This is a genomic window from Pseudomonas nitroreducens, from assembly GCF_014204515.1.
GTDB classification, from domain to species: domain Bacteria; phylum Pseudomonadota; class Gammaproteobacteria; order Pseudomonadales; family Pseudomonadaceae; genus Pseudomonas; species Pseudomonas nitritireducens_A.
The window spans coordinates 283,932-338,004 of record NZ_JACHLI010000004.1; the positions used below are offsets into that span (position 1 = coordinate 283,932).

Annotated in this window: 54 protein-coding genes and 1 pseudogene (2 of these 55 only partly in view); 31 read left to right on the plus strand and 24 right to left on the minus strand. The window is 67.2% G+C overall.

All coding sequences use genetic code 11. From position 1 onward, the window contains the following. From HNP46_RS07820 to HNP46_RS07830, 3 genes are all read left to right on the plus strand, one after another. Positions 1–192: the 3' end of an OmpA family protein gene (locus HNP46_RS07820; protein ID WP_184587468.1), read on the plus strand. 615 nt of this gene lie to the left of the window's left edge; the window shows 192 of its 807 coding nt (coding positions 616–807); its start codon lies off the left edge, out of view; the stop codon is at positions 190–192. Positions 193–297: 105 nt separating this feature from the next. Then, positions 298–945, plus strand: coding sequence for a pyridoxamine 5'-phosphate oxidase (gene pdxH, locus HNP46_RS07825; protein WP_184587470.1), 648 nt, complete (start codon positions 298–300; stop codon positions 943–945). A gap of 367 nt (positions 946–1,312) precedes the next feature. Continuing rightward, positions 1,313–2,452, plus strand: a complete 1,140-nt coding sequence (locus HNP46_RS07830; RefSeq protein ID WP_184587472.1) for a glycerate kinase — start codon at positions 1,313–1,315, stop codon at positions 2,450–2,452. Here the strand turns inward: HNP46_RS07830 and HNP46_RS07835 are convergent. Then, entirely contained in the window at positions 2,437–2,673 is a 237-nt protein-coding gene (locus HNP46_RS07835) for a hypothetical protein (protein WP_184587474.1), read from the minus strand. The two genes, HNP46_RS07830 and HNP46_RS07835, sit on opposite strands and share 16 nt — an antisense overlap. A 193-nt stretch (positions 2,674–2,866) precedes the next feature. On the opposite strand from HNP46_RS07835, the gene HNP46_RS07840 reads away from it, so the two are divergent. From HNP46_RS07840 to HNP46_RS07890, 11 genes are all read left to right on the plus strand, one after another. Then, the gene (locus HNP46_RS07840) at positions 2,867–3,331 is read left to right on the plus strand and encodes a glycine zipper 2TM domain-containing protein (RefSeq protein ID WP_184587476.1); all 465 of its coding nucleotides are present in this window, start codon (positions 2,867–2,869) and stop codon (positions 3,329–3,331) included. Positions 3,332–3,589: 258 nt separating this feature from the next. After that, on the plus strand, positions 3,590–6,385 hold the full coding sequence (locus HNP46_RS07845; RefSeq protein WP_184587478.1) for a monovalent cation/H+ antiporter subunit A: 2,796 nt from the start codon (positions 3,590–3,592) through the stop codon (positions 6,383–6,385). Next, entirely contained in the window at positions 6,385–6,717 is a 333-nt protein-coding gene (locus HNP46_RS07850) for a Na+/H+ antiporter subunit C (RefSeq protein WP_184587480.1), read from the plus strand. Before HNP46_RS07845 ends, HNP46_RS07850 begins: the two co-directional genes overlap by 1 nt. Beyond that, positions 6,714–8,210, plus strand: coding sequence for a monovalent cation/H+ antiporter subunit D (locus HNP46_RS07855; protein ID WP_184587482.1), 1,497 nt, complete (start codon positions 6,714–6,716; stop codon positions 8,208–8,210). Before HNP46_RS07850 ends, HNP46_RS07855 begins: the two co-directional genes overlap by 4 nt. Continuing rightward, positions 8,207–8,707 (plus strand): Na+/H+ antiporter subunit E, encoded by a 501-nt coding sequence (locus HNP46_RS07860; RefSeq protein WP_184587484.1) that lies wholly within the window; start codon positions 8,207–8,209, stop codon positions 8,705–8,707. The genes HNP46_RS07855 and HNP46_RS07860 overlap by 4 nt, the downstream gene beginning before the upstream one ends. Beyond that, positions 8,692–8,961, plus strand: a complete 270-nt coding sequence (locus tag HNP46_RS07865) for a K+/H+ antiporter subunit F (protein WP_138520768.1) — start codon at positions 8,692–8,694, stop codon at positions 8,959–8,961. Before HNP46_RS07860 ends, HNP46_RS07865 begins: the two co-directional genes overlap by 16 nt. Continuing rightward, positions 8,958–9,287, plus strand: coding sequence for a Na+/H+ antiporter subunit G (locus HNP46_RS07870; RefSeq protein ID WP_184587486.1), 330 nt, complete (start codon positions 8,958–8,960; stop codon positions 9,285–9,287). The genes HNP46_RS07865 and HNP46_RS07870 overlap by 4 nt, the downstream gene beginning before the upstream one ends. A 560-nt stretch (positions 9,288–9,847) precedes the next feature. Beyond that, the gene (locus HNP46_RS07875) at positions 9,848–10,753 is read left to right on the plus strand and encodes a DMT family transporter (protein WP_184587488.1); all 906 of its coding nucleotides are present in this window, start codon (positions 9,848–9,850) and stop codon (positions 10,751–10,753) included. Positions 10,754–10,791: 38 nt separating this feature from the next. Continuing rightward, positions 10,792–11,892, plus strand: coding sequence for a PLP-dependent cysteine synthase family protein (locus HNP46_RS07880; protein ID WP_184587490.1), 1,101 nt, complete (start codon positions 10,792–10,794; stop codon positions 11,890–11,892). A gap of 17 nt (positions 11,893–11,909) precedes the next feature. After that, positions 11,910–12,599 (plus strand): aspartate/glutamate racemase family protein, encoded by a 690-nt coding sequence (locus HNP46_RS07885; protein WP_184587492.1) that lies wholly within the window; start codon positions 11,910–11,912, stop codon positions 12,597–12,599. Positions 12,600–12,612: 13 nt separating this feature from the next. Continuing rightward, positions 12,613–12,864: a hypothetical protein gene (locus tag HNP46_RS07890; RefSeq protein ID WP_184587494.1), complete on the plus strand. Its 252-nt coding sequence runs from the start codon at positions 12,613–12,615 to the stop codon at positions 12,862–12,864. 186 nt (positions 12,865–13,050) lie between these two features. Here the strand turns inward: HNP46_RS07890 and HNP46_RS07895 are convergent, their stop codons facing one another. Next, positions 13,051–13,719: a COG3650 family protein gene (locus HNP46_RS07895; protein WP_184587496.1), complete on the minus strand. Its 669-nt coding sequence runs from the start codon at positions 13,717–13,719 to the stop codon at positions 13,051–13,053. Between the two features lie 76 nt (positions 13,720–13,795). Between HNP46_RS07895 and HNP46_RS07900 the strand changes: the two genes are divergently transcribed. After that, entirely contained in the window at positions 13,796–14,194 is a 399-nt protein-coding gene (locus tag HNP46_RS07900) for a DUF488 domain-containing protein (protein ID WP_184587498.1), read from the plus strand. A gap of 292 nt (positions 14,195–14,486) precedes the next feature. On the opposite strand, the gene HNP46_RS07905 is transcribed toward HNP46_RS07900, so the two are convergent. Next, the gene (locus HNP46_RS07905) at positions 14,487–15,086 is read right to left on the minus strand and encodes a short chain dehydrogenase (RefSeq protein WP_184587500.1); all 600 of its coding nucleotides are present in this window, start codon (positions 15,084–15,086) and stop codon (positions 14,487–14,489) included. 93 nt (positions 15,087–15,179) lie between these two features. On the opposite strand from HNP46_RS07905, the gene HNP46_RS07910 reads away from it, so the two are divergent. The 3 genes from HNP46_RS07910 (at position 15,180) to HNP46_RS07920 (ending at position 17,167) form a co-directional block, all read left to right on the plus strand. After that, complete coding sequence (locus HNP46_RS07910) at positions 15,180–16,109, plus strand: LysR family transcriptional regulator (RefSeq protein ID WP_184587502.1); 930 nt, start codon at positions 15,180–15,182, stop codon at positions 16,107–16,109. Positions 16,110–16,223: 114 nt separating this feature from the next. Then, a complete protein-coding gene (locus tag HNP46_RS07915) occupies positions 16,224–16,688 on the plus strand; it encodes a glycine zipper 2TM domain-containing protein (RefSeq protein ID WP_184587504.1) in 465 nt (154 codons plus the stop codon). Between the two features lie 20 nt (positions 16,689–16,708). Continuing rightward, positions 16,709–17,167: a sn-glycerol-3-phosphate transporter gene (locus HNP46_RS07920; protein ID WP_184587505.1), complete on the plus strand. Its 459-nt coding sequence runs from the start codon at positions 16,709–16,711 to the stop codon at positions 17,165–17,167. A 75-nt stretch (positions 17,168–17,242) separates the two neighbouring features. Here HNP46_RS07920 and HNP46_RS07925 read toward each other — a convergent pair whose 3' ends face one another. The 3 genes from HNP46_RS07925 to HNP46_RS07935 all read right to left on the minus strand — a co-directional run bounded on the left by HNP46_RS07925 (position 17,243) and on the right by HNP46_RS07935 (position 20,814). Beyond that, positions 17,243–18,565 (minus strand): aspartate aminotransferase family protein, encoded by a 1,323-nt coding sequence (locus HNP46_RS07925; protein WP_184587506.1) that lies wholly within the window; start codon positions 18,563–18,565, stop codon positions 17,243–17,245. Next, positions 18,562–19,650, minus strand: coding sequence for a phosphotransferase (locus HNP46_RS07930; RefSeq protein ID WP_184587507.1), 1,089 nt, complete (start codon positions 19,648–19,650; stop codon positions 18,562–18,564). The genes HNP46_RS07925 and HNP46_RS07930 overlap by 4 nt, the downstream gene beginning before the upstream one ends. Positions 19,651–19,785: 135 nt before the next feature. Continuing rightward, the gene (locus HNP46_RS07935) at positions 19,786–20,814 is read right to left on the minus strand and encodes an ABC transporter substrate-binding protein (RefSeq protein WP_184587508.1); all 1,029 of its coding nucleotides are present in this window, start codon (positions 20,812–20,814) and stop codon (positions 19,786–19,788) included. A gap of 334 nt (positions 20,815–21,148) precedes the next feature. Here HNP46_RS07935 and HNP46_RS07940 point away from each other — a divergent pair, with 334 nt between their 5' ends. Together HNP46_RS07940 and HNP46_RS07945 are read left to right on the plus strand one after the other, a co-directional pair. After that, entirely contained in the window at positions 21,149–21,883 is a 735-nt protein-coding gene (locus tag HNP46_RS07940; protein WP_184587509.1) for an SDR family NAD(P)-dependent oxidoreductase, read from the plus strand. A gap of 72 nt (positions 21,884–21,955) precedes the next feature. Beyond that, positions 21,956–22,642, plus strand: a complete 687-nt coding sequence (locus tag HNP46_RS07945; RefSeq protein ID WP_184587510.1) for a GntR family transcriptional regulator — start codon at positions 21,956–21,958, stop codon at positions 22,640–22,642. Positions 22,643–22,817: 175 nt separating this feature from the next. Here HNP46_RS07945 and HNP46_RS07950 read toward each other — a convergent pair whose 3' ends face one another. Beyond that, positions 22,818–24,017 (minus strand): CaiB/BaiF CoA transferase family protein, encoded by a 1,200-nt coding sequence (locus HNP46_RS07950; RefSeq protein ID WP_184587511.1) that lies wholly within the window; start codon positions 24,015–24,017, stop codon positions 22,818–22,820. Between the two features lie 258 nt (positions 24,018–24,275). Here HNP46_RS07950 and HNP46_RS07955 point away from each other — a divergent pair, with 258 nt between their 5' ends. From HNP46_RS07955 to recJ, 3 genes are all read left to right on the plus strand, one after another. Next, entirely contained in the window at positions 24,276–25,454 is a 1,179-nt protein-coding gene (locus HNP46_RS07955) for a GGDEF domain-containing protein (protein ID WP_184587512.1), read from the plus strand. A 61-nt stretch (positions 25,455–25,515) separates the two neighbouring features. After that, positions 25,516–26,055, plus strand: coding sequence for a YaeQ family protein (locus tag HNP46_RS07960; RefSeq protein ID WP_184587513.1), 540 nt, complete (start codon positions 25,516–25,518; stop codon positions 26,053–26,055). A 68-nt stretch (positions 26,056–26,123) separates the two neighbouring features. Beyond that, positions 26,124–27,839, plus strand: coding sequence for a single-stranded-DNA-specific exonuclease RecJ (gene recJ / locus HNP46_RS07965; RefSeq protein ID WP_184587514.1), 1,716 nt, complete (start codon positions 26,124–26,126; stop codon positions 27,837–27,839). Positions 27,840–28,187: 348 nt separating this feature from the next. Here the strand turns inward: recJ and HNP46_RS07970 are convergent, their stop codons facing one another. From HNP46_RS07970 to HNP46_RS07980, 3 genes are read right to left on the minus strand one after another with little or no spacing between them, the layout of a single operon-like run. Continuing rightward, complete coding sequence (locus HNP46_RS07970; protein ID WP_184587515.1) at positions 28,188–28,511, minus strand: hypothetical protein; 324 nt, start codon at positions 28,509–28,511, stop codon at positions 28,188–28,190. Then, on the minus strand, positions 28,508–29,032 hold the full coding sequence (locus HNP46_RS07975; protein ID WP_184587516.1) for a thiamine pyrophosphate-binding protein: 525 nt from the start codon (positions 29,030–29,032) through the stop codon (positions 28,508–28,510). Before HNP46_RS07975 ends, HNP46_RS07970 begins: the two co-directional genes overlap by 4 nt. After that, positions 29,029–30,213: a PepSY-associated TM helix domain-containing protein gene (locus HNP46_RS07980; protein WP_184587517.1), complete on the minus strand. Its 1,185-nt coding sequence runs from the start codon at positions 30,211–30,213 to the stop codon at positions 29,029–29,031. Before HNP46_RS07980 ends, HNP46_RS07975 begins: the two co-directional genes overlap by 4 nt. Before the next feature lie 297 nt (positions 30,214–30,510). On the opposite strand from HNP46_RS07980, the gene HNP46_RS07985 reads away from it, so the two are divergent. The 6 genes from HNP46_RS07985 (at position 30,511) to HNP46_RS08010 (ending at position 37,474) form a co-directional block, all read left to right on the plus strand. Then, positions 30,511–31,131 (plus strand): hypothetical protein, encoded by a 621-nt coding sequence (locus tag HNP46_RS07985; RefSeq protein ID WP_184587518.1) that lies wholly within the window; start codon positions 30,511–30,513, stop codon positions 31,129–31,131. Beyond that, complete coding sequence (locus tag HNP46_RS07990) at positions 31,128–31,448, plus strand: transcriptional repressor (protein ID WP_221454752.1); 321 nt, start codon at positions 31,128–31,130, stop codon at positions 31,446–31,448. Before HNP46_RS07985 ends, HNP46_RS07990 begins: the two co-directional genes overlap by 4 nt. A 16-nt stretch (positions 31,449–31,464) precedes the next feature. Further along, the gene (locus tag HNP46_RS07995; protein ID WP_184587519.1) at positions 31,465–32,643 is read left to right on the plus strand and encodes an efflux RND transporter periplasmic adaptor subunit; all 1,179 of its coding nucleotides are present in this window, start codon (positions 31,465–31,467) and stop codon (positions 32,641–32,643) included. Beyond that, on the plus strand, positions 32,637–34,580 hold the full coding sequence (locus tag HNP46_RS08000; protein ID WP_184587601.1) for an ABC transporter permease: 1,944 nt from the start codon (positions 32,637–32,639) through the stop codon (positions 34,578–34,580). The genes HNP46_RS07995 and HNP46_RS08000 overlap by 7 nt, the downstream gene beginning before the upstream one ends. Next, a complete protein-coding gene (locus HNP46_RS08005) occupies positions 34,580–35,959 on the plus strand; it encodes an efflux transporter outer membrane subunit (protein WP_184587520.1) in 1,380 nt (459 codons plus the stop codon). The genes HNP46_RS08000 and HNP46_RS08005 overlap by 1 nt, the downstream gene beginning before the upstream one ends. A 408-nt stretch (positions 35,960–36,367) precedes the next feature. Beyond that, positions 36,368–37,474 carry an NADH:flavin oxidoreductase/NADH oxidase gene (locus HNP46_RS08010; protein WP_184587522.1) on the plus strand — a complete coding sequence of 369 codons (1,107 nt, stop codon included), beginning with the start codon at positions 36,368–36,370 and terminating at the stop codon, positions 37,472–37,474. Between the two features lie 48 nt (positions 37,475–37,522). Here HNP46_RS08010 and HNP46_RS08015 read toward each other — a convergent pair whose 3' ends face one another. From HNP46_RS08015 to HNP46_RS08025, 3 genes are read right to left on the minus strand one after another with little or no spacing between them, the layout of a single operon-like run. Continuing rightward, a complete protein-coding gene (locus HNP46_RS08015; RefSeq protein ID WP_184587524.1) occupies positions 37,523–38,344 on the minus strand; it encodes a hypothetical protein in 822 nt (273 codons plus the stop codon). Between the two features lie 41 nt (positions 38,345–38,385). Further along, positions 38,386–38,787, minus strand: coding sequence for a TssQ family T6SS-associated lipoprotein (locus HNP46_RS08020; RefSeq protein WP_184587526.1), 402 nt, complete (start codon positions 38,785–38,787; stop codon positions 38,386–38,388). Between the two features lie 38 nt (positions 38,788–38,825). Further along, positions 38,826–39,791, minus strand: coding sequence for a PEGA domain-containing protein (locus HNP46_RS08025; RefSeq protein ID WP_184587528.1), 966 nt, complete (start codon positions 39,789–39,791; stop codon positions 38,826–38,828). 355 nt (positions 39,792–40,146) lie between these two features. Here HNP46_RS08025 and HNP46_RS08030 point away from each other — a divergent pair, with 355 nt between their 5' ends. Beyond that, complete coding sequence (locus HNP46_RS08030; protein ID WP_184587530.1) at positions 40,147–40,476, plus strand: hypothetical protein; 330 nt, start codon at positions 40,147–40,149, stop codon at positions 40,474–40,476. Between the two features lie 197 nt (positions 40,477–40,673). Here HNP46_RS08030 and HNP46_RS36155 read toward each other — a convergent pair whose 3' ends face one another. From HNP46_RS36155 to HNP46_RS08080, 11 genes and pseudogenes are all read right to left on the minus strand, one after another. Beyond that, the gene (locus HNP46_RS36155; protein WP_409372415.1) at positions 40,674–41,405 is read right to left on the minus strand and encodes a cache domain-containing protein; all 732 of its coding nucleotides are present in this window, start codon (positions 41,403–41,405) and stop codon (positions 40,674–40,676) included. 132 nt (positions 41,406–41,537) lie between these two features. Further along, positions 41,538–41,831 (minus strand): annotated as a pseudogene (locus HNP46_RS36160) (methyl-accepting chemotaxis protein); the annotation flags it as partial. Between the two features lie 435 nt (positions 41,832–42,266). Beyond that, entirely contained in the window at positions 42,267–42,743 is a 477-nt protein-coding gene (locus HNP46_RS08040) for an ester cyclase (RefSeq protein ID WP_184587535.1), read from the minus strand. An 86-nt stretch (positions 42,744–42,829) separates the two neighbouring features. After that, positions 42,830–44,692 (minus strand): NAD(P)/FAD-dependent oxidoreductase, encoded by a 1,863-nt coding sequence (locus HNP46_RS08045; protein ID WP_184587537.1) that lies wholly within the window; start codon positions 44,690–44,692, stop codon positions 42,830–42,832. A gap of 277 nt (positions 44,693–44,969) precedes the next feature. Continuing rightward, the gene (locus tag HNP46_RS08050) at positions 44,970–46,394 is read right to left on the minus strand and encodes a gamma-aminobutyraldehyde dehydrogenase (protein WP_184587539.1); all 1,425 of its coding nucleotides are present in this window, start codon (positions 46,392–46,394) and stop codon (positions 44,970–44,972) included. A gap of 266 nt (positions 46,395–46,660) precedes the next feature. Next, complete coding sequence (locus HNP46_RS08055; protein WP_184587541.1) at positions 46,661–47,467, minus strand: ABC transporter permease; 807 nt, start codon at positions 47,465–47,467, stop codon at positions 46,661–46,663. Continuing rightward, on the minus strand, positions 47,457–48,407 hold the full coding sequence (locus HNP46_RS08060; RefSeq protein WP_409372410.1) for an ABC transporter permease: 951 nt from the start codon (positions 48,405–48,407) through the stop codon (positions 47,457–47,459). The genes HNP46_RS08055 and HNP46_RS08060 overlap by 11 nt, the downstream gene beginning before the upstream one ends. A 1-nt stretch (position 48,408) precedes the next feature. Next, entirely contained in the window at positions 48,409–49,437 is a 1,029-nt protein-coding gene (locus tag HNP46_RS08065) for an ABC transporter ATP-binding protein (protein WP_184587543.1), read from the minus strand. A 194-nt stretch (positions 49,438–49,631) separates the two neighbouring features. Then, a complete protein-coding gene (ydcS, locus tag HNP46_RS08070; protein WP_184587545.1) occupies positions 49,632–50,777 on the minus strand; it encodes a putative ABC transporter substrate-binding protein YdcS in 1,146 nt (381 codons plus the stop codon). A gap of 119 nt (positions 50,778–50,896) precedes the next feature. Continuing rightward, the gene (locus tag HNP46_RS08075; RefSeq protein WP_409372411.1) at positions 50,897–52,351 is read right to left on the minus strand and encodes a gamma-aminobutyraldehyde dehydrogenase; all 1,455 of its coding nucleotides are present in this window, start codon (positions 52,349–52,351) and stop codon (positions 50,897–50,899) included. A gap of 178 nt (positions 52,352–52,529) precedes the next feature. Further along, the gene (locus tag HNP46_RS08080) at positions 52,530–53,441 is read right to left on the minus strand and encodes a LysR family transcriptional regulator (RefSeq protein ID WP_184587549.1); all 912 of its coding nucleotides are present in this window, start codon (positions 53,439–53,441) and stop codon (positions 52,530–52,532) included. A 246-nt stretch (positions 53,442–53,687) separates the two neighbouring features. Between HNP46_RS08080 and HNP46_RS08085 the strand changes: the two genes are divergently transcribed. Then, a protein-coding gene (locus tag HNP46_RS08085) for a tellurite resistance TerB family protein (protein ID WP_184587551.1) crosses the window boundary here: on the plus strand, positions 53,688–54,073 show its 5' portion. 331 nt of this gene lie beyond the right edge of the window; 386 of the gene's 717 nt are visible here — the first part of the coding sequence; it begins with the start codon at positions 53,688–53,690; its stop codon lies off the right edge, out of view.

Genomic DNA, 54,073 nt, shown 5'->3' on the forward strand with positions numbered 1-54,073 from the left:
CAGCGTGCCCAGGCGGTATCCTCGATCTTCCGTCTCAGCGGCCTGGGCGCCGACCGCCTGCGCCTGAAGGGCGTCGGTTCCAGCCTGCCGCGCGCCGACAACGCCAGCGTCGAAGGCCGCGCGCTGAACCGCCGCGTCGAAGTCCTGGTGACCCAGCGCACCAGCCTGCTGGCCCTTGCCCAGGCCAACTGATCGTCGCGCAAGGCGTCATTCCGCCCGGAATGACGCTTGTCGTGGATCAAGCGCGAAGGCGCAACTCTGGATAAGCTTAACGACTTCTTCTGCAGGAGATTTCCGATGGCCCAGACCCTGGCCGATATGCGCCGCGAATACACCCGTGATGGACTGACCGAGGCTCAGGCCCCCGCCGAACCGTTCAGCCTGTTCAGCCAGTGGTTCGAGGACGCGGTGAAGACCGAGCAACTGCCGGTCGAGCCCAACGCGATGATGCTCGCCACCGCCGACGCCGACGGCCAGCCGCACTGCCGGGTGCTCCTGCTCAAGGGCCTGGACGAGCGCGGTTTTACCTTCTTCAGCAACTACGAAAGCGCCAAGGGCCAGCAACTGACGGAAAACCCGCGCGCGGCCATGACCTTCTTCTGGCCGGCGCTGGAGCGTCAGGTGCGCATCGAGGGGCGGGTGGAGAAGGTCTCCGCGGAGGAGTCCGCCGCCTACTACCGAGTGCGTCCGCTGGGAAGTCGCCTGGGTGCCTGGGCATCGCCGCAGAGCCGGGTGATCGACGGGCGTGGCGAACTGGAACAACTGCTGGCCGAGACCGAACAACGCTTTGCCGACGAGGCGCCAAGCTGCCCGGACTTCTGGGGCGGCTTCCGCCTGCTGCCCAGTCGCATCGAATTCTGGCAGGGCCGCCCGAGCCGCCTGCACGACCGCCTGAATTTCCGCAACGAAAATGGCACCTGGGTGCGCGAGCGGCTGGCTCCCTGAGAAAAATGCCACCCGATGCTCCGAAGGCGGCCCATTCGTAGGAGCAACTGCCTCTGCTTCGGAAATCTGTGCCTGAGTTTCCCTCTCCCTAACCCTCTCCCTGAAGGGAGAGGGGACCGTTCGGTGCAGGTTGAAACGATGGCGTCAGCCGGCACAGACAGCTCCCTCTCCTTTCGGAGCGAGGCGCACAGCCAGGGCGGGGGAGAGGGAGCGCCCTGGCATGGTATTCAGGTAGGAGCGGACTCCGTCCGCGATCGGCCCGGCGCGGCTGGGAAGCATCGCGGACGGAGTCCGCTCCTACGTACGCCGACAAATCCGTGCTGCGGTGTAGGATGCCCTCCATCCTCCCGCATAACGGACCTGCCCCATGAAAGTCGTCATCGCTCCCGACTCCTTCAAGGAAAGCCTCTCCGCCCCCGAGGTCGCCGAGGCCATTGCCCGTGGCTGGCTGCGCGCGCGGCCAGGTGACGAAACGCTGCTGCGGCCCATGGCTGACGGTGGCGAGGGCACCGTGGACGCAGTGCTGGCCGCGCGCCCAGGCGAGCGCCGCGAGCTGGATGTCTGCGGCCCGCTGGAGCAACCGGTAAAAGCCCACTGGGGCTGGCTCGAGGATGCCACCGCGGTGATCGAGATGGCCGCCGCCAGCGGCCTGCACTGGGTGCCAGAGGGCCAGCGCGACGCCACCCGCACCACCAGCCGCGGCACCGGCGAGCTGATTCGCGAAGCGCTGGACGCCGGGGCGAAGAAGATCATCATCGGCCTGGGCGGCAGCGCCACCAACGACGGCGGCCTGGGGCTGCTGCAGGCGCTGGGTGTGAGCTTTCTCGACGACCAGGACAACCAGCTGGGCGCTGGTGGCGCGCAACTCGCCCAGCTTGCGCGCATCGACCTGGCGAACCTCGATCCGCGCCTGGCCGACGTCGAGGTGGAAGTCGCCGCCGACGTCAACAACCCTCTTTGCGGCCCTCATGGCGCTTCGGCGGTGTTCGGTCCGCAGAAGGGCGCGAACCCGGCACAGGTGCAGCAACTGGACGCTGCGCTCAAGCGTTTCGCCGAGGTCGCGGCGCTGGCCCTGGGGCAGGACCACAGCCTGTTCCCCGGTGTCGGTGCGGCCGGTGGCCTGGGCTTCGCCTGCCGGGCCTTCCTCAAGGCGCGCTTCCGTCCGGGTATCGAGCTGATCGCCGAGCTGTCGGAGCTGGAGGCGGCACTGTCCGGCGCGTCGCTGGTGATTACCGGCGAAGGGCGGCTGGACGGCCAGAGCCTGCACGGCAAGACGCCGGTGGGCGTTGCTCACGTCGCCCGCCGCGCTGGCGTGCCGGTGATTGCGCTGGCAGGCAGTGTCGGTGAAGGGCTGGCGGAATTGCGTGACGTGGGAATCGAGGCGGCATTCAGCCTGGCACCTGGGCCCATCACCCTGGCCGATGCCTGCGCACGGGCGGCGCAGGAACTGGAAAACCGCGCCGAGGCTCTGGCGCGCTTGTGGTCGCTGGCTCAGGCCGCGCGGTAGTCGTCGGCGGCGCGCTGCAGCCAGTCGGGCAGGTCGCGGCGCTTCACCTTCTGGCGCTTGGCCTCGGCCAGGCGTTCGAGCAGGTAGCTGCGTTTGTGCGGATCATCGCCCGCCAGCGACAGCGCCAGGTCGCGATCCATCCAGCGACGGATGCGCCAGTAGATCCACCAATGGAAGTACAGGCCGGCGGCGGTGGTGACGACGATGATGAAATAGTCCATGGCGGCGCTCCTTCTGCGGCGAGCAGACTAACCGATGCGGATGCACGGAATACTGCGCTGCGGCAGGCGTTTTCAGCGGTTTTGGCGCAAACTGTATGGAAGCTGAACTGATTCATCGTTGTTGCAGTGCCTGGCGTGACAGTCGGGCTGCCGGCGGAGTCTAATAGTTGTCGCCCTACTCGGAGGTTCCCTGATGCGTAAAACTGCCCTGATCGCCCTCACTTTCGCTGCCGTGGCCATGACCCTCGGCGGCTGCCAGTCCAGTCTGACCGGCGATACCTATACCCGTGAAGAAGCACGTACCGTACAGAACGTACGCATGGGCACCATCCAGGCGCTGCGTCCCGTGAAGATCGAAGGCACCAAGACCCCGATCGGCTCCGTGGCCGGCGCTGCGGTCGGCGGTATCGGTGGCAGCGCCATCGGTGGCGGCCGTGGCAGCTATGTCACCGCCATCATCGGCGCCGTGGCTGGTGGCCTGCTCGGTGCAGCCACCGAAGAAGGTCTGACCCGTACCCAGGGCGTGGAGATCACCGTCCGCGAAGACGACGGCAGCACCCGTGCCTACGTCCAGCAGGTCGATGAAGGCGCTGTGTTCCGCGTGGGCGAGCGCGTGCGCATCCTCACCGTCAACGGTACCAGCCGCGTCAGTCACTGATCGGCATTGGGCTGCCCGCTTGCGGCAGCCAGGTAAATCCAGCGCGCGACAGTCGTTTCGACTGTCGCGCGCTATCGTTTGGGGGATCGGAAAAACAGGACGTGGCTCAAGGCGGGCGCGGCTCAGGGCTGTATTTTCGTAATACTTCATCCATGACGTGTAATCGATAGATATGGATAATCGACGCCTTTGCAAGCCGGCCGCCTGTGCGCGGGGTTGCCTGTGTGAACGCCGTCCGGCGGTGAAAAGGAGTGGCTCATGACGTTGGCGCTGATCATCGCGCTGCCTTTCTTCGGGGTATTGCTGCCGCTGCTGGCCGAGCGTTTCGGCCGCACCGCCTGCGCCGCCGCCACTGGCCTGGTGCCGCTCGCCGGCCTGATCCTGCTGCTGGGCCAGCGCTCGGTGCTGGGCAGCGACCCACAGGTCCAACGCCTGGAGTGGCTGCCGGAGCTGGGCCTGAACCTCAGCCTGCGCCTGGACGGCCTGGGCTTTCTGTTCGCCCTGCTGATCCTCGGCATCGGCCTGCTGGTGATCCTCTACGCCCGTTATTACCTGTCCGAGAAGGAGCCCGCCGGGCGCTTCTTCGCCTTCCTGCTGCTGTTCATGGGCGCCATGCTCGGCGTGGTGCTGAGCGAAAACCTGCTGCTGATGCTGGTGTTCTGGGAACTGACCAGCCTGTCGTCGTTCCTGCTGATCGGCTTCTGGGGCCATCGTTCGGACGCCCGCAAGGGCGCACGCATGGCCCTGGCGGTCACCGGAGGCGGCGGCCTGGCGCTGCTCGCCGGGATCCTGCTGATCGGCCATGTGGTCGGCAGCTTCGAACTCTCCACCGTGCTTGGCGCCCGCGAGGTGCTGCAGGCCAGTCCGCTGTTCCCGCTGGCGCTGTGCCTGGTGCTGCTGGGCGTGTTCACCAAGTCCGCGCAGTTCCCGTTCCATTTCTGGCTGCCCCATGCGATGGCGGCGCCGACGCCGGTGTCGGCCTACCTGCACTCGGCAACCATGGTGAAAGCCGGCGTGTTCCTGCTGGCGCGCCTGTACCCGCTGCTGTCTGGCAATGACCTGTGGTTCTACCTGGTCAGCCTGACGGGCCTTGCGACCCTGCTGATGGGCGCCTTCCTGGCGCTGTTCCAGAACGACCTCAAGGGCCTGCTGGCCTACTCGACCATCAGCCACCTGGGCCTGATCACGCTGCTGTTCGGCCTGGATTCGCCCATGGCCAACGTCGCAGCGATCTTCCACATCATCAACCACGCGACCTTCAAGGCCTCGCTGTTCATGGCCGCCGGGATCATCGACCACGAGACCGGCAGCCGCGACATGCGCCGCATCAATGGGATGTGGAAGTACATGCCGCACACCGCCGTGCTGGCGATGGTGGCCTCGGCGTCCATGGCTGGCGTGCCGCTGCTCAACGGCTTCCTCAGCAAGGAAATGTTCTTCGGCGAGACCCTCGCGCAGAACATGATGGGCAGCTTCAACTGGCTGATCCCGGCGCTGGCGACCCTGGGTGCGCTGTTCTCGGTGAGCTACTCGGTGCGCTTCATCCACGACGTGTTCTTCAACGGCGAGCCGATCAACCTGCCGAACCCGCACCCCCACGAGCCGCCGCGCTACATGAAGGTGCCGGTGGAAATCCTCGTGCTGATCTGCCTGCTGGTCGGCGTCATGCCGGGGATCATCGTCGGCCCGCTGCTGGCCGGCGCAGCCGCGTCGAGCCTGAACGGTGCCCTGCCCGAGTACAGCCTGGCGATCTGGCACGGCTTCAACGCACCGCTGGCGATGAGCTTCGTTGCCAGCGCCGGTGGTGTGCTGCTCTACGTCCTGCGCAAGCCGCTGTTCGACTGGTACGCCGGGCTGCCGGCGATGGACGCCAAGCGGGTGTTCGAGCAGCAGGTGCAGCGTGTGGTGCGCTTCGCGGTGCGCGTGACCAACTACCTGGAGAACGGTTCGCTGCAGCGCTACGCCATGCTGCTGGTGCTGGCCGCCGTGGTGGTGGTGTTCGCCGGCCTCGCGCCGCTGCCCGGTATCGAAGGCCATCGCCCACAGACGCCGCTGGACGGCATCACCGCGCTGGGCCTGATCCTGCTGGCCATCGCCGGACCGCTTACCGCGTGGTTCCACCGCCAGCGCCTGACTGCGCTGGTCATCCTCAGCATCGCCGGCCTGCTGGTGGCGCTGGCCTTCGCCCGCTTCGCCGCGCCGGACCTGGCGCTGACGCAGCTGTCGGTGGAAGTGGTGACCATGGTCCTGCTGATGCTGGCGCTGTACTACCTGCCGGCACGTACGCCGAAGACTTCCAGCAGCCTGCGCCGCCTGCGCGATTTCGTGATCGCCATCGGCGCCGGGGTGATGGTCACCCTGCTGGCCTACGCCGTGCTAACCCGTCCCTACGACAGCATCGCCGGTTACTACCTGGAGAACAGCGTCTCCGGTGGCGGCGGGCACAACGTGGTGAACGTGATCCTAGTGGACTTCCGTGGCTTCGATACCCTGGGCGAGATCACCGTGCTGGCGATTGCCGCGGTTGGTATCTTCGCGCTGCTCGACGGCCTGCGCCTGCTGCGCCGCGAGACTGACGACGAAGGCCGCGCCTGGGCGCAGGACCGCTTCCCGCCGATCCTCGCCACCCTGTCGCGCCTGCTGCTGCCGCTGGCACTGCTGGTCTCGGTGTTCATCTTCCTGCGTGGGCACAACCTGCCGGGCGGGGGCTTCATCGCCGGGTTGATCACCTCGGTGGCGCTGATCCTGCAGTACATCGCCTGCGGCAGCCGCTGGGTGAGCACACGCCTGCCGCTGGACTACAGCCGCCTCGCCGGCCTCGGCGTACTGATCGCCGGGCTGACCGGGTTGGGCGCCTGGTTCTTCGGCTTCCCGTTCCTCACCTCGGCGTTCGGCCATTTCCACATTCCGCTGGTGGGCGAGATCGAGCTGGCCACCGCCATGCTCTTCGACCTGGGCGTGTACTTCACTGTGGTCGGCGCGACGCTGCTGATTCTCTCGGGCCTCGGCTCACTGACCGCTCCACCCGAGCCTCTGACCAGGGAGGCGCGCTGATGGAAGCGCTGTTCGCCATTGCCCTCGGCCTGCTGACCGCCAGCGGCGTCTTCCTGCTGCTGCGCGCGCGGACTTTCCCCGTCGTGCTGGGGCTGACCTTGCTGTCCTACGCGGTCAACCTGTTCCTCTTCGCCATGGGCCGGCTGGCCGGCGACCCGGCGGTGATCGGCAAGGTCGCCAATGCCGGCGACCCGATTCCCCAGGCGCTGGTGCTGACCGCCATCGTCATCGGCTTCGCCATGACCGCCTTCGTCATCGTCCTGGCCCTGCGCGGGCTGGCGGATACCGGCGGCGATCACGTGGATGGTGGCGAAGGGGAGGACGCTCGATGAACCACTGGCTGATCCTTCCGGTCCTGCTGCCGCTGTTCGCCGGCTGCGCGCTATTGCTTGCGGGCGAGCGCCTGCAGCGCGGCCTGTCGTTGTTCGCGACCTTGGCGCTGCTGCCGATTTCCGCCGTACTGCTGCAGCAGGCCGACACTGGCGTGGTGCAGTTCTATGCGTTGGGCAACTGGCAGCCGCCGTTCGGCATCATCCTGGTGCTGGACCGCCTCAGCGCGCTGCTGATCGCGGCCACCGCGCTGCTCGCCAGCCTGTCGCTGATCTACGCGGTGCGCGGCGATGACCAGCGCGGCAAGCGCTTCCATGCGTTGTTCCAGTTCCAGTTGCTGGGCCTGAATGGCGCGTTCCTCACCGGCGACCTGTTCAACCTCTTCGTGTTCTTCGAGATCCTGCTGATTGCTTCCTATGCGCTGCTGCTGCATGGCGGCGGAGCAGGGCGGGTGCGCGCCGGTGTGCATTACGTGGTGCTCAACCTCGTCGGCTCGGCGTTCTTCCTGATTGCGGTGGGCACGCTCTACGGCATCACCGGCACCCTGAACATGGCGCACATGGCTGAGCGCGTGGCGCAGCTGAGCGCCGAGCAGGCACCGCTGGTGCGTGCGGCAGCGCTGTTGCTGCTGGTGGTGTTCGGCCTCAAGGCCGCGCTGCTGCCGTTGTATTTCTGGCTGCCCAGGGCCTATGCCGAGGCCAGTGCGCCGGTGGCGGCGCTGTTCTCGATCATGACCAAGGTCGGCATCTATTCGATCCTGCGGGTCTACACACTGATCTTCGGCGAGCAGGCCGGCGAGCTGGCGAATCTGGCGCAGGCCTGGCTGTGGCCGCTGGCGCTGGCCGGGATCGTCGCCGGTGCGCTCGGTGCATTGGCGGCGACGACGCTGCAAGGCTTGCTGTCGTATCTGGTGGTGGTCTCCGCCGGCACGCTGCTGGCGGCCATTGCCCTGGGTACGCCGGAGGCGCTGTCCGCCGCGCTCTACTACATGCTGCACAGCATCTGGGTGGCCGGCGGGCTGTTCCTGCTGGCCGACCTGATTGCCCGCCAGCGCGGTGAGAAGGGTGGTCGCCTGGTGCAGGGGCCGGCGCTGCTGCAACCACATCTGCTGGGTGGTGCGTTCTTCTTCGGTGCCATCGCGGTCGCCGGCTTGCCGCCGCTGTCGGGCTTCCTCGGCAAGCTGATGCTGCTGCGCTCGGTGAGTGGCGGCAGCGAAGCCATCGCGCTGTGGAGCGTGGTGCTGGTCAGCGGGCTGGTGACCATCGTTGCCCTGAGCCGCGCCGGCAGCACGCTGTTCTGGCGCACTGGCCTCAGCGTGCTGGGCAGCGCCAATCGCGAGCCGGTGAAGATGCTGGCGTGCTTCGGCCTGCTGGCCAGTGCGCCGCTGATGGTGGTCGCCGCGCGGCCGCTGATCACTTATGCACAGGCCACGGCGGTGCAGCTGCTCAACGCCGATCTCTATCGCCAGGCGATCCTGCTGGGAGGTGGCGCATGATCCGGCGCATCCTTCCGCACCCGCTGCTCAGCGGCGTGCTGCTGCTGAGCTGGCTGTTGCTGGTCAACGATTTTTCCCTTGGCCACTGGCTGCTCGGCGCGTTCCTCGGCCTGACGATTCCGCTGCTGTGCCGCAACCTGCTGCTGTCCGCGCCGCGCATTCACAAACCAGGCGTGCTGCTGCGCTTCATCGGCCTGGTGCTCTACGACATCGTGGTGGCCAACCTGCAGGTGGCGAAACTGGTGCTGGGACCGAAGGCCAACCTGCGTCCGGGCTTCGTCGAGATTCCCCTGGAGCTGACCGATGACCTGGCCATCAGCATCCTCGCCAGTGTCATCACCCTGACCCCGGGCACCTGCTCCGCCGACCTCTCCGCCGACCGCCGCACGCTGCTGGTGCATGGCATCGACGTGCCGGACCCGCAGGCGCTGGTGGCGGACATCAAGGCGCGCTACGAAGCGCCGCTGAAGGAGGTGTTCCCGTGCTCGGCATCGTGATCCCGATCTGCCTGGCGTTGCTCGGTATCGCCGTGCTGCTCACCGTGGCGCGGTTGATTCGCGGGCCGTCGGTGGCGGACCGCATCCTCGCGCTGGATACCCTGTCGGTGGAAGCCATCGCGCTGATCGTGCTGTTCGGCATCTGGAAGGGCAGCGGCCTGTACTTCGAGGCGGCGCTGCTGATCGCGGTGATGGGCTTCGTCAGCACCGTGGCACTGTGCAAGTTCCTGCTGCGCGGAGACATCATCGAATGAGTGTTCTGATTGAAGCGCTGGTCTGCCTGTTGCTGCTGGCTGGCAGCCTGTTCGCCCTGCTCGGCGCCATCGGGCTGTACCGGCTGCCGGACTTCTACACGCGCCTGCACGCGCCGACCAAGGCTTCGACCCTGGGCGTGGGCGGCGTGGTGCTGGCGTCGCTGCTGTACTTCAGTACCCGTGGCGAGGGTGTGAGCCTGCATGAGGTGCTGATCACCGTGTTCCTCTTCATCACCGCGCCGGTGAGCGCGCATCTGCTGGCCAAGGCGGGGATGCAGCAGCGGGTGTCGGTGGAGCGGGGGACTCAGGGTAAGCCTTGGGGCTGATTCCGAGCTTTGCTTGCGATGCTTCTGGATTGGGTGCTCTGCGCCGCTTCGGCGTGCGCTGGGGCTACTGGTTTCGCCCCCTCGGGCGACCTACTTTGGCAAACGCCCCAAAGTAGGCAAAGGTCTTGCCCCGGACATCCGGTTTTTCGCTTAGGCGAAAAATTCCCTCGTTGAATTGAAGTTTCAGGGGCACGCGCTGACGGGCCATCCCTGGCCCGACAGCGCTCTCGCGACATCCATGTCGCTCAACCCCTGAAACTCCAATTCAACGAGGCCTCCTGAACGGGGCATTCGGCGTGTGCGGGCATATCTCTGGAAATCTTCAGAACCAGAGCCAGAGCCAGAGCTGGTTTGGTGGCGGTGGGGCTCTTCGTAGGAGCGAGCTTGCTCGCGAACCGCCCAGCGATGGAGCTGCCGGCGAATCTGTTCGCGAGCAAGAACTAGGCATCCCCCTCGCTCCTATAGGAAGCACTGCCCATACAGTTTCCCCACGATTCTGTACCTGTCGGCCGCCAGCACACGCCTCCTATACTCCGTGGACCTTTTGACTGGAGCGTCCCGTGCAGCAATCCCGGCCGTTCGCCCTCGCGTGCCTGGTGCTGGCCATGGCGCTCTGGGGCAGTTCCTTCATCGCGCTGAAATTTGCCTTCCAGGAAATGCCCGCCATGTGGGTGATCTTCGCCCGGATGGCGCTGGGCAGCCTGATCTTCCTCGCCGCCTGGCGCTGGCGCGGGCGCATCGACTACCGCCCCGGCGACTGGAAGTGGCTGCTGGCGCTGGCCGCCTGCGAGCCCTGCCTGTACTTCATCTTCGAGTCCCTGGCGCTGCAGCAGACCAGCGCCGCCCAGGCCGGGATGATCACCGCGCTGCTGCCCCTGCTGGTGGCGGTCGGCGCCTTCTTCCTGCTGCACGAGAAGATCGCCCGAAATACCTGGCTGGGCTTCGCCCTGGCGGTGCTCGGCTCGCTCTGGCTGACCCTGGCCAGCGAGCCGGACCGCCATGCGCCCAATCCGCTGCTGGGCAATTTCTACGAGCTGGTGGCGATGCTCTGCGCCACCGGCTACACCCTGTTGCTCAAGCACCTGTCGGCGCGTTATTCGCCGTTCATTCTCACCGCCATGCAGGCGTTCATCGGCTCGCTGTTCTTCCTGCCGCTGGCATTGGCGACGTCGGGCCTGCCGCCGGCACCCGGCCCGACCGGCTGGTTCGCCCTGGTCTACCTGGGCAGCGTGGTGACGGTCGGCGCCTATGGGCTGTACAACTTCGGCGTCAGCCGCCTGCCGGCGAGCCAGGCGACCGGCTTCATCAACCTGATCCCGGTGTTCACCCTGGTCTTCGCCGCTCTGCTGCTGGGCGAAGTGCTCAGCGGCGCGCAGGCACTGGCCGCCGGACTGGTGTTCGCCGGCGTCGCCTTGAGCCAGTGGCGCAGCGCGCCGCCTACAGCGCCCGCCGGTGTGCTGGACTGAACCTGTTGAACCGCTTGCCCTGCCAGGAGAACGAGACCATGGCTGCCCAGGAACGCAACTGGACCCGCGAGGCGATCCGCATCATCGAAGCGGATTTCCAGCGCAGCGCCGATACCCACCTGATCCCCCTGGACATGCCCGGCCTGCCGGGCGTGGACCTGTACTTCAAGGATGAGTCGAGCCACCCCACCGGTAGCCTCAAGCACCGCCTGGCGCGCTCGCTGTTCCTCTACGCGCTGTGCAACGGCTGGCTGAAGCCGGGCGCGCCGGTGATCGAGGCGTCCAGTGGTTCGACGGCGATCTCCGAGGCGTACTTCGCCCGGCTGCTCGGCGTGCCCTTCATTGCCGTGGTGCCGGCCAGCACCTCGAAGGAGAAGATCGCGCAGATCGCCTTCTACGGGGGCCAGGCGCACCTGGTGGATGACCCGACGCAGATCTACGCCGAGTCCGAGCGCCTAGCGAAGGAAACCGGCGGCCACTTCATGGACCAGTTCACCTACGCCGAGCGCGCCACCGACTGGCGGGCGAACAACAACATCGCCGAGTCGATCTTCCAGCAGATGCGCCATGAGCGTTTCCCCGAGCCCTCCTGGCTGGTCTCCAGTCCCGGCACCGGCGGCACCCTGGCGACCCTGGGGCGTTTCGCCCGCTACCGCCGGCATGACACCCGTGTGCTCTGCGCCGACGCCGAACGCTCGGTGTTCTTCGATTCGTACAAGACCGGCGATCGCGACCTGACCCTGAGCTACGGTTCGCGCATCGAAGGCATCGGTCGCCCGCGCGTGGAAGCCTCCTTCCTGCCCAACGTGCTCGACGCCTGCTGCAAGGTGCCGGACGACCTGTCCCTGGCCGCCATGCACTACCTGGCCCAGCGCCTGGGCCGGCATGTCGGCGGTTCCAGCGGCACCAACCTGATCGGCGCGCTGCTGGTGGCGCGGCAGATGGTGGCGCGGCGCGAGAGCGGCTCGGTGGTGGCGATCCTCTGTGACAGCGGCGAGCGCTACGAGACCACCTACTACAACCCGCTGTGGCTGATTTCCCAGGGCTTCGACCTCGATCCGCTGATCGAGGCCGTGCGCCAGTGCGCCGAGCACGGCGCGGCGCTGCCCGGCGATCTGCCCTGTATCGGATTGGACTGATCACTGTGGAGCGACGTATGAAGACCATCGGCCTGATCGGCGGCATGAGCTGGGAATCGACCATTCCCTACTACCGGCAGATCAACGAACGCATCAAGGAAAAGCTCGGCGGCCTGCACTCGGCGAAGATCGCCCTGTACAGCGTGGACTTCCACGAGATCGAACGCCTGCAGCATGCCGGCGACTGGGACGCTGCCGGCCGCCTGCTGGCCGCCGCGGCCCTTGCGCTGAAAGCGGCGGGGGCGGACTTCCTGGTGCTCTGTACCAACACCATGCACAAGGTGGCGCCGGCCATCGAGGTGGCGGTGGATATCCCGCTGCTGCACATCGCCGATCCGACCGCCGAAGCGATCCAGGCGGCAGGCGTCTCCACGGTCGGCCTGCTGGGCACGCGCTTCACCATGGAGCAGGCCTTCTACAAGGATCGCCTGGTGGAGAAGTACGGGCTGAAGGTGCTGACGCCGGATGAGGCGGATCGCCAGGTGGTGCACCGGATCATCTACGAGGAGCTGTGTCTGGGAAGGATTCGCGATGAATCGCGGCAGGAGTACCGGCGCATCATCGCCGCGCTGGTGGAGCAGGGCGCCGAAGCGGTGATCCTCGGCTGCACGGAGATTTCCCTGCTGGTCGGCCCGGCGGATGCCTCGGTGCCGCTGTTCGACACCACCGCGCTGCACGCCCTGCATGCGGCCGACGCCGCTCTCTGAGGAGGACCCGCGCATGAGCTTCATCAGCCTGAAGGTCCGTGCCGCGTTCATCGTGCACGGCTACGACGAGCAGAATCGTGAAGTGATCGAGCAGGTGTCCGATCCGGACTTCGTCGAGAAGCTGGTGCGTATCGAGCGCATTCAGTCGATCAGCGAGAAGTACGTGCTGGTGACGGCCGGCGAGGGCCGGCTGGCGTACTGGGAGTATGCCGAGGAGTTCGCTGCGCTCAAGGCGCGGTTGAAGGCGGCGGGCTTGCTGGTCTGACTTCGCCAGAGCTGGCGGATAACCTGTTCCAGGTTATGCGCCCTACGGTCCTGAATCTTCAGGGGGCGTAGGAGCGGACTCTGTCCGCGATAGGTCCGAATCGCGCCGGATATCGATCGCGGACGGAGTCCGCTCCTACGTTGCATGTTGCATGTTGCATGTTGCATAGGCGCGGGGCGGTTACGCTCAATCGCCGCTGGAACCACCCGGATAGGCGCAGCCGCGCAGGACCTTGTCGTTCAGGCGCAGCTCGGCGGAGAGATTGCTCAGGGCACCGCTCATGCTGTCCTGGCAGCGCGCCGGGGCGACCCACAGCTCGACCTTCTCGCCGTTGGCCTCGCTGGAGTAGCTGGTGCTGCCCTCGGGTACGCCTTCGGCGATGTAGGGCAGCACCAGGGATTCCTTGCCCGGCTGCTCGATCAGCATGCCCTGGCCATTCACCAGCACGCTCCAGCCCGGCTCGTTGCCATGGGCGCGGACCACCGCACGCTTGAAGTTCGGGTCGTCGCAGCCGGCGCCTTCGTTCTGCAGGCGCAGCACCTTGGCTACCTCCAGCTTGCCATCGGTGCCCTGGGCGGAACTGCCGCTGAAGCTGCCGCGCAGGTCGGCGAACAGCGAGGTGGCGCCGTCGTTGAACAGTTCCAGCGCGTCGCGCTGCAGGCCGGTGTTGTTGGCGTCCTCGATACTGAAGCGGCGCTGCTCGGTGCAGCTGCGGAACACCAGTTGGCCATCCTGGCGGGTCAGCTCGCCCTGCAGGCGGGTGGAGGCGTTAAGATCGGTCTTGTTCGGCGTCCACACCTGGCAGGCGGCGAACAGCGGCAGCAGGCTGAACAGAATGAAACGGCTGGATCGCATGGAACGGGCTCCCTCGAAAGTGCGCCCACGTTACCCAGCGAAGCCGGTCACCTCAAGCTGACGAGGAGGATTTCGGATGATTCGTTGCAAGCGCGCCTACGAACCGGCGGCGCAGGAGGACGGCCAGCGCGTGCTGGTGGACCGGCTGTGGCCGAGGGGAATTCGCAAGGAGGACCTGCACATGGCGCAATGGGCCAAGGAGGCCTCGCCGTCCAACGAGCTGCGCCAGCGCTTCCACCATGACCCGAGCCTGTTCGGGGAATTCCGCCAGGCCTACCACGCTGAATTGAACGCCCATCCGGAGTACTGGATGGGCCTGCTTGACCTGGCGCGCCAGGGCACCCTCACGCTGCTCTACGCCGCCAAGGACGAAGAGCACAACAACGCCCGGGTGCTGGCGGAGTTTCTCGAGGACGAGCTGGAGAAGCAGGGCGAAGGGAGTTCGCCGGTCTGCTATGCCGGCAAGACCGAGTAAAGGGCTGTTCGCGAGCAAGCTCGCTCCTACAGAAAAGCGCAGCGGGCCCGCCTGCTGGTGTAGGAGCGAGCTTGCTCGCGAACCGAGGCGCTACAGACGTCACCAGAGTCGTAGGGCGAATAACGCGCCAGCGTTATCCGCCGTGGATATTCCGGCGGATAACCTGTTCCAGGACCGTAGGATGGGTGGAGCTTGCGATACCCATCGGCGATGTCTGCCGGTTCATTGATGGGTATCGCTTCGCTCCACACCATCCTACGCAAAGCCTCTCAGAGCAAAGGATGCGAGGCGATCACCAGATCTTGTACACCTGCCCGCTCTGCTTGCCTTCCACGCTGCGGGCGAAGCCCAGGGCGGCGTCGGCGGCCGGCACCGGCTTGAAGCCGCGGAAGAACGGGCCGTAGCCTTCCATGGACTCTACCAGCACGTTCGGGCTCACCGCGTTGATCCGCTGGCCGCGCGGCAGTTCCAGGGCGGCGCTGCGCACGAAGCCTTCCACCGCGCCGTTGACCAGGCTGGCCGAGCTGCCCAGCACGATGGGCTGTTCGGTGAGGATGCCGGTGGTGAGGGTGAATGAGGCGCCATCGTTGGCGTACTGGCTGCCGATCAGCACCAGGTTGACCTGGCCCATCAGCTTGTCCTTCAGGCCCACTGCCATTTCCTTCTCGCCCATTTCTGCCAGCGCACCGAAGTGCACCTTGCCGGCGGTGCTGATCAGCGCATCGAAGCCGCCGACCTGTTCGAACAGCGCGCGGATCGAGGCGCTGTCGGTGATGTCCACGCGGTAGTCGCCGCTGTTGCGGCCGACGCGGATGATTTCGTGGCGCGGGCCCAGTTCGTTGGCGACGGCCTGGCCGAGGGTGCCGCTGGCACCGATCAGGATGATTTTCATACAAGGCTCCGGAGAAGGTGGTGAAAGACAGGTTCAGCGTAGAGCGTCTTTCTGTTTAGATAATCACGCCAATCGACAACCTTTGGTTTTCATATGGAAACAATCGCCAGCGACCTGGAAGATCTCTCCGCCTTCGCCGTGCTGCTGGAGTGCGGCAGCTTCACCCGTGCGGCGGACAAACTCGGTTGCAGCAAGGGCCAGCTGTCCAAGCGCATCTCCGCGCTGGAGCAGGCGCTGGGCGCCACCCTGGTGCACCGCACCACAAGACGTTTGTCGCTGACCGCCGCTGGTGCCGCGCTGTTGCCCGAGGCCCAAGCGCTCAACGCCCAGGCCGCGCGGGCGCGGCAGGCGGTGCTGGCGTTGCAGGAGGAGGCGCAGGGCAAAGTGCGGCTGAGCGTGCCGGTATCCCTGGGCGAGACCTTCTTCGACGCCTGGCTGATGGAATTTTCCCGCCAGTACCCGGAGATCCGCCTGGAGCTGGACCTGTCCAACGAACGCCGCGATCTGGTGGCCGACGGCTTCGACCTGGCCATCCGCTCCGGCAGCCTGGCAGTGGACGAGCGCCTGGTGGCGCGGCCGCTGTTCGCCCTGCAGGAGCTGACCTGCGCGACTCCTGACTATCTTGCGCGACATGGCGCGCCGGAGGTGCCGGCTGACCTGGCCGGACATTCCTGCCTGCAGAACACCCATTACCAGGACAGCGACGTCTGGCTCTACCAGCGCCACCATGAGCTGTTCCGCGTCACCGTCAGCGGCCTGCTGGCGAGCAACCACTACACCCTGCTGAAGAAGGCGGCGCTGGCCGGTGCGGGTGTCAGCCGGCTGCCGTCCTATATGGTTCAGCAGGAATTGGCTGAAGGCAGCCTGGTCTGGCTGCTGCGCGACTACCAGACCCGGACCCAGCCGGTGTACCTCATCCACCCGTACCAGAACCGCCTGCCACGCCGCACGCAGCTGCTGGCGGACTACCTGCTGGGCTGGTTCGAGGACAGTCGCCGGCAATTGGTGGCCCTGGAAGGCTGAAAGAAAGTTCGTTCAGCTTCGTTCAGCGATGGTTCAGAGAGGGTTCAGGGGAAGTTCAGGGACCGATCGTTAGGCTTTCACCATCACTTTTCAGAGCCTTCCGAGGTAACCACCATGAACCGTTCTACTCTGCTGCTGACTGCCCTGTTCACCAGCGTCGCTCTGCTGAGCGGCTGCGCTTCCAACCTGTCGGGTTCTTCCTACTCCCGTGCCGACGCCCGTGCCGTACAGACCGTGCGCATGGGCACCATCGAATCCCTGCGCCCGGTGCAGATCGAGGGCACCAAGACCCCCATCGGAACCCTGGCCGGCGCGGCAGTCGGCGGCATCGCCGGCAACTCCATCGGCGGCGGACGTGGCAAGGCCATCACCACCATCCTTGGCGGCGTCGCTGGCGGCGCGGCAGGTTCGGCGGTGGAAGAGGGCATCACCCGCACCCAGGGCGTCGAGATTGTCGTCCGGGAAGATGACGGCGGCACCCGCGCCTATGTCCAGGCGGTGGACGCCAACCAGCAGTTCCGCATCGGTGATCGCGTTCGCATCATGTCCGTCAACGGCGCCAGCCGCGTGACCCTTTGAGCTGACGCGGAGATCCCACTATGCGCCGCCTGTTGATCGCTCTGCTGCTGACCGTCGGCTGTGGCACCGCCATGGCCGACGACGGAGGCTTCTGGTACTTGCAGACCAGCGTCTACACCACCCACTGGACCAACGACCCGGAGCACAACAACCATCAGGAACTGATCGGCCTGGAGCGCAACCGCGCCGATGGCGTGGTATTCGGTGGCGCGACCTTCAAGAACTCGTTCAGCCAGCGTTCCAACTACGTCTATGCCGGCAAGCGCTTCGACTGGGAAGGCACGCCGTTCTACGCCAAGGTCACCGGCGGCGCGCTGCAGGGCTACCGCGGCGACTACCGCGACAAGATTCCGCTCAACCGCTACGGCGTAGCGCCGGCGATCATCCCTTCGGTCGGCGCGCACCTGGGGCCGGTTGGTGCCGAGTTCGTCGTACTGGGTGGGTCAGCTGCCATGGTCAACGTCGGGGTTCGCTTCTGATTGGCTGACCGTCGAAATGCAGCGGGCCGCGATGTTGTGCATCGCGGCCCGCGTCATTTCTGAAGGGCGAAACTGTCAGGCAGTCACGTCCTTCAGCGCCTTGTCCAGGCAATCGATGAACAGCTCGGCATGCTCCTGCTCGAAGGCCAGCAGCGGGCGGATCTTCAGGATGTTCTCCATCGGCCCCGCCGCGCTGATCAGCACGCCGCGCTCGCGCATGCCGTTGACCACCTGGCGCGTCTGGCTGGCGGCCGGGGTCTTGGCCGCGCGGTCGCTGACCAGTTCGACACCCAGGAACAGGCCGGCGCCGCGTACGTCACCGATCAGCTCGTGCCTGGCCGCCAATTGGCGGATGCCTTCGGCGAGGAAGCCGCCGATGCGTTGCGAACGCTCCTGCAGGCGCTCCTCGCGGATCACGTCGAGCACCGCCTGGCCGGCGGCGCAGGACACCGGGTTGCCGCCGAAGGTGTTGAAGTAGCGCACCTCGCGGCCGAAGCTTTCGAGGATTTCCGAGCGCACCACCACGCCGGCGATGGGCTGGCCGTTGCCCATGGGTTTGCCCAGGGTGACCAGGTCCGGCTGCACGCCGTGGCGCTGGAAGCCCCACATGGCGTCGCCGGTGCGGGCGAAGCCGGACTGCACTTCGTCGGCGATGTAGAGCAGGCCTTCGTCCTGGGCGACCTTCACCGCTTCGGCGAGGAAACCGGCAGGGTCGGCCAGCACGCCGTCGCTGGCGAAGATGCCGTCGAGCAGCAGCGCGGCGGGCTTGATGCCGTGGGCGCGCAGGTCGGCGATGGCAGCGCGCACGTCGTCGGCGAACAGCTTGCCGACGTTCTCCGCGCCCAGCCGGTAGGCATCCGGCGCGCGCACGGTACGGGCGTGGGCGGGCAGGGTGATGCCGGCGCCGAGGGACGGCGACAGCTCGGAAATAGTGCCGGTGACCCCGTGGTAGGCGAAGCGGGTGATGATCACTCCGGTGCCGCCGGTGTACTGGCGGGCGATGCGCAGGGCGAGGTCGTTGGCCTCGCTGCCGGTGCAGGTGAACATCACCTGGTCGAGGCCGGCGGGGAAGGTGGACAGCAGGTCCTCGGCGTAGTCGAGGATGCCTTCCTGCAGGTAACGGGTGTGGGTGTTCAGCACCGCCGCCTGGCTGGCGATGGCCTGCACCACGCGCGGGTGGCAGTGGCCGACGGAGGCGACGTTGTTGTAGGCGTCGAGGTAGCGGTTGCCCTGGTTGTCGTAGAGCCACACGCCCTCGCCGCGCACGGTGTGCAGCGGGCGTTCGTAGAACAGCCGGTAGGCCGGGCCGAGCAGGCGCGCGCGGCGCTCGATCAGGCGGCGTTCCTGTTCGCTCAGGCGCTCGGCATCGGCGGCGCTGAAGCCGTTGGGCATGGTCATGGGCGGGGCTCCTGTTGATTCGCGCGGGGTGGGTTGCAGGCGGCGAAGATCTGTTCCTGGGCCTGTTCCCGGCTCAGGCCGGCCAGGCCCTGCAGGCTCTGCCAGGCGTGGCGGGTGTTGCGCAGGATGTAGTCGCGGTTCTCGGGGTGCAGGCTGGCGCGCCAGGCGGTGATGCTCAGGGTCATGATCAGTCGCGTGGCGATCAGGTCGGCGAGGATTTCCTGCTCTTCGGCCAGCAGCGGGCAGCGCCGGTGGTAGGCGGCGATCATCTCGCAGGCGCTGGCCAGTGGTGCGTTCGCCTCGCCCACCTGGTAGGCGGCGGCGACTCCGAGGTCGTTGATCAGCGGCGCGTGGACCATGTCGCCGAAGTCGAGGATGTTGCGCACCCGGTCCGGATGCTGGGCATCGACAATGACGTTGTGCGGGTTCAGGTCGTTGTGGATCACCTGGGCGCGCAGCGTGGCCTGGCGGGGCAGGGCGTGGCGCTCGAAGTTGTCGAGGAAGCGCTCGACCAGCCCGCGCTGCTCGCGGTCTTCGATGTAGGGCAGCAGGTTGCGCAGGCGTGAGGCGTGCTTGAGGTCCCAGAGCAGTTCGTGGTCGGCGGTGGCCGGGTGTTCGAAACCCTTGAGCGCCAGGCCCAGGCGCGCCAGGTCGTCGCCCAGGTTCTCGCGCAGGGCGCGGCTGCGTTGGGCGACACGGTGCAAGGGCACGCCGTCGACGAAGGAGAACAGCCGGGCGATCATCGGCTGGCCGTCGACTTCGAGGGCAATCTGGTACTCGCCATTGAGCGAAGGGTAGAGGCGCTGCACGGCCAGGATCGGGTCGAGTTCCTCGACGCGCAGCAGGGCGCGGGTCTGGAAATCCACCACCTGGCGGTCTTCCAGCGGGTGCGAGAGTTTCAGCAGGCGGTCGTCGCCGTGGCCATGGGCGATATGGAAGTTCAGGTCGCGTTCACCGGCGAGGCGGTGCAGCGTGCCGCGCTGGCCGAAGTATTCCTCGGCGATGGCGGCGGCCTGGGTGTCGCTGACCTTGGCGGGTGCCGCTTCCAGCAGGTGGTCGTGGACGGGCGCGGTATTGAGGGGCACGGGTACATCTCCAGCAGAGGCAACGGGTCCAGCAGGGGCAACGGGTCCAACAGGTTCAGCGGGTAGAACGGTGCAGCGGTAATGCGGTGTCGCGGGCCGGTGAGACCGCCCGGCGCAGGCCGGGCGGTCGTCGAGTTACTTGCTGGCCCAGGCGTTGAAGCGTTGTTCCAGTTCCTCGCCGTGGTCGATCCAGAACTCGGTGTCCATGGCGCGCGCGTTCTCCAGGTTCTGCGGCGCGGTGGGCAGCTTCGGCGCGATGGCCGGGTCGATCAGCGGGATGGTGTTCTTGTTGGTCGGACCGTAGGGAATGCTCTCGGCGAAGACCTTCTGGTGCTCGGGCATGTTGGCCAGCGCGATGAACTGCTCGGAGAGCTCCTTCTTCGGGCTGCCCTTGACGATGGCCCAGTGGTCCAGGTCGTAGATGCTGCCGTTCCACTGCATGGCGAAGTCGCGGCCTTCCTTCTGCGCGGTGGCGACGCGGCCGTTGTAGGCGCTGGTCATCACCACGTCACCGGCGGCCAGCCACTGCAGCGGTTGCGCGCCGGCTTCCCACCACTGGATGTAGGGCTTGATCTCGTCGAGCTTCTTGAACGCACGGTCGACGCCTTCCTTGGTGCCCAGCACCTTGTACAGGTCGGCCTGCTTCACGCCATCGGCTTCCAGGGCGAATTCCAGGGTGAACTTGGCGCCACGGCGCAGGCCGCGCTTGCCGGGGAATTTCTTCACGTCCCAGAAATCGGCCCAGCCGCTGGGCGCACTGGCGAGTTTCTTGGCGTCGTAGGTGAGCACCGTGGACCAGATGAAGATGCCCACGCCACAGTCGCTGACAGCGGCGTCGAGGAAGTCCTCGCGCTTGCCCAGCTTCGACCAGTCGAGCTGCTCGAACAGGCCTTCGCTGCAACCGCGCATCAGTTCCGGGGATTCCACTTCGACCACGTCCCAGCTGGTCTTGCCGGTGTCGGCCATGACCTTGATCTTGGCCATCTCGCCGTTGTACTCGGCGCCCTGCACTGTGACCTTGGCCTGCTGCTCGAAGGGTTTGTAGAAGGCCTTTTCCTGGGCCACCTTGTTGTCGCCACCGAAGGACACCACGGTCAGTGTCTCGGCGTGGAGCTGGGCGGCGCCGCCGGCCAGCATCATCAGTGCTATGGCTTTCTTGAACATGCGATGACTCCTGAGCGGGCCAATCCGGCCCATGAATAAGAGGGCAGCTTCAAGAGTGGGGCGTTGCAGCGGGCCGAGCTGACAGGCCGACTGGCTCGCCCTCGGACATCAGGGAGAGGAACGGGCGGAACAGGTGTGGTCGTTCATGGGAAGGTGCTCCGTTTCTTGTTGTTGTTCGGATAGCTCGTTGTAGGACCAAGCTGAGGCGATTAAAACATCTTCCAAAACATGATGCATCATGTTTTTATTGGCGCCATCGCTCCACGGATGTTCACAGATTGCGCGCCCGGATCGGCGATCCCGATCGGCGCCTCGCAGATAGAGAGGGAAGCCCATGAACCAGACCCGCACCCTGCTGCTCACCGGCGCCAGCCGCGGCATCGGCCACGCCACGGTGAAGCACTTCAACGCCGCCGGCTGGCGCGTGTTCACCGCTTCGCGCCAGGACTGGAGCGCCGAATGTCCCTGGGCCGAAGGCCTGATCAACCACATCCACCTGGACCTGGAAGACATCGACAGCGTGCAGGCCAACCTGCCGCTGATCCGCGAGAAGCTCGGCGGCAGCCTACACGCGCTGGTGAACAACGCCGGCATTTCGCCCAAGGGCCCGGAAGGCGAACGCCTGGGCGTGCTGGGCAGCGACTACGCCACCTGGCTCAAGGTGTTCAACGTCAACCTGTTCTCCACCGCCTTGCTGGCGCGCGGGCTGTTCGACGAGCTGAAGGCGGCCAAGGGCTCGGTGATCAACGTCACTTCCATCGCCGGCTCCCGCGTGCATCCGTTCGCCGGTGCCGCCTACGCCTGCTCGAAGGCCGCGCTGGCGGCGCTGACCCGCGAGATGGCCCACGACTTCGGCCCCCACGGTGTGCGGGTCAACGCCATCGCGCCGGGGGAGATCGACACGGCCATCCTGTCCTCGGGCACCGAGCTGATCGTCGAGCGCGACATTCCCATGCACCGCCTGGGCAAGCCGGAGGAGGTCGCCTCGCTGATCCACTTCCTCTGCACCAGCGGCGCGTCCTACGTGAATGGCGCGGAAATCCACGTCAACGGCGGCCAGCATGTGTGATCCCGCTGGCATCTGCCGCGCTCGATGCGCATCATGCGCGGCGGAAATGCCGCCGCACGCGATGAGAAAGCGATGAACTACCCGATCGATGGCCTGAATCACTCCTACCTCGGCAGCGGTGTCTACGCGCTGCTGCGCGAGGCGCTGGTCACCGGCCGCTTCAAGCCGGACGACCGCCTGCGCATCCGCGACCTGGCCCAGCAACTGGGCACCAGCGTCACCCCGGTGCGCGACGCCATCCTGCAACTGGCCAAGGAGCAGGCGCTGGTACTCAAGACGCCGCGCGACATCCGCGTGCCGCTGCTCAGCCGCGAGCAGTACCTGGAAATCCGCAGCATCCGCGTGGCGCTCGAAGGCCTGGCCGCCGAGACCGCCGCCGAACGCGCCAGCGACGGGCAACTGGACGAGTTGGAAGCCAACATCCGCGAGAACCTCGACGCCATCCACGCCGATGACATGGTCCTGGCGCTAAAGCTCAACCAGGCCTTCCATTTCGCCCTCGCCGACATTGCCGGCATGCCGCTGCTGCGCGCCTTCCTCGACAGCCTGTGGATGCGCACCGGCCCGCTGATCGCCCAGGCCTACGCCGACTTCAGCGAGCGCATGGCCATCGAGCACCACTGGGACGTCCTGCGCGCCCTGCGCGAACGCAACGGCCCAGGCGCACGCGAAGCGATCCACGCCGACCTGCTGGATGGCAGCGAGAAGATGCTGGAGTTCATCGCCCAGACCGAGGAGCCGGAGCAGGAAGCGGGCTGAGCCTCAGTGCTTTTTGCAGGAGCGCGCCATGCGCGCGATCGCAGGCCAGGCGCTGGAGTCTTGGTGGCATTGGTAGGAGCGGATTTATCCGCGATCCGGCCATCAGGCCGGCTCTCGAGTCCCGGCCTGCGCCGGGATTTCGCGGAGAAGCTCCGCTCCTACGAAGAGCGCGGATTCAGACCGCGCCTTCCTGGCGCAGCGCCGCGATGGCCGCTGCGTCGTAGCCCAGTCCGGCCAGCACCTCATCGGTGTGCTCACCCAGCTTTGGCCCGATCCACTCGGCGCTGCCGGGGGTGTCGGAGAGCTTGGGCACGATCCCCGGCATGCGGAAGGATTTGCCGTCCGGCAGCTTGGCCGAGAGGAACATCTCGCGGGCGAGGAATTGCGGGTCGCTGAACATGTCCTCGGCGGAGAAAATGCGGCTGGCCGGCACTTCGGCTTCATTGAGCACCTTGAGCACCGTATCCAGCGATTCGGAGCGCGCCCAGCGGTCGATGATGCCGTACAGCTCGTCGCGGCGGGCATCGCGGCCGTCGTTGCTGGCCAGGGTCGGGTCTTCGGCCAGGTCGAGGCGGCCGATGGCGGTCATGAAGCGGCGGAAGATGGCATCGCCATTGGCGGCGATCTGCACGTGCTTGCCGTCGGCGGTGGTGTGCACGGAGGAGGGGGTGATGCCGGGCATGATGTTGCCGGTGCGCTCGCGGATGAAGCCGAACACGTCGAATTCCGGGACCATGGATTCCATCATGGCGAACACCGCCTCGTAGAGCGCCACGTCCACCACCTGGCCGGCGCCGCCGTTCACCTCGCGGTGCCGCAGCGCCATCAGCGCGCCGATCACGCCCCACAGCGCGGCGATGGAGTCGCCGATGGAGATGCCGGTACGCACCGGCGGGCGGTCCTCGAAGCCGGTGATGTAGCGCAGCCCGCCCATTGACTCGCCCACCGCGCCGAAGCCCGGCTGGTCCTTGTAGGGGCCGCTCTGGCCGAAGCCGGACAGACGCACCATCACCAGCTGCGGGTTCAGCGCGTGGATCACGTCCCAGCCCAGGCCGAGCTTCTCCAGCACGCCGGGGCGGAAGTTCTCGATCAGGATGTCGGCTTCGGCCAGCAGCTTCTTCAGCACCTCGCGGCCGGACTCGTGCTTGAGGTTCAGGGTCAGCGAGCGCTTGTTGCGCGCCTGCACGAACCACCACAGCGAGGTGCCCTCGTAGAGCTTGCGCCACTTGCGCAGCGGGTCGCCGCCATCGGGCGATTCGACCTTGATCACCTCGGCACCGAACTCCGCGCACAGGCGCGAGGCGAAGGGCCCGGCGATCAGGGTGCCCAGTTCGATGACCTTGAGGCCGGCGAGGGGTTTGGCGGTGCTGTTCATCGCGCTGTCCGATCAGAGAGGAATCGCCGGACTCTAACGCTTGTGCGCCGCTTCGAACAGGCCGCCGGGCAGACGTCGGACTCCTGTGCTTTGCGCCGGCCCTGAGCGCGCGTAGAGTAGCGACAGTCAGACTATTCTCACTTCAGTTCGCTCGCTTTCGGGCAGGTAAACCGTCATGTGTTCGTCATCCCTCCAGCAGTCCGGCGTCCTTGCGGCATTCCCCGCGGAATGCGCGCAGACAGCGGGCGAGGGGGCTGCATGACGTTGCATTTGCCGACGCTGGTTGTCGTCGACCTCTATGTACTGACCCTGGTCGGGGTGCTGATGGCTTTCGCCTGGCACAGCGGCCGCCGCGATCCGACCCTGGGCTACATGAGCGCCGCGCTGCTGCTGGGCGCCATCGGCACCTTCCTCGCGACCCTGCGCGGCATGGGCATCGACTGGGTGGCGATCCTGCTGGGCAACGTCGTCCTGCACCTGTGCTCGGCGCTGACCTGGACCGCCATGCGCGTGTTCGCCGGGCGCAAGCCGAACTGGCCGTTGATCGGCGCAGGGGCGGCATTCTGGGCGGTGCTCTGCCTGATCCCGGCCTTCTATGAGTCCCTCGCCGCGCGGGTGCTGGTCAGCACGGCGATCACCATCGTCTATTGCCTGGCGTCCATCGCCGAACTCTGGCGCAGCCGTCTCAAGCTGGAAGTGGAGCTGCGTCCGACCCTGGCCCTGCTGCTTTTGCATACCCTGGTCTACGGCGTGCGCCTGGCGGTGGACCGTGGCATGCCGTTCCAGAGCGTGGCGGACAATGGCCAGGGCTCGACCTTCTTCACCTTCCTGGTCTTCGAGACCATGCTGTTCGCCATCGGCATCGCCTTCGCCACCCTGGCGATGGTCAAGGAGCGCGCCGAGCTGCAATTCCGCAGCGCCGCCCTGAGCGATCCGTTGACCGGCGTGGGCAACCGCCGCGCCTTCATGGAGACCGGCGAGCGCCTGCTGCGCCTGTGTGTCGAGCGCGGCGAGCAGGCGTCGCTGCTGCTCTGCGACCTGGACAACTTCAAGCGCCTCAACGATTCCTTCGGCCACCCGGCCGGTGACCGCGTGCTGGTGGAGTTCAGCCGGATTACCGCCTCGCGGATGCGCAAGCACGACCAGTTCGCCCGCATCGGCGGCGAGGAGTTCGCCTGCCTGCTGGTGGCCGCCGACACCGAGGGCGCCTGCCAGGTGGCCGAGCGGGTGCGCCGCGAGTTCGCCGAGCTGCCGTTCATGGCCGAGGGCCAGCTCAGCGTCAGCATCGGTATTGCCACCACCCGCGAGGCCGGGCACGACCTGCTGCGCCTGCTGTCGCTGGCCGACCAGGCGCTCTACGCCGCCAAGGCCAAGGGCCGCAACCGCATCGAACTGGCCGCGCCGGAGCCGGGAACCGACCGACGTCCGCGTTCTTGATCAGCCGAGCCGGTGCTTTCGCGGTAGACTTGCCGCCTTCGAAAATTCGCCGGGAACCTTCATGGCTCAGCCCTCCACGACCTACAAAGCCGATATCAGCCTGACCGACCTCGACCGTGGGGTCTACGAGACCCTGCGCTTCACCGTCGCCCGCCATCCCTCGGAAACCGAGGAGCGCCTGGCGGTGCGCCTGCTGGCCTACGTCATCTGGTACAACGAGCAGCTGGCTTTCGGTCGCGGTCTGTCGGACGTGGAAGAGCCGTCGCTCTGGGAAAAGAGCCTGGACGACCGTGTCCTGCACTGGATCGAAGTAGGCCAGCCCGACGCCGACCGCCTGACCTGGTGCTCGCGCCGCTGCGAGAAGCTGACCCTGGTGGCCTACGGCAACCTGCGCGTGTGGACCACCAAGGTGCTCGACAGCGTGCGCCACCTGAAGAACCTCAACGTCGTCGCCATGCCCCAGGAAGCGCTGGAGGAGGTCTCCCGTGACCTGCCGCGTTCGATCAACTGGACCGTGATGATCAGCGAAGGGACCCTCTTCGTCACCGACGAACGCGGCCAGCACGAGCTGCAGGTCGAATGGCTGATGGGCGAGCGATAAGTATCAGATCGACCCGCTGTAACCAGGGCGTCGGGATCGGCGCCTGAGACGAAACAACTGGAACACCCATGCGCATCGAATCCCGCCCGCTCCCGGACACCCTGCCCAACCTGGGCGACCTGCCGCCGCTGCTGACCCGTCTCTACGCCGCCCGTGGCGTACAGAGTGCCGAAGAGCTGGACAAGGGCCTGGCGCGGCTGATCCCGTACCAGCAGCTCAAGGGCGTGGACGCGGCGGTGGAGCTGCTGGTCGACGCGCTGGAGAAGGGCCAGCGGATTCTCTACGTCGGCGACTTCGACGCCGACGGTGCCACCGCCAGCAGCGTCGGTGTGCTGGCGCTGCGCATGCTCGGCGCCGCCTGGGTCGATTACCTGGTACCCAACCGCTTCGAGTACGGCTACGGCCTGACCCCGGAAATCGTCGCCGTGGCGCTGGAAAAGCGTCCGGAACTGCTGGTCACCGTGGACAACGGCATCTCCAGCATCGACGGCGTCGCTGCTGCCAAGGCTGCCGGCCTGCGCGTGCTGGTCACCGACCACCACCTGCCGGGGGCGGAACTGCCCGCCGCCGATGCCATCGTCAACCCGAACCAGCCCGGCTGCGAGTTCCCCAGCAAGGCCATGGCCGGTGTCGGCGTGATCTTCTACGTGATGCTCGCCCTGCGCGCCCGCCTGCGTGAGCGCGGCTGGTTCGCCGCCCGCGGCATCGCCGAGCCGAACCTCGCCGAACTGCTCGACCTGGTGTCCCTGGGCAGCGTCGCCGACGTGGTGCCGCTGGACGCCAACAACCGCATCCTGGTGCACCAGGGGCTTGCGCGCATCCGCGCCGGCCGCGCCCGTCCGGGCCTGCGTGCGCTGCTGGAAGTGGCCGGACGCGATTGCCGGCGGATCACTTCCACGGACCTGGGCTTCATCCTCGGCCCACGGCTGAATGCCGCCGGCCGCCTGGACGACATGTCCCTGGGGATCGAGCTGCTGCTCTGCGAGGACGACGCCGTCGCCCGCGACATGGCGGTGCAGCTCGACCAGCTCAACCAGGACCGCAAGGCCATCGAGCAGGGCATGCAGCGCGAGGCGCTGGCCCAGCTCAAGGAACTGCCGGTGGAGGAGATGCCCTTCGGCCTGTGCCTGTTCGACCCGGAATGGCACCAGGGCGTGATCGGCATCCTCGCCTCGCGCCTGAAGGAGCGTTACCACCGCCCGACCATCGCCTTCGCCGATGCCGGCGACGGCACGCTCAAGGGTTCGGCGCGTTCGGTGCCGGGCTTCCATATCCGCGATGCGCTGGACGCCGTGGCCGCACGCCATACCGGGCTGATCAGCAAGTTCGGTGGCCACGCCATGGCTGCCGGCCTGTCGCTGCCGCAGGAAAACTTCGGTGCCTTCGCCGCTGCCTTCGACGCCGAAGTGCGTCGCCAGCTGGATGAACAGGACCTCACCGGCCGCCTGCTGTCCGACGGCCAGCTGGGCGCCGAGGAATTCCACCTGGAACTGGCCCGCGCCCTGCGCCAGGCCGGCCCCTGGGGCCAGCATTTCCCCGAGCCGCTGTTCCACGGCATCTTCCAGATCATCCAGCAGCGCGTGGTCGGCGAGCGTCACCTGAAGCTGGTGCTCAAGACCGAGTGCGGCTCGCTGCAGCTGGACGCCATCGCCTTCAACATCGACCGCGAGATCTGGCCGAACCCCACCGTGCGCTGGGCGGAAGTGGCCTACAAGCTGGACGTCAACGAATTCCGCGGCAACGAGACGGTGCAGCTGATGGTGGCGCATATCGCGCCGCGCTGATGCTTCGGCGCCGTCGCTGGCTGGTTTCGTAGGAGCGGACTCCGTCCGCGATAGGTCCGCAGCGGCGGGAAGACATCGCGGATGAATCCGCTCCTACGGACCGACCGCAACCACGGATATGAATGCGCACCCCCAGCAGGAGCGGGCCATGCCCGCGATCGCGCGCACGGCGCGCTCTGCAATTCGGCCCCGACGTCGGAGGGATTCGTAGGAGCGGACTCCGTCCGCGATAGGCCCGCAGCGGCGGGAAGACATCGCGGATAAATCCGCTCCTACGGTCGAATTCCAACCAAGGAAATGATGTTGAGTTTCCCTGTCGGGGCGCGTCGATCTATCCCTCAGCGCCACTCAGATACCTTTGATCTCGCTCGGCTCGACCTCGACCATGTACCCCGGCCCGACGTCGAAGAGGATGTAGAAGTCCTCGCTCGGGCGCTTGAAGGTCAGGCTGGAGTCCGCGCCCAGCTTGCCGGGCTGCAGCACCTTATTGTCCGCCGCGCTGATCACGTCCAGGGTCACGCCGGGCGCTGCACTGCCGTCGGTGAAGCCGCCGACGCAGCGGATGGTCTCGGCGTCCAGCGCGGTGCATTCGCAGAAGGGCGCGTGGGCCAGGGCACTGGCGCTGGCGGCAAGGCTCGCCAGCAAGGCGCTGTACTGAAGGATCGCTTTCATCGGTTGCTCCGGGTCTTTTCCAGCCAGGCCACGAGGGAGGGCGAGGCCTTGTCCAGGGGAATCTGCGCCTGGTGCACGGCGCCGTCCCAGCCTTCCACGGTCAGCCACAGTGCATCCGCCGGAGTGACTCGGGCCGGGATGGTGACTTCGGCGAACTGCTGGTGCGGCGTGCCGGCGAACAGCCCACCGGCGGCGCGCAGGCTGCGCGGTTGGCCGATGCGCAGGTAGGCGGCCTTCACCTGGGGATAACAGCTGTCGCACAGCGCCAGGGTAAACGCCTTGACGAAGCCGGCGCGGCCTTCGTCTTCCGGCTCGCCCACTTCCCATTCGGCCATGCGCGCGGTCCAGGGCCCGATCTCCACCGCGCCGATGTCGCGCTCGCCCAGGCCGCGCAGTCCACGGTCGAGCTTCGCCTCGTGGAAGTAGTGCGGCATGAAGCCCAGGGGGATCAGCACCAGCAGGGCGCTGAGGTGGAAACGCCAGCGCAGCCACTGGCGGCGCAGCTTGCTGTTGCCGCTCATTGGCTGGCCTCCGGGGTGGCCGCGACGCTGATCCGTTCGCGGGCTTTCTGCTTCTTCAGTTCCTTGGCGGTGGCGATCAGGGTGCGCTTGCTCCAGATCATCAGGCCGCTGAGCACCATCATGCTGAGGATTAGGCCGAACACGAACCAGATCAGCTTGACCCAGACGCCGCCGAAATCGCCGGTGTGCAGCGGGCGCATGGACTCGGTGACGAACTCCAGCCCCGAGCGGTCGCCCAGCAGGCGCGTCGCGGCCACGCTGCCGTCATAGGGGTTCACCTGGGCGCTTTCGAACATCAGCGGGTACCAGGCCTTGCCGAAGATGGTCACCGGATCGTAGGCGCTGGCGGGCAGGCGGAAGAAGGTCGGCTCCAGGCCGGGAATACGCTGCTGAGCGGCGAGCACGGCGGCGTCCAGGCCGATGCGCGGCGGCGCCTTGCCGTCGGCGCTCAGCGCAATGCTGTCGCGCTGGATGATGGTTGGCACGCCCTCGCTGGAGATCGAGATGCTGTTGTCGTAGAGCACCGCCTGGATCAGGAACCAGGTGCCGGTGATGGAGATGACCGCGATGAACCAGATCGACCAGATGCCCATCAGCCGGTGCACGTCGCCCCAGAAGATGCGTGCGCCCTGGCGCAGGCGCAGGGTCGGCTTGAGGAAGCCGCGCCAGAAGCGCTTGTACACCACCAGGCCGGTGACCAGCGACGCCAGCATCGGCAGGCCCAGCAGCGACACCAGGTACCAGCCCCAGCTGAAGCCGTGGGTGAAGGGCACCAGCCACCAGCCGTGCAGCGCGCGGGTGAACTGGCGGAAGTCGAACAGCGGCACCTTGCCCTGGATGACCCCGGTATAGGGGTTCACGTAGAGCGCGGCAGAGGAACTGTCCGGGTAGGTCACCCGCGCCAGCAGGGCGAAGTGCGATTCGCTCGGCGCGCTGAGCATGTGCACGGCGGCCTGCGGCTGTTGCTCGGCGACGGCGGCCAGCACCTGGTCATAGCCCAGGCGCTGGGCGTCGCCATCCGGGGCATTGGCGCGTACCGCCGGGTCGACCAGCCAGACGATCTCCTGGCTCACCGTGGCCAGGGTGCCGGTGATGCACACCAGGAACACGAAGAACCAGATCGGCAGCGCCAGCCAGCTGTGGACCAGGAACCAGAGCCTGGAACGGGATTTCTTGGACATGGGGAATCACGGCCACAAAAAGAAGGACAAGGAAAAAGCCCCCGCCGGATGAGACCGGCGAGGCGCCAGGACACCAAGGAGCAGCGGTGTTCTAGCAATAAGGACGGATGAAACGGAAAAACCGGCCATCTGCAGTTGCAAACAAATGTTTCGGCGACGATTTCCGCACCTTTTCGATTTCTTTACACATTTTCAGTGCGTGTTTTTCGCGGCTCATCCGTCTTGTTATGTGAAAGCGATCGATTCGCAACGGATGCGGACGACGTTTTTCCAAGCGCCCCTACAAGGAGAACCCGCATGACTGTTTCCCTTCGCCAGCCCGCCCTGCTGGCCGTCGCACTGCTCTGTGCGCCGCTGGCCCACGCGGACTATCTGTGGCTGGAACGCGGCGCCGGGCAGGGCGCGAAAAGCTATTTCAGCGAGCTGCAGCCCGGCGAGCACCTGCCGGTGGCCCAGCTGCAGAATCCCCACCTGGTGCTGGGCGAAGGCAGGAGCGAGCCGCTGAAGGCCGCGGTGGAGTCCTTCGACATCGCCAGCCCGCCGCCGGGCGACCTGCGCGTGGCCGCCCAGCGCGCCGAAGGCAGCACCCTGACCATCTATCAGGCCCGCGAAGGGCGCAGCGAGACCCGGGCGCAGAATGACCTGGAACTGGTGCCCACCACGCCCGGCGGCAATACCTTCGCCCTGCACTGGAAGGGCACCGTGGTGCCGGCCTCGCAGGTCAACGTGTACACCTCCGAGCAGTGGACCCGCAGCCTGAAGCCGGCGGCCGACGGCACCGTGACCCTGACCACGCCGTTCCCGGCGCGCTACGTGCTGGAGGTGTCGGCCCAGGTCAACGGCGGCGCCAGCATCGACGGCAAGCGCTATGACAGCGTCATCCACGTTTCCACCCTGTCCTTCGAGGTGCGCCAATGAGAGCAGCCATCAAAGTCAGCACCCCGCAGCGCCCGCGCCTGCCACGCCCGGCCCGGCAACTGCTGGAGCACGCCGGCCTGCGCAGCAGCCTGCCGCGGCTGAACATCCTCGATGCGCTGGTGATCTGCCGCAAGGCCACCGCGGTGGAGCTGCACGCCTTCCTGGAGGAGCCGGGCCTGCCGATCTCCCTCAGCTGCGTCAGCCAGACCCTGCGCCGTCTGCACCTCTCCGGCCTGCTCGAACGCGACGAGAACAAGCGTTACAGCCTGGCACCCGGAGCGGTGGCGGCCATGGGCAAATCGAGCGAGTTGCACTGACAGCAAGGATGTAGGGATGGCACGGGGGAAGAAGGGCCGCTGGCTGACGCTGGCGGCCCTGTTGGTCGTTGTCGGGGGAGGGTTGGTCTGGGCGTTCGGTCGCGATGGCGTGCGCTACCAGACCCAGGCAGTGGCGAGGGGTGACATCGAGTCGACGGTGAGCGCCATCGGTACGCTGCGCCCGCGCACCCAGGTGGAAGTCGGCGTGCGCGTTTCCGGGCAGATCGACCGCCTGTTGGTGAAGGCCGGCGACGTGGTGCAGCAGGGCCAGTTGCTGGCCGAGATCGACCCGCGCATTCCGCAGGCCACGGTGGACGCCGGCAAGGCCCAGCTGGCCGACCTGCAGGCGCAACTGGCGGAGCAGCGCGCGCAACTGCAGCTCGCCGAGCAGAAGCATGCCCGGCAGAAACAGATGTACGCCGAAGGCTCCACACGCCTGGAAGACCTGCAGGTGGCCGAGGCCGAGCGCAAGGTGTCCGCCGCGCGCATCGAGCAGCTGCAGGCGAAGATCCAGCAGACCCGCTCGACCCTCAGCGCCGACCAGACCCAGCTGGACTACACCCGCGTCTATGCGCCCATCGCCGGTGCGGTGATCTCGGTGAAGGCCGAGCAGGGCCAGACCCTCAACGCCACCTACCAGACCCCGGCGATCCTGCGTATCGCCGACCTGTCGTCGATGACCGTGTGGACGGACGTTTCCGAAGCCGACGTCAGCCGCGTGCGTGCCGGCATGCCGGTGCGCTTCACCACCCTGGGCGGCGACGGTCGCAGCTGGACCGGCAGCGTGCGCCAGGTACTGCCGGCGCCGGAAGAACCCAAGACCGAGGACGGCAGCAGCGCCAGCAGCCAGGCCGGCAGCGGCACCAGCAAGGTGGTGCTGTACACCGTGCTGTTCGACGTGGACAACGCCGACGGCGCGCTGATGCCGCAGATGACCGCCCAGGTCACCTTCGTCAACGCCGCCGCCCGCGATGTGCTCTCGGTGCCGCTGACCGCGCTGGACGCCGTGCCGCAGCAGCGGGGCGTTTACCGTGCGCGGGTGCTCGACACCTCCGGCAAGGCGCAGACCCGCGAGGTCCGCGTCGGCGTGCGCAACCGTCTGCAGGGCGAGGTGCTCGACGGCCTGGCCGAAGGCGAGCAACTGATACTCGGCGAGCTGACCGCCCAGGAAGGCCCGCGGAGATTCACCTGGTGACCGCCCTGATCGAACTGGACGGCATCGTCAAGCATTACGGTGGCGGGGCGAGCCCCAGGGTGACGGTGCTGCACGGGGTCTCCTTGCGCATCGAACCGGGCGAGTTCGTCGCCATCGTCGGCGCGTCGGGGTCGGGCAAGTCCACCCTGATGCACATCCTCGGCTGCCTGGATCGCCCCAGCGCCGGCAGCTACCGCTTCGCCGCCAGCGACGTCGCGCAGATGGACAGCGATGAACTGGCCTGGCTGCGCCGCGAGGCGTTCGGCTTCGTGTTCCAGGGCTACCACCTGATCCCCACCTGCAGCGCGCGGGAGAACGTCGAAGTCCCCGCGCTCTACGCCGGCCACCCGACCACCGAACGCCACCAGCGCGCCAGCGAGCTGCTGGGTCGCCTGGGCCTGGGCGAACGCCTGGACAACCGCCCCAACCAGCTCTCCGGCGGCCAGCAGCAGCGCGTGTCCATTGCCCGCGCACTGATGAACGGCGGGCGCATCATCCTCGCCGACGAACCCACCGGCGCGCTGGACAGCCGCAGCGGCGAAGAAGTCATGGCGCTGCTGGACGAGCTGTCCGCCCAGGGCCACACGCTGATCCTCATCACCCACGACCGCGAAGTGGCGGCGCGGGCCCGGCGGGTCATCGAGATACGCGACGGTCGCATCGTTTCCGACAGCGGCGGGCATGCCGGCGCCGCTGCGCTGCCCATGCCCGACCTGCGCGACGCGCGCCTGGCTGGCGGCGCCAGTTTCGCCGGCGACCTGCTGGAGGCGCTGCGTTCGGCCTGGCGGGTGATGTGGCTGAACCGCTTCCGCACCGCGCTGACCCTGCTGGGCATCGTCATCGGCGTGGCCTCGGTGATCGTCATGCTCGCCATCGGCCTGGGCACCAAACAGCGCGTGGTGCAGCAGATGGCCTCGCTGGGCGCCACCATCATGTACGTCAGCGGCGACTACCCGCCCGAGGGCGGGCCGATCGGCGCGGTCACCCTCGATGACCTCGCCGCGCTCACCGAGCTGCCGGAAATCCGCCACGCCATGCCGGTGATCGGCAATGCGCTGACCGTGCGCTTCGGCAACCTGTCCAAGTCGCTCTACACCTTCGCCACCACCGAGGAAATGCCGCTGATCCACCGCTGGCCGGTGGCCCAGGGGCGCTTCTTCAGCGCCGCCGAGGACCGCGAGCTGGCGCCACTGGTGGTGCTCGGGCACAAGTCCTGGGAGTACTTCTTTCCCGATGGCGAGAGTCCGTTGGGGCGCCAGTTGCTGGTGGGCAACGCGCTGTTCGAGGTGATCGGCGTGATGAAGGAGAAAGGCGCCGATTCCGGCGTCGAGGACTACGACGAGATGCTGTTCATCCCCTTCAACTCTGGCCGCGCGCGGGTCAACAAGGGCATGACCGATCCGGAGTATGCGGTGATCGACGCCCTCTCTCCGGCGCACGTACACCAGGCCGAGAAGGCCATGCAGGAACTGCTGCTGGAGCGCCACGGGCGCAAGGACTTCGGCATCGGCAACGCCGCCGCCAAGCTGCAGGCCCAGGCCGAGGCGCAGGACAGCATGACCCTGATGCTCAGCCTGATCGCCGCCGTGTCCCTGCTGGTGGGCGGCATCGGCGTGATGAACGTGATGCTGATGACCGTACGCGAGCGCACCCGCGAGATCGGCATCCGCGTCGCCACCGGCGCGCGGCAGCGCGACATCCTCCGCCAGTTCCTCTCCGAGTCCACCTTGCTGAGCCTGGTGGGTGGGCTGATCGGCGTGGCCATCGGTCTGTCCATCGGCGCCGTGCTGCTGGTCAGCGGCGTACCGGTGGTGTTCTCCCTCAGCGCGATCCTCGGCGCCTTCGGCTGCGCGCTGGTCACCGGGCTGGTGTTCGGCTATGCGCCGGCGCGGCAGGCGGCGCGGCTCGATCCGGTCGTCGCCTTGGGAGGCGAATGATGCGCCCACGCCTTCCGCTGATTTGCCTGCTGCTGGCCGGCTGCTCGCTGCAGGAGCCGGCACCGCCTGCCGAAATCGCCGCTCCGGCTGCCTGGACGCACACCGCCACGCCGGCCGCCGTGGCGGTGGACGCGCAGTGGTGGAAACAATTCGGTAGTGCCGAGCTGGACGAGCTGGTGCAGCGAGCCGCCCGCGACAGCTACGACCTGCAGGCCGCCGAAGCGCGCCTGCGCCAGGCCCGCGCCAGCTTGCGCATCGCCGGCGCGCCCTTGCTGCCGGAGGTGAACGGCACGCTGAACGCCTCGCGCCAGGGGCGCCTGGGCGGCAATGCCGATGTCGACGGCAACACCTTCGGCCTGGGCCTGCAGACCCGTTACGAGCTGGACCTGTGGGGGCGCAACCGCGCCCTGCGCGATGCTGCTCGCGCCCAGTGGCAGGCGAGCGAGTACGACCTGCACAGCGTGCACCTGAGCCTGACCGCCGCCGTTGCCACCGCCTGGCTGGAGCATGCCGGCCTGGGCGAACGCCTGCGCATCGCCGGGCTGAACCTGAAGAACGCCGAGGATGTGCTCGCCACCCTCGAATCACGCCAGCGCGCTGGCGCGGCCATGCCGCTCGAACTGGCCCAGCAGCGGGCGCTGTTGGCCGGGCTGCAGGTGGAGCAGGCCGACCTGCGCCAGCAGGTGGCGCAGAGCGAAGTGGCAGTGGCGGTGCTGCTGGGCGCTGCCCGGCAGTCGCTGCGTCTGCAGAATTCAGCGCTGAGTAGGCTGCGTGATCCTGACATTGCTGCTGGCGTGCCGTCGCAATTGCTCAGCCGCCGTCCGGACCTGGCGCGGGCCGAGGCGCAGTTGCAAAGCGCCGCTGCCGACCTGGGCGCCGCCCGTGCCGCGCTGTTCCCGCAACTGACCCTGGGGCTGGACCTGGGCAGCGGCGGCCCGCGCCTCGGCGATCTCACCGACAATCCGCTGTACCAGCTCAGCGGTGGGCTGGTGGCGCCGATCTTCAATAACGGCCGCCTGAGTGGCCAGCGTGATCTGGCCCAGGCGCGGCAGGAAGAGCTGCTGGCGGACTACCGCGCGGCCATTGTCAGCGCCTTCGGCGAGGTGGAGTCCGGCCTGGACGCCATCAGCGGCCTGGACACGCGCCTGCAGGCCCAGGCCGAGCAGGTGCGCCAGGCCGAACGCGCCTTCGACCTGGCCAACTCGCGCTACCGCGCCGGCGCCGAGGACCTGCTGGTGCTGCTCGACGCCCAGCACACCCTCTACGCCGCCCAGGACGGCCTGGCCAGCCTGCGCCAGCTGCGCCTGCAGGCCAGCGTGGCGCTGTACAAGGCGCTTGGCGGTGGTTGGCAGGCGCGCCGAGGGGTAGGGGGCGCGTAGGAGCGGACTCCGTCCGCGATGGTGTTCGGTGCGAGGCATGGCCGATCGCGGACGGAGTCCGCTCCTACAGAATCCCACCGCGCCTGACCGGCCGCCGGCAGGGGCGATTCCCGTCACAGCAGCGGGACGCCGAAAGATAGGGCGCGCGCAGGAGCGGACTCCGTCCGCGATGGCATCCGGCGTGAGGCGTGGCCGATCGCGGACGGAGTCCGCTCCTACAAGATCCCACGGCGCCTGATCGGTCGCCGGTAGGGACGATTCCGTAACAGCAGATGGACGCCGAAGGATAGGCGCGCGTAGGGGCAGCATGGATTGGAGGGCGGAACCACCGATCATCGGAACCTATCCTTAGGCGATCCCGGTCTACAGTTGAAGTGACAAGTTCTGAAGACCCAAGGGAGTGCCACCATGAGCCAGTTGTTCGAGCCCCTGACCCTGCGCCAGCTCACCCTGTCCAACCGCATCGCCGTCTCGCCCATGTGCCAGTACTCCGCCCAGGACGGCCTGGCCAACGACTGGCACCTGGTGCACCTGGGCAGCCGCGCGGTGGGCGGCGCCGGGCTGGTGATAGTCGAGGCCACGGCGGTCGCGCCGGAAGGGCGGATCAGCGCCGAGGACCTGGGTATCTGGAATGACGAACAGGTCGAGCCGCTGCGGCGCATCACCCGTTTCATCGAGTCCCAGGGCGCGGTGGCCGGCGTGCAGCTGGCCCACGCCGGGCGCAAGGCGAGCACCTGGGCGCCGTGGCTGGGCAAGCACGGCTCGGTGCCGATCAGCGAAGGCGGCTGGACGCCGGTGGCGCCCTCGGCCATCGCCTTCGACCCGCAGCACACCGCGCCCATCGCCCTGAGCGAAGAGCAGATGGCGACCATCAAGCACCAGTTCGTGCGCGGCGCCGAACGTGCCCTGGCCGCTGGCTTCAAGATCGCCGAGGTGCACGCGGCCCACGGCTACCTGCTGCACCAGTTCCTCTCGCCGCTTTCCAACCAGCGTCGCGACCAGTACGGCACCTGCTTCGAGAACCGCATCCGCTTCCTTCTTGAGATCACCGAGGCGGTACGGGCGGTGTGGCCGCAGGAACTGCCGCTGTTCGTCCGCCTGTCCGCCACCGACTGGGTGGAGGACGGCTGGAACCCCGACGAGACGGTGGAGCTGGCGCGCCGCCTGAAAAGCCTGGGGGTGGACCTGATCGACGTGTCCTCCGGCGGCACTGCGGTGAACGCAGAGATTCCGGTGGGGCCGGGCTACCAGACGCAGTTCGCCGAGCGGGTGCGCAAGGAGGCTGGCGTGGCCAGCGGCACGGTGGGGATGATCACCGAGCCGGTGCAGGCCGAGCACATCCTGCGTACCGGGCAGGCCGACCTGATCCTGCTGGCCCGTGAGCTGCTGCGCGACCCCTACTGGCCGCTGCATGCCGCCGATGAGCTGGGTGGCCAGCCGGTGCCCTGGCCGGCACAGTACCTGCGCGCCGCGCAACGCGGCACGCCCAAGCGCAAGGCCTTCGGGCAGGTGTGAAACGGGATTGACTGAACGCGACGGCCGCCTTCGGGCGGCCGTCTGCTGTCAGGGGCGCTCGTCGCCGTCCTTCGGCGGGATCCGGACGAACAGCGCGGGCCGGGGTGCCGCCATGAACCAGCGGCCTTCCTCGTCCCGCGTGTCGGTTTCCGGTGTCCGCTGCAGGTGGCTGAGGCTCCAGCCATCGCCTTCGCGCTGCAGGGCGTACGCCAGCTTGTGGCCACCTTCGAGAACCGGCTCCGCGCCCTTGCGCCCGAGGGCGTAAAGCGTCACCTCGTAGGCATCGATTCGGCCCTGGCGATCGCGGCCGGCGGGTACCAGCCGCGCATAGTTGAGCACGCTGGAGCCGGGCAGCTGGCCGAGCACTCGCTCGCCCAGATAGGCATCGGAGTACAGCGCATGGTGACGCGGCGCGCCCGGCGTGCTGAGGTCGAGCACGTGGAGGAATTCGTAGCGCTGCCAGTCACCCACGGCGAACAGGCCTTCTCCCGGCCCAGCGAGTACCTGGTAGTGCCGCTTCGGCAGATCCAGAGCCAGCAGGCGCGTGTTCGCCACCTGCAGCCGGGGGAAGCTGCCCCAGGGCGTGGTGAGGGCGTCGAAGCGTTGATTGCCCACCAGCACGGCCGCCGCCTCGGCGCCGCTGACCCGATAGACCGGCGAGTTCTTGACCTCGGCCTGGAAGTCGCTGCTGTCCTTCGTCGACTTTTCCACCAGGCTGCTGCCGAGCACGCTGAAGGGCGCCCGGCCGTCCTGCCAGAGGCCATCGATGGCACTGGCCAGGCTTTCATCCAAGCCGGCGTGGCTGGCCTGCATGATCCCCAGCAGGGGCAGCGCGAGGAGCGGTCGGATCAGCCGGAAGAGGTTAGGCATGGGAGTCTCTCGGTCGGTGGCGGAGGGCAGGGGGAGGGGCTTCAGCGCTGGCGCACCTGGGCAAAGACCGGTCCCCAGAGGGGATGACCGGCCTCGGCGTTGTCCAGGCGGAAGTCGGGATCGATCTGCAGGGCGCGCTCGAAGGCGAAGCGGCACTGGTTGGGGCGCTCGCTCACGCAGTAGCTGAATGCCAGGTACTTGGCCGCCTGCAGCTGCAGGTCGGGGGTGGAGGCCCAGATATCCGCGGCCAGCAGTTGCTCTTCGGCCAGGTAGTAATGACCGTCCTCATACAGCCGCAGGCCTTCGGCCAGGGAGCTTTCGGCGCGCTGGCGCAGCTCGTCCGCTGGCGTCGGCGCCTGGGCATCGGGGCGGGACTGGCAGCCTGCAGCCGTCAGCAGCAGGGCGATCAGCAGGGTGGCGGGAAGGTGATGGAGGCGGGTCATCGGCGTGTCCGTCAGCAGAGGTGGGAAGGGCCCGTCGTTCACTGGAAACGGTGTTGCAGGTTCAGCGCTTGTCCGGCGCTGATCTCCACCGATTGCGTATGGCTGGGCAGGCCGGGATTGCGCAGTTCGATCTCGTGCCGCCCGGCGGGCAGCTCCAGCCTGATCAGCGGCGGGCTGATGCCGCGGCGTTTGCCATCGACCCAGACTTCGCCCCAGGGCTTCACGGCCACGACCAGGGTGCCCTGCGTCGCGGCGGCGGGCGCCTTCGTCTTGGCGGCTGTGCCACGGGCACTGGCCGGCTTGCCGCTGGCGCCAAGGGCTTTGGCGGGCGTACTGGCGGTGCTCGCCGGTACGGTCGCTGCTGCCTCTACTGCCTCTACTGCCTCTGCTGCTGGAGGCTGAGGCTCGATGAGCGCCGGGGTCTGCTCCTGCTCCGCATCGGCATCGGGAGCTTCTGCTGCGCTGAGGGCGGTGGACTGCGCGGGCTCGGGTTCGGGCTCTGGCGTGACCATCACTGCGGGTGGTTCGGCGGCGAGCTCTTTCTCGGCCGGGCGGACGATGTAGGCGTTTTCGCCTTCGGCCGACTCCTCCAGCGTGGTCGCGGACGTCGTTTCCGGGGGCGCTGGCGTGGCGGGTTCGGCAGCGACCGGAGCGGCGGCGGATACTGCTGTGGGCTCGGCAGGCGGCGGACTTGAACGCGTGGCGTTGTTCTCGATGGCCCAGGGTTTCCATAGCGTCAGCGCGGTGGCGATGAGCAGCACGGAACCGAACAGGGCCCAGGGCATGACCGAGCGGCGCGGCGGCGGGAAGGCCGGCTCCCGTTCGAGCAGGTCTTCGTCGTGGTCGGCGACCGGCTCCGGTTTTACTGTCACCGGCGGCGCCGGCCGGGGCGTTGGCGGCTGCGGCAGCTGATAGACGGTGCCGTCGCCGTCCCAGCGGGCAAGACGGTCCGGGGTGCTGTCCTGCGCGGTGGTGGTTCGGGATGCGTGCGGGGTCGGTTCCATCGGGACGGGTCTTCAGGCGTGGAGGGGCGCTTCCCGGCTCTCGCCAGTGGGCGGCGAGCCGCTGTCGCAAGGCGTCAGTTGGGGCAGGACAGCGTCTGGATAAAAAATGATCGCGGAGGATAGGAAGACGAACAGGGCGTCTCAATCGCCGGGCGATCTGCTTGGCGCGGATGCCCTGAACTGTGCAACGGGTCGCGAATTGCCAAAGCCTCACCCGGGCGCTCGCAAAGCCGTCGAGCGGAAAACCACGGGCGCTGGAAAAGAATTGAAATGTGACTTCTGTCGCGTGATGGCTATCTGATGCTAGGCTGTCCCTGCTCGCGCAAGGACTGCGCCCAACCCCACTGGAGCAAGCATGGACGCACAGGCTACGTCTGCTGTCATTCCGCAATCCGAAATCGCCCTGCTGGCGAATATCCTCGCCCTCGCCACCCGCAACATGTCCAACCTGAGCACGCTGATCACCCAGCTCTCGGTCGAACTCAGCCACAGCCCCGACCCGCATCTGCAGGGTGTCGGCCAGCGTGTGCTGGCGGATGTGGACGTGCTGGCGAAATCCCTGGATACCCAGTGGGAGCTGATCGGCGCCCTGGCGCGCTTCTGCCCCCTGCTGTCACGTACGCCGCTGGTGAAGCCGGCGCTGGTGACGGAAATCCATATCACCGAGTTGCCTGGGCGCGCGTAGGTCTGGGTCCGGTTCGCGAGCCAGCTCGCTCCTACAGCTCAGCGCTGCGGTTTCCGCCAACGTAGGAGCGGACCTTGTCCGCGAAGTCGTTCGCGGCGTAATCCGTTCTTATCGGAGTACGCCGACCCATTGCGCCCCGTATAGGGGCGCGCCATGCGCGCGATCGCGGGCACGGCTCGCTCCTGCAGGTTGTTTCCTTATTCGCCGGCCTGCGCCAGCTCGAAGCTCATCATCAGCGCCCAGGGCGCATCGCTGTCGCCCACGCGGATGGGTTGCAGCAGCTGCACCTGGCGGCCTTTGACCTGTTCCCAGGCCTTGCCCTGGGCAATGGCCTGGCGCGCGTCCTGGGGCAGTTCGGCGGCCTTGTCGCCCAGGCGCGTGGCGTCCGGGTGGGTGACGTAGACGCTTGCGTTGGACAGCAGCGCGTACTGGCCATTGCCCATGGGCGTCAGCTTGCCGAGGCTTTCCTGCAACTGGTGCAGGGTGTAGTCGGCGCCGAGGATGCCGAGGAAGCGGCCGTTGGCGCTCATCGGCGACATGAACGAGGTCATCAGTACGGTGCTGCCGCCGACGCTGTACTCGTAGGGCTCCATGAACACGTCGCGACCCTTGTTGCGCGGGACCTGGTACCAGTCGCCGCTGCCGTCGGCCTTGTCGTAGCCGACCAGGCATTCGCGCTGGGCCACGCCGCTGCCGCGGTGCCAGTAGGCCATCAGGCGGCCGCTGGCGTCGTGGCCGGGGGCGTTGATGAACTCGCTGTCACGACCGTCGAAGGCGTTGGGCTCGCAACCGCAGGCGAAGGCCAGCAGCTCGGGGTTGCGGGTCAGGTATTCGTGCATCACCGCGTCGATCTGCTCGCGCTGCGGGCCGAGGTTGCGGCTCTTCAGGCCGAGGATGAAGTGCTTCAGGCTGTAGAGCGCGGTGGCCATCACGGCGAAGCGTGCTTCCAGGCGCTGGGTCTCGCTGGCCAGCACGACGCGGGCGGTGTCCAGCAGGCTGGAGTGCTCGGCCTGTTCGACGTCGGCCAGGGCCTTGGCGCTTTCGCTCCTGATCGAGGCGACGACGTTGCCGATGTCGGCGGTGGCGTTGGCCGACTGGGTGGCCAGGCGGCGCACCTCGTCGGCGACCACCGCGAAGCCGCGCCCGCTTTCCCCGGCGCGGGCGGCTTCGATGGCGGCGTTGAGCGCTACCAGGTTGGTGTTGCGGGCGATCTGCTTGATGGTTTCGGAGACCTTGCTGATCTCGGTCCAGCGCACGTTGAGGTCGGCGATCAGCTGCTTGACCTGGTCGATGGTGGAGCGGGTGCTGGAGCTGTCTTCGGCCTTGGCGGGCCGTGGTTCGAGTGTGGTTGGCATGGATTCGGACACTACAGTGGCGGATGAGGGCAGATGAGGGTGAGGGCCTGGGTTCTTCTTGTGTCAGCCGAGTCCCGTGAGGCGCGGCTGTTGCTCCTTGTAGGATGGGTGGAGCGCAGCGATACCCATGCTGTCCGTGCAGGCAACGATGGGTATCGCTGCGCTCCACGCCATCCTACGAAGAGCGCTTCCGGTCACGGCGTAGGGCGAATAACGCGCGGCGTTATCCGCCGTCATGGCTGCAATGGCGGATAACCCGTTCCGGGTTATGCGCCCTACGCATAACCTTGCCAGCTGGGGTAGGCGCATAGGGCGAACTCCCCGTAGGAGCGGATTCATCCGCGATGTCCTCCAGATGCGCCGGACCTATCGCGGACGGAGTCCGCTCCTACGAAAGCTGCACGACCGGCCGATGCGCAGCCGGTCGCAATCTGCTTACCAGCCCAGCTGCTTGTGCAGGCCCAGGGCGTCGTAGTAGTCGCCCTGGTAGACGATCTTGCCGCCCTTGACCTTCACGTAGCTCACGCCGTCGAACGAGATGGCCTTGTTGGTGGCCGGGGTCTGGGCGTCCCAGGCGCCGGTGTTGGTGCCGCTGAAGGTCCACTGGAAGGCGATGCCGTCCTTGTCGACGATCGGCTTGCCGTTCATCTTCCACGTAAGATCCGGCACGGCCCCCACGAACACCTTGATCACATTGTCGCGCGCGGCTTCGCGGCCCTTCTGCGGGGTGCCGACGGTGACGTCGAAGTACTCCGCATCCTTGGCCAGGTAGCCGGCGGCCTTCTCGGCATCGTGGGCGTTCCACGCGGCCATGTAGGCGTCGACGATCTGTTTGGGCGACTCTGCGGCCTGTACCAGGCCAGCAAAGGTGAACAGCGACAGCAGGTAAAACGCTCTGACGAGGTGACGCATGCTTGCCTCCGTTGCGGGCGTGCCCGCGGGTTGTCGGCCGGACGGCCGTTACAGTTGGCGCCACGCGGTACGTGGCGCCGGGTTCATCAGGACAGTTCGCCGACCGCGCGCCAGGCCTCGTCGATGGCCGCGTGGGCGTAGGCATCCCAGGCGGCGTCGGAGTTGGCGATGGTGACGTTGCCGACCCTGGTGCGTGCCAGGTTCATCAGCTTTTCGCTCTCTTGCTCATCATCGAAGAGGCTGTTGGAGAAGTACGAATAGCCGTGCGACCAACGGTTGATGGTGATCGCCTGGATATCCTTCTGGTGGTCGAAGCCGGCCGGGCCGAGCATGGCCTGCAGCTGGTCGCGGATCATGCCTTCCATGTACTCGAAGCTCATGCCGTAGAGCTTGCCGCGGCCGGCGCGGGCCTGGGTGCGTGCATCCATGCCGGCGTTGGGGCTGGTGGGCACGTAGACCATGTGCAGGCCGATGGGCTGGTTCGGGTCGCGCGGGTGGCTGTAGCCGCCGATGTCCACCGGGTAGTCCAGCTTGACGCGGCTGTACGGCTGGCTCGGCGCATAGATTTCGTGCACGCCCAGCTTCATGAAGCTCTGCCAGTTGCGGATCACCACCTTGGTGTACACCAGCGGGAACTTCACGTTCTGCGCCAGGGCGTGGCTCTGCTCGGCGGAGAGGTCGCGCAGGATGTAGGGGATGATCATGTTGTAGCAGGCCAGCACGCAGTGCCTGGCGCGTACGCGATGCAGGGCGCCGGCGCGGCTGTAGCCGACGTCCACGCCGCCGTCGCGGTTCTTCACGCTGACCGCGGTGCTGTTCAGGCGCAGGTTCACGGCGTTCTTCGGCTGGTCCAGCTTGGAATAGTCGAAGGTGGCCAGGACGATGTCGTTCATGTCCTTGCCCGGCGCCACGCCCGGAATCAGGCCGCGCACCAGCAGGCGTGCCAGCGAGGCGTTGCCGTCGGGGAAGTGGTAGATGTACGGCTCTTCCATCTCCGCCTTGGCCTCCTCGCTGATGGGCGAGAGGTCCATCGCGGCGAAGCCGGGGAAGCCCACGGAGTAGGCCGAATCGGCGGGGACGGCGTCGATGCTCAGCGCCGAGAAGTCGTTGGTGCGGCTGAGGAAGTAGCGGGTGGCAGCTTCGCTCAGGCCGACGTCCTTGCGCAGGAAGTCCTGGTAGCTGGTCTTGGCCAGGTGCGCTTCCTTCTCTTCGCGGGTCTTGCCGGCGAGGTAGTCCTTCGGCGCTTCGTGCAGGTCGATCAGCGCCTGGCGGTCGGCCTCGGGCAGCGGGAAGTCGCCGATGAAGGCGCGCCAGCTGCGGGCGTTGAGTTTTTCCGGGGCGATGTCGTCGGCCACCATCGGGGTCGGGTCGCCGCTGACCATCTTCGCCTCGCCGAAGCCGGCCTTGTCGAAGAACACCCCGCGGGACAGGCCCAGGTTCGGGTAGAAGTCGCGGTCGAAGGCGGTCTCGAAACGGTCGACGTCGACGTTGAGCTGCTTGAGCAGCTGGTTCACCGTGTCGCTGTACAGGTGCTTGGGCGACTGGAAAGCCTCGCTGCCGCCGTAGCCGAGGATCATCCGGCCGCCGGCCTGGAATTCGTTGCGCTTGGCGTGGCCGCCGAAGTCGTCGTGGTTCTCGATGATCAGCACGCGCGCCTTGGGGTTTTTCTGCCGATAGAACCACGCCGCGGACAGGCCGCTGATGCCGCCGCCGACCACCACCAGGTCGTACTGCTCCTCGATCTTCAGGCCATCGGTGTCGAACACCTTCTTCTCCCAGCCCATCTGGTGCGCGACCTCGAACGCGCCGGGATGGCTGCCGCGCATGCCGGTGAGGGCAGGCGGGTAGTAACGGCCGGATGGAGCGGCCTGGAGAAGTTGCAGCGGGGTGAGGCCCGCGCCGATGGTGAGGGCGACGCCGTTGAGGAAGTCGCGGCGGGTGATGGTCATGGGAAGTCCTTGCAAGGTGATGGCCCGGGGCAGGGCTGTCATGGTTTTGCCCTTCCACCCGGAAGGGATTGCGGCATGCGTGGCCGCGCGGCGGTCCCGGTCGAGCGGGGCGCCGATTTGGAGCTTTTGATCCTTACGGTGTATCGAGGAACCAACGACCGCGCGAGCTAGAGCAGGACGAGGCGGAAACGGGGACGGGCCCAGGAGTTTACGAGTTGTAAATGACTGGGCCCGTCCCCGTTTCCAACGCTGTACTGCCGACGCGCAGCCGGTCGTTTTAGTGCTTGATCATGACGTGGCGGATTGCGGTGTAGTCCTCCAGGCCGTACATGGACATGTCCTTGCCGTAGCCCGACAGCTTCATGCCGCCGTGGGGCATCTCGGTGGTCAGCATGAAGTGCGTGTTGACCCAGGTGCAGCCGTACTGCAGGCGGGCGGACAGGCGATGGGCGCGGCCGATGTCGCTGGTCCACACCGAGGAGGCGAGGCCGTAGTCGGAGTCATTCGCCCAGGCCAGCGCCTGTGCTTCGTCATCGAACTCGGTGACCGAAACCACCGGGCCGAAGATTTCACGGCGAACCACTTCATCGTCCTGGCGGGCGCCGGCCAGCACGGTCGGCTCGAAGAAGAAGCCCGGACGGTCGGCACGCTTGCCGCCGGTGACCACTTCGATATGCGGCACCTGCTTGGCGCGCTCGACGAAGCCGACGACGCGCTCCAGATGCTGTTCGGTGATGACCGGGCCCAGCTCGGTGTTCGGGTCGTCCTGCTCGCCATACTGGATGCTGCCGACGGCTTCGCCGAGCTTCTGCACGAACTTGGCGTAGATGCCTTTCTGCGCGTAGATGCGGCAGGCGGCGGTGCAATCCTGGCCTGCGTTGTAGAAGCCGAAGGTGCGGATGCCTTCCACGGCGGCGTCGATGTCGGCGTCGTCGAAGATCAGCACCGGGGCCTTGCCGCCCAGTTCCATGTGCATGCGCTTCACGGTGTCGGCGGTGCCGGCGATGATGCGGCTGCCGGTGGCGACCGAACCGGTCAGGGAAACCATGCGCACTTTCGGGTGGGTGGTCAGCGGCTCGCCGACGGTCGGGCCGCGGCCGAAGACCAGGTTGACCACGCCGGCGGGGAAGATGCCGGCCATCAGTTCAGCCAGGCGCAGGGCGGTCAGCGGAGTCTGCTCGGACGGCTTGAGCACCACGGTGTTGCCGGCGGCCAGGGCCGGGCCGAGTTTCCAGGCGACCATCATCAGCGGGTAGTTCCACGGTGCGATGGAGGCGACCACGCCCACCGGGTCGCGGCGGATCATCGAGGTGTGGCCCGGCAGGTATTCGCCAGCGGCGGAGCCTTGCATCACGCGGCAGGCACCGGCGAAGAAGCGGAACACGTCGGCCACCGCCGGCAGCTCGTCGTTCAGCGCGGCGGAGTAGGGCTTGCCGCAGTTGTTGGACTCCAGGCGGGCCAGTTCCTCGGCGTTGGCGTCGATGGCGTCGGCCAGTTGCAGCAGGAGCATGGCGCGGTCTTTGGGCGCGGTCTGCGACCAGCTGTCGAAGGCGGCGTCGGCGGCCAGCACGGCGGCGTCGACCTGGGCCTTGCTGGCCTCGGCGATTTCCACCAGGGCGGTGCCCAGGGACGGGTTCAGGACGGCGAGCTTCTCGCCTTCGCCAGCGACCAGTTGGCCGTTGATCAGCAGGTTGGTTTGCATGGTTGAGTCCTCTTGTTCAGAAGCGTGGTGCCAATTCGGTTGGGGTGTTCCTTTTTAGGGGCCTGCCGGTTTGCGAGCCGGCGGGCCTGAGGGGTTCTGTGGGCTCCGGTGCCATGCGGCCCTCACCCTAACCCTGGCTGCGCGCCCCGCTCCGGAGGGAGAGGGGACCGTTCGGTGCAGGATGAAACCGTGGTGTCAGCCGGCACGGATAACTCCCTCTCCCCTGGGGAGAGGGCGGGGGTGAGGGGTTTGGCATGGCACCCAAATTACTTGCCGCTCCCCGCCACGCCCTCACCACCCTTGGTCAGGTAGTAGGCGCCGAGGATCGGCAGCATGGTCACGATCATCACCAGCATCGCCACCACGTTGGTCACCGGCACGTCGCGCGGGCGGCCCAGCTGGTTGAGCAGCCAGATCGGCAGGGTGCGTTCATGGCCGGCGGTGAAGGTGGTGACGATGATCTCGTCGAAGGACAGCGCGAACGCCAGCATGCCGCCGGCCAGCAGCGCGGAGCTGAGGTTGGGCAGGATCACGTAGCGGAAGGTCTGCCAGCCGTCGGCGCCCAGATCCATCGAGGCTTCGATGAGGCTGTGGGAGGTGCGGCGGAAGCGCGCGATGACGTTGTTGTAGACGATCACCACGCAGAAGGTCGCGTGGCCGATGACGATGGTCATCATTCCCGGCTCGATGCCGAGGGTCTTGAACGCCGACAGCAGCGCGATACCGGTGATGATGCCGGGCAGGGCGATCGGCAGGATCAGCATCAGCGAAATGCCTTCCTTGCCGAAGAAGTCACGGCGGTACAGCGCGGCCGCGGCCAGGGTACCCAGCACCATGGCGATCAGCGTGGCGAGGCTGGCGATCTTCACCGACAGCTCGATGGCTTCGAGTACGTCCTGGCGGGCGAAGGCGACGCTGAACCAGTGCAGCGTGAAGCCCTTGGGCGGGAAGCTGAACGCGGCGTCTTCGGTGTTGAAGGCGTACAGGAAGATGATCAGGATCGGGAAGTGCAGGAACACCAGCCCGCCCCAGGCGGCCGCTTTCAGCCCCCAGGATGCTTTCTCAGAGTGCATCGAAGGCCCCCAGACGTTTGACGATGGACAGGTACACGGCGATCAGCACGATGGGCACCAGGGTGAAGGCGGCGGCCATCGGCATGTTGCCGATCGCGCCCTGCTGGGCGTAGACCATGCTGCCGATGAAGTAGCCCGGCGGGCCCACCAGCTGCGGCACGATGAAGTCGCCCAGGGTCAGGCTGAAGGTGAAGATCGAGCCGGCGGCGATGCCGGGGATCGACAGCGGCAGGATTACCTGCAGGAAGGTCTGCCGCGGGTGCGCGCCGAGGTCCGCCGAGGCTTGCAGCAAGGACGGCGGCAGGCGCTCCAGGGAGGCCTGGATCGGCAGGATCATGAACGGCAGCCAGATGTACACGAACACCAGGAAGCGCCCGAAGCTGGAGGTGGACAGGGTGTTGCCACCGACGCCCGGAATGCCCAGCAGCAGGTTCAGCAGCGGCTCCAGGCCCAGGTGCTGGACGAACCACATCGCTACGCCGCCCTTGGCCAGCAGCAGGGTCCAGGCGTAGGCCTTGACGATGTAGCTGGCCCACATCGGCATCATCACGGCGATGTAGAAGAACGCCTTGGTCTTGCCGGTGGTGTAGCGCGCCATGTAGTAGGCGATGGGGAAGGCCACCGCGCCGCTGGCAATGGAAACCGCGACCGCCATCAGCACGGTGCGCTGGATGATGTCGAAGTTGGAGCCGCTGAACAGCGAGCCGAAGTTGGCCCAGGTCAGGTCCGGCGTCACCGTCATGGTGAAGTCGTCGAAGGTGTAGAAACCCTGCCACAGCAGCGTCAGCAGCGAGCCCAGGTAGATCGCGCCGAACCACAGCAGCGGCGGGATCAGCAGCAGCGAGAGGTACAGCGTCGGCTTGCGGTAGAGCAGGCTGGACAGGCGCCGCAGAAGGCCATTGCTGGCCTGCGGCACCGGTGCGTTCATCGTCAGTTCCATGTCACGCGCCCTCGTTCAGCACCACCATCGCCTCGCGCGCCCAGCGGGCGGTCACGCGCTGGCCCGGCTGGTGGGCGAGGTCGATGTCGGCCCACTGGCTGTTGGCCTGGCTGAGGCAGAGGTTCTGGCCGTTGTCGAGACGGATTTCGTAGCGGGTCGCCGCGCCCTGGTACTGGATGTCGTGCAGCAGGCCGCTGATCTCGATGTCCGAGGCGCTGCGTTCGCCATTGGCGAAACGGATGTGCTCGGGGCGGATGGAGAAGGGCTGGGCGTTGCCGGTGAGGCCCTGGGCGATGTCGCCGCGCAGCACGTTGGAGGTGCCGACGAACTCCGCCACGAACGGGGTGGCCGGTTTCATGTAGAGGTTGCGCGGGGTGTCGACCTGCTCGATGCGGCCCTTGTTGAACACCGCGACGCGGTCGGACATGGACAGCGCTTCGCTCTGGTCGTGGGTGACGAAGATGAAGGTGATGCCCAGCTGGCGCTGCAGCTTCTTCAGCTCGCTCTGCATCTGCTCGCGCAGCTTGAGGTCCAGCGCGCCCAGGGGTTCGTCGAGCAGCAGGACGCGCGGACGGTTCACCAGGGCGCGGGCCAGGGCCACGCGCTGGCGCTGGCCGCCGGAGAGCTGCACCGGCTTGCGGCCGCCGTAGCCGCCCAGGGCGACCATGCCGAGGGCTTCTTCGGCGCGCTTGAGGCGCTCGGCCTTGCCGATGCCTTTCACTTTCAGGCCGTAGGCGACGTTCTCCAGCACGCTCATGTGCGGGAACAGCGCGTAGTCCTGGAACACCGTGTTGACGTCACGCTGGTAGGGTGGCAGGCCCGCGGCCTCCTCGCCATGGATGCGGATGGAGCCTGCGGTGGGTTGCTCGAAGCCGGCGATCAGGCGCAGGCAGGTGGTCTTGCCCGAACCCGACGGGCCGAGCATGGAGAAGAACTCGCCGTCCTTGATGTCGATGGACACCCGGTCAACGGCCTTGACGTCGCCGAACTGGCGGGAGACCTGGGTGAATTGAACAGCGGGGGTGGTCATGGTGCACGCTCCAAGGGGCAGGAATCCGGCGTAGGGGAGCCCTGCCCGTGAATCTGAGATACGGGTGAATCGGTACGTATTGGGTGGGGCGGGAACTCCCTCTCCCTCTGGGAGAGGGCCGGGGTGAGGGACGCATCGGCGCGCGGCCGGCCCTCACCCCCAACCCCTCTCCCAGAGGGAGAGGGGAGCCAGAATCAACGGCCGCCCATGATCCCGATGTAGTCCTGGGTCCAGCGGCTGTACGGCACGAACTTGCCGCCTTCAGCCTGCGGGGTCTTCCAGAAGGCGATCTTGTCGAACTGGTCGTAGCCGTTGGTGGCGCAGCCTTCGGCGCCCAGCAGGGTGCTGGCCTTGCAGCCGGCCGGTACCGCCGGCACCGAGCCGAACCAGGCGGCGACGTCGCCCTGGACCTTGGGCTCCAGCGACCAGTTCAGCCACTTGTAGGCGCAGCTCGGGTGCTGGGCATCGGCGTGCAGCATGGTGGTGTCGGCCCAGCCGGTGACGCCTTCCTTCGGGAACACGGTGGCGATCGGCTGACCTTCGGCCTTCAGGGCGTTGGCCTGGTACGGCCAGGCGCTGGAAGCGGCGACGCCTTCGTTCTTGAAGTCGCTCATCTGCACGGTGGTGTCGTGCCAGTAGCGGTGGATCAGGTCATGCTGCTTGCGCAGCAGGTCGACCACGGCGGCGTACTGCTTCTCGTCGAGCTGGTACGGATCGGTGATGCCCAGCTCCGGCTGGGTCGCCTTCAGGTACAGCGCGGCGTCGGCGACGTAGATCGGGCCGTCGTAGGCCTGCACGCGGCCCTTGTTCGGCTTGCCGTCAGGCAGGTTCTGCGCGTCGAACACCACCTTCCAGCTGTCCGGCGCGGTGGGGAAGACCTTGGTGTTGTACATCAGCAGGTTCGGGCCCCACTGGTACGGCGCGCCGTAGGTCTTGCCGCTGACCACGTACCAGGCGGCGTCCTTCAGGCGCGGGTCGATGTTCTTCCAGTTGGGGATCAGCGATGGGTCGATCGGCTGCACGCGCTTGCCGTAGATCAGGCGCAGGGAGGCGTCGCCCGAGGCGGTGACCAGGTCGTAGCCGCCCTTGGCCATCAGGCTGACCATCTCGTCCGAGGTGGCGGCGGTCTTCACGTTGACCTGGCAGCCGGTGTCCTTCTCGAACTGGCTGACCCAGTCGTAGTTCTTGTCGGACTGGCCGCGCTCGATGTAGCCGGGCCAGGCGATGATGTCCAGGCGGCCTTCGCCTTTGCCGACTTCCTTCAGGGCCTCGGCGGCCTGGACGCCGGCGCTGGCCAGCAGGGCGGTGGTGATGGCACTGAGCAGTGCGGTCTTGCGCATCGGGTGTCTCCCTCTCGTTGTTGTCTCTATTGGTGGGGCAGTTCAATCGAGCAACAGCCCTCGGACGGCTTGGCGTCGGGGCGTTTCTTATGTGCCGGCGGGCGACCCCGCCGGGTGGTTCAATCCAGTTGCTGGCCGTGCCGCGCCATGATGTGGCGCACCACGCTGTAGTCCTGCAGCGAGTCGCTGGACAGGTCCTTGCCGTAGCCCGAGCGCTTGAGCCCGCCGTGGGGCATCTCGCTGGCGAGCATGAAATGGGTGTTGATCCAGGTGCAGCCGTACTGCAGGCGGTTGGCGATCTGGAAGGCCTTGTCCAGGTTCTGCGTCCACACCGAGGAGGCCAGGCCGTACTCGGAGTCGTTCGCCCAGTCCACTGCCTGCTCCAGCTGGTCGAAGCGGGTCACGGTGACCACCGGGCCGAACACTTCGCGCTGGACGATCTCGTCCTGCTGCTTGCAGCCGGCCAGCAGGGTCGGCTGGTAGTAGAAGCCGGGGCCCGAATGCACGGCGGCGCCGGTGACGCGCTCGATGTGCGGCTGGCCGAGGGCGCGCTCGACGAAGCTGGCCACGCGGTCGCGCTGGCGGGCGCTGATCAGCGGGCTGATCTCGTTGTCGGCGTCGCGCTTGCGGGCGAAGCGGATGCTCGCCACGGCGTCGCCCAGCTCGGCGACCAGGCGATCGTGGATGCCGGCTTGCGCGTAGATACGGCAGGCGGCGGTGCAATCCTGGCCGGCGTTGTAGTAACCGTGGGTGCGCACGCCCTGGACCACGGCTTCGAGGTCGGCGTCGTTGCAGACGATCACCGGCGCCTTGCCGCCCAGTTCCAGGTGGGTGCGTTTCAAGGTGCGCGCGGCGGCCTGGAGAATCTTCTGCCCGGTGACGATGTCGCCGGTCAGCGAGACCATGCGCACCTTCGGGTGGCTGACCAGATGACTACCGACGCCTTCGCCGCCGCCGCAGACGATGTTGATCACACCGGCCGGAAGGATTTCCGCCAGCGCCGGGGCCAGCGCCAGGATGCTCAGCGGCGTGTGCTCGGACGGCTTGAATACCAGGGTGTTGCCGGCGGCCAGGGCGGGGGCGATCTTCCACGCGGCCATCATCAGCGGGTAGTTCCACGGCGCAATCGAGGCGACCACGCCCACCGGATCGCGGCGCACCATGCTGGTGTGGCCGGGCACGTATTCACCGGCGAGCTGGCCCTGCTGGCAGCGCACGGCGCCGGCGAAGAAGCGGAACACATCGGCGGTGGCCGGGATGTCGTCCTGGCGCGCCAGATGCAGCGGCTTGCCGCAGTTCAGCGACTCCAGCTGGGCGAGGTCATTGGCGCGCTTGTCGATGGCATCGGCGATGGCGAGCAGGGCGGTGGCGCGCTGGGCCGGCGTGGTGCGGGCCCAGGCGGGGAAGGCGCGGTGCGCGGCAGCGATCGCCTGCTCGACCTGATCCAGGGAGCCGTCGGCGATGCTGATCAGGGTTTCGCCCGTGGTCGGGTTGATGATCGGCTCGGCCATGCCTTCGCCGGCGACCAGTTGGCCGTCGATCAGCAAGGCGGTATGCAGGGTTGCACCGGTCATCTTCGAAGCTCGTCTTTTATCTGTCTTGTTTTCGGGGGCCATGTGCATGCTCCGGCGTAGGGGGCGGTGCCCGGAACTTGGCCCTTTGATATGGGACGAGAGACTAGAGTCCGGACGTGGGGTCGACAAATTCTAATTACTGAAAGCGCCGTTCGATTAAATCGAACGCTGTAAGCCCCTAGATCGAAAGGCGTTTTGCGTTGGGTTGCTCGCGGGCAACGGTCAGGAACGGGTCCACCAGTGCCGGCCGCGCGGTACCGCGACGCCACGCCAGGCCCACGTCGAGCGGCTCGGACAGGTCCACCAGCGGCCGCGCCTCGATGATGTCGCCTTCCAGCGACCAGGGGCGGTAGGTCATGTCCGGCTGGATCGACAGGCCGAGGCCGGCCGCCACCAGGCTTCGCACCGCTTCCACCGAGGCGGTGCGCAACGTCACCTGCGGCACCAGCCCGGCGCGCGACCAGATGCGCTGGGTATGCAGGCCCATCTCGTCGGCGTTCAGCTGGATCAATGGCTCGCCGGCCACATCGGCCAGGCCGATGCTGTCGCGCTCCAGCAGCGGATGTTGCGCCGGCAGCCACAGGCGGTGCGGCGAGTGGGTCAGCACCTCGGTCTGCAGGGCGTGGCGGTCTTCCAGGTTGGAGAGGATCAGCACGCCGACGTCGATCTCGCCGCTCACCAGCAGGTGCTCGATATACGGGCGTTCGTCCTCCACCACGCGGGTCTGCACGTTGGGGTAGGCGCGCTGGAAGCGGTTGATCAGGTCTGCCAGGTAGTAACCCGCCACTAGGCTGGTCACCCCGATGGTGAGGCTGCCGGCGACCTGGTCGGTGCTCTGCTGCAGGCTGCGCTTGGCGTTCTCCACCGTGGCCAGGATCAGGTGCGCCTGGCGCAGGAACTGGTGGCCCTGGTGGGTCAGGGTCATGCCCTTGGCGTGGCGATCGAACAGGCGCACGCCGATCTCTTCCTCCAGCTGCTGGATGGCCAGGGTCAGGGTCGACTGGGAAATGAACACCGCCTGGGCGGCAGCGGAGATCGAGCCGGTCTCGGCGACGGCGATGAAGTGGCGGATCTGACGGAGCGTCATCATGGTGATTGGCCGCTTGCGCGCGGAGCTCTGATCTAGAGCCTTGTCTAGCCGGTCTCGGCGCATTTCATTGTTGATTATCGAAAATCTATAGGAGCATTCTTTTTAATCGAATGAAAGCGGCGCATTTGCCCTGCGGACCCGCCGGCACAGGCCCGCAATATCCGGAAGCACACTGCAACTCCGCTGTCATCGGCGCGCAGGCTAGAGTCGGAATCCACAAATTTCCGAAAGACAGTGGAGATCGCCATGAACACACGCGGCCTGCTCGACCAACTGCTCAAGTCCGGGCAGGAACTGATGCAGAACAAGGGGCTCAGCCAGCAAGGTGGGCAGAGCGCCCAGGGCGGCGGCAAAGGCGGCCTCGACCTGGGCAGCCTGCTCTCCGGCGCTGGCGGCGGCGCCCTGGCAGCCGGCGCGCTGGGCCTGCTGCTGGGCAGCAAGAAGGCGCGCAAGATCGGCGGCAACGTCGTCGCCTATGGCGGCCTCGCGGCGCTCGGCGTGCTCGCCTACAAGGCCTACGGCAACTGGCAGCAGAAGCAGGCCAGCGCCCCGCGCGGCGAGCCGCAGACCGTCGACCGCCTGCCGCCGGCCCAGGCCGAGCAGCACAGCCACGCCATCCTGCGGGCCATCGT

What these genes read in the sequence shown, in the direction of transcription:
- HNP46_RS08010 (WP_184587522.1), top strand. Translation starts at nt 36,368, where the DNA reads ATGAGCCAGTTGTTCGAGCCCCTGACCCTGCGCCAGCTCACCCTGTCC.
- HNP46_RS08015 (WP_184587524.1), bottom strand. Translation starts at nt 38,344, where the DNA reads ATGCCTAACCTCTTCCGGCTGATCCGACCGCTCCTCGCGCTGCCCCTG.
- HNP46_RS07860 (WP_184587484.1), top strand. Translation starts at nt 8,207, where the DNA reads ATGATCCGGCGCATCCTTCCGCACCCGCTGCTCAGCGGCGTGCTGCTG.
- HNP46_RS07950 (WP_184587511.1), bottom strand. Translation starts at nt 24,017, where the DNA reads ATGAACAGCACCGCCAAACCCCTCGCCGGCCTCAAGGTCATCGAACTG.
- HNP46_RS07910 (WP_184587502.1), top strand. Translation starts at nt 15,180, where the DNA reads ATGGAAACAATCGCCAGCGACCTGGAAGATCTCTCCGCCTTCGCCGTG.
- HNP46_RS08080 (WP_184587549.1), bottom strand. Translation starts at nt 53,441, where the DNA reads ATGATGACGCTCCGTCAGATCCGCCACTTCATCGCCGTCGCCGAGACC.
- HNP46_RS07975 (WP_184587516.1), bottom strand. Translation starts at nt 29,032, where the DNA reads ATGAGCGGCAACAGCAAGCTGCGCCGCCAGTGGCTGCGCTGGCGTTTC.
- HNP46_RS07845 (WP_184587478.1), top strand. Translation starts at nt 3,590, where the DNA reads ATGACGTTGGCGCTGATCATCGCGCTGCCTTTCTTCGGGGTATTGCTG.
- HNP46_RS07905 (WP_184587500.1), bottom strand. Translation starts at nt 15,086, where the DNA reads ATGAAAATCATCCTGATCGGTGCCAGCGGCACCCTCGGCCAGGCCGTC.
- recJ (WP_184587514.1), top strand. Translation starts at nt 26,124, where the DNA reads ATGCGCATCGAATCCCGCCCGCTCCCGGACACCCTGCCCAACCTGGGC.
- HNP46_RS07985 (WP_184587518.1), top strand. Translation starts at nt 30,511, where the DNA reads ATGACTGTTTCCCTTCGCCAGCCCGCCCTGCTGGCCGTCGCACTGCTC.
- HNP46_RS07970 (WP_184587515.1), bottom strand. Translation starts at nt 28,511, where the DNA reads ATGAAAGCGATCCTTCAGTACAGCGCCTTGCTGGCGAGCCTTGCCGCC.
- HNP46_RS08055 (WP_184587541.1), bottom strand. Translation starts at nt 47,467, where the DNA reads ATGCACTCTGAGAAAGCATCCTGGGGGCTGAAAGCGGCCGCCTGGGGC.
- HNP46_RS07855 (WP_184587482.1), top strand. Translation starts at nt 6,714, where the DNA reads ATGAACCACTGGCTGATCCTTCCGGTCCTGCTGCCGCTGTTCGCCGGC.
- HNP46_RS07870 (WP_184587486.1), top strand. Translation starts at nt 8,958, where the DNA reads ATGAGTGTTCTGATTGAAGCGCTGGTCTGCCTGTTGCTGCTGGCTGGC.
- HNP46_RS07900 (WP_184587498.1), top strand. Translation starts at nt 13,796, where the DNA reads ATGATTCGTTGCAAGCGCGCCTACGAACCGGCGGCGCAGGAGGACGGC.
- HNP46_RS07995 (WP_184587519.1), top strand. Translation starts at nt 31,465, where the DNA reads ATGGCACGGGGGAAGAAGGGCCGCTGGCTGACGCTGGCGGCCCTGTTG.
- HNP46_RS07830 (WP_184587472.1), top strand. Translation starts at nt 1,313, where the DNA reads ATGAAAGTCGTCATCGCTCCCGACTCCTTCAAGGAAAGCCTCTCCGCC.
- ydcS (WP_184587545.1), bottom strand. Translation starts at nt 50,777, where the DNA reads ATGCGCAAGACCGCACTGCTCAGTGCCATCACCACCGCCCTGCTGGCC.
- HNP46_RS08020 (WP_184587526.1), bottom strand. Translation starts at nt 38,787, where the DNA reads ATGACCCGCCTCCATCACCTTCCCGCCACCCTGCTGATCGCCCTGCTG.
- HNP46_RS07835 (WP_184587474.1), bottom strand. Translation starts at nt 2,673, where the DNA reads ATGGACTATTTCATCATCGTCGTCACCACCGCCGCCGGCCTGTACTTC.
- HNP46_RS07960 (WP_184587513.1), top strand. Translation starts at nt 25,516, where the DNA reads ATGGCTCAGCCCTCCACGACCTACAAAGCCGATATCAGCCTGACCGAC.
- HNP46_RS07935 (WP_184587508.1), bottom strand. Translation starts at nt 20,814, where the DNA reads ATGTTCAAGAAAGCCATAGCACTGATGATGCTGGCCGGCGGCGCCGCC.
- HNP46_RS07920 (WP_184587505.1), top strand. Translation starts at nt 16,709, where the DNA reads ATGCGCCGCCTGTTGATCGCTCTGCTGCTGACCGTCGGCTGTGGCACC.
- HNP46_RS36155 (WP_409372415.1), bottom strand. Translation starts at nt 41,405, where the DNA reads ATGGCCACCGCGCTCTACAGCCTGAAGCACTTCATCCTCGGCCTGAAG.
- HNP46_RS08075 (WP_409372411.1), bottom strand. Translation starts at nt 52,351, where the DNA reads ATGACCGGTGCAACCCTGCATACCGCCTTGCTGATCGACGGCCAACTG.
- HNP46_RS07915 (WP_184587504.1), top strand. Translation starts at nt 16,224, where the DNA reads ATGAACCGTTCTACTCTGCTGCTGACTGCCCTGTTCACCAGCGTCGCT.
- HNP46_RS08050 (WP_184587539.1), bottom strand. Translation starts at nt 46,394, where the DNA reads ATGCAAACCAACCTGCTGATCAACGGCCAACTGGTCGCTGGCGAAGGC.
- HNP46_RS07850 (WP_184587480.1), top strand. Translation starts at nt 6,385, where the DNA reads ATGGAAGCGCTGTTCGCCATTGCCCTCGGCCTGCTGACCGCCAGCGGC.
- HNP46_RS07880 (WP_184587490.1), top strand. Translation starts at nt 10,792, where the DNA reads ATGGCTGCCCAGGAACGCAACTGGACCCGCGAGGCGATCCGCATCATC.
- HNP46_RS07925 (WP_184587506.1), bottom strand. Translation starts at nt 18,565, where the DNA reads ATGACCATGCCCAACGGCTTCAGCGCCGCCGATGCCGAGCGCCTGAGC.
- HNP46_RS08045 (WP_184587537.1), bottom strand. Translation starts at nt 44,692, where the DNA reads ATGACCATCACCCGCCGCGACTTCCTCAACGGCGTCGCCCTCACCATC.
- HNP46_RS07980 (WP_184587517.1), bottom strand. Translation starts at nt 30,213, where the DNA reads ATGTCCAAGAAATCCCGTTCCAGGCTCTGGTTCCTGGTCCACAGCTGG.
- HNP46_RS07955 (WP_184587512.1), top strand. Translation starts at nt 24,276, where the DNA reads ATGACGTTGCATTTGCCGACGCTGGTTGTCGTCGACCTCTATGTACTG.
- HNP46_RS08060 (WP_409372410.1), bottom strand. Translation starts at nt 48,407, where the DNA reads ATGGAACTGACGATGAACGCACCGGTGCCGCAGGCCAGCAATGGCCTT.
- HNP46_RS07890 (WP_184587494.1), top strand. Translation starts at nt 12,613, where the DNA reads ATGAGCTTCATCAGCCTGAAGGTCCGTGCCGCGTTCATCGTGCACGGC.
- HNP46_RS07840 (WP_184587476.1), top strand. Translation starts at nt 2,867, where the DNA reads ATGCGTAAAACTGCCCTGATCGCCCTCACTTTCGCTGCCGTGGCCATG.
- pdxH (WP_184587470.1), top strand. Translation starts at nt 298, where the DNA reads ATGGCCCAGACCCTGGCCGATATGCGCCGCGAATACACCCGTGATGGA.
- HNP46_RS08065 (WP_184587543.1), bottom strand. Translation starts at nt 49,437, where the DNA reads ATGACCACCCCCGCTGTTCAATTCACCCAGGTCTCCCGCCAGTTCGGC.
- HNP46_RS07940 (WP_184587509.1), top strand. Translation starts at nt 21,149, where the DNA reads ATGAACCAGACCCGCACCCTGCTGCTCACCGGCGCCAGCCGCGGCATC.
- HNP46_RS07885 (WP_184587492.1), top strand. Translation starts at nt 11,910, where the DNA reads ATGAAGACCATCGGCCTGATCGGCGGCATGAGCTGGGAATCGACCATT.
- HNP46_RS07945 (WP_184587510.1), top strand. Translation starts at nt 21,956, where the DNA reads ATGAACTACCCGATCGATGGCCTGAATCACTCCTACCTCGGCAGCGGT.
- HNP46_RS07895 (WP_184587496.1), bottom strand. Translation starts at nt 13,719, where the DNA reads ATGCGATCCAGCCGTTTCATTCTGTTCAGCCTGCTGCCGCTGTTCGCC.
- HNP46_RS08025 (WP_184587528.1), bottom strand. Translation starts at nt 39,791, where the DNA reads ATGGAACCGACCCCGCACGCATCCCGAACCACCACCGCGCAGGACAGC.
- HNP46_RS08040 (WP_184587535.1), bottom strand. Translation starts at nt 42,743, where the DNA reads ATGCGTCACCTCGTCAGAGCGTTTTACCTGCTGTCGCTGTTCACCTTT.
- HNP46_RS08030 (WP_184587530.1), top strand. Translation starts at nt 40,147, where the DNA reads ATGGACGCACAGGCTACGTCTGCTGTCATTCCGCAATCCGAAATCGCC.
- HNP46_RS07990 (WP_221454752.1), top strand. Translation starts at nt 31,128, where the DNA reads ATGAGAGCAGCCATCAAAGTCAGCACCCCGCAGCGCCCGCGCCTGCCA.
- HNP46_RS08005 (WP_184587520.1), top strand. Translation starts at nt 34,580, where the DNA reads ATGCGCCCACGCCTTCCGCTGATTTGCCTGCTGCTGGCCGGCTGCTCG.